This window comes from Thiothrix fructosivorans (assembly GCF_017349355.1).
Lineage (GTDB): Bacteria > Pseudomonadota > Gammaproteobacteria > Thiotrichales > Thiotrichaceae > Thiothrix > Thiothrix fructosivorans.
Window position 1 is genome coordinate 115,344 of record NZ_JAFMPM010000007.1, and the last position, 57,671, is coordinate 173,014.

The following is a 57,671-nucleotide window of genomic DNA, read 5'->3' on the forward strand; positions in this document are numbered from 1 at the left end:
TGGGCGGAAGTCGATTTAAGTGCGTTAACCGAAGAACTTGCCGAACTGTATACCGTGGTAGCAGAAGAAGACAACCTCAGCCTAACTCACTATGCCGAGGCGAATTTACACCTGCACGGCAATCGCCAATTACTGGCGCAAGCGATTACCAATTTGCTGGATAATGCGGTGAAATATACCCCTGCTGGCGGTGAGATTCGGCTGGAGGCACGACGCCAAAACGGCGTAATCACGATTACGGTCAGTGATAACGGTCTAGGTATTCCCGCCGAACAGCGCGAACAGGTCTTTAAGCGTTTCAAGCGGCTGGATAATGCTCGTAGCACACCGGGCAATGGCTTGGGGTTAAGTTTGGTGAAAGCGGTGGCAGAATTACACGGGGCAACCGTCCAATTACAGGACAATCACCCCGGTTTGCGTGCCAGCTTAGTAATTGCTACTTCCCGTTGAAGGTTGCAGCGCTTCCTGACCAATGGCTTTGGCAGTATCCGCCGTAGCACGATTGACCGCTTGTATCAAATCACTGCTGGGAATTGGCATCCCGTTGATCATCATGGACGTGGGGGTATTCGCGTATTCGCCCATCGCATTGCGGTAATCCATATCAGGGCTGCTTAATCCGTAAATACACACGGCTTGGGAGGTTTCATTGGCGGTTTGACCATCCAAGGTAAACTCCAGCGTGACTTGTAACTGCACGCCCTTCTGTTCGCTTTGCTGTTCAGCGTGCCACACCACGCCTTTGCCACCGGCTAAAGCGTTTGTCACCGCTTTACAGGTTTTGAGGGGAGAATCCAAATTATGCCCGCCCGAACAGCCGACTAAGACGCTAACCACAGCGATACTCAACACTTTGCGCATTTATCACCTCTTCCATTGCACTACATCATGCCGGAAACCCGACAATACGTTATCATCATTCCTTTAGTGTCCAATGAGAACAGAAAACATGTACGAAGAAAAGCATAAGCATCTAAAAGAACTGGAAAAAGTGCTAGTGACGCGGGTTGAAAATGTCAGCCATGAACTTAATTACGAACACAGCACCGATTATGCTGAACAAATAACCGAGCGTGAAAACGAAGACGTGTTGCGTAACTTAAAGGAAGAAACGCAATTAGAACTCAAACAAGTGCGTAGCGCCATCAAGCGTCTGGATAGCGGCGAATACGGTAGCTGCATCCAGTGTGGCGAAGCTATTAGCCCCGCACGGTTAGATGCACTGCCTTATGCCACCCGTTGCATCCGCTGCGCTAGTTAACCGAGGTAATTATGACGTTGAAAATAGGTTTCGTTCTGAGCATCATCGTATTATTGAATGCCTGTGCCAGTACGCCCCCTCAACCATTAGCCATTGATGCCCACACCGCACGATCAGCTAATCCTGCTTCACTCAATTGCCTGCAAAATCACGGCAAATTAGAAATTCAGCAAACCCCTGAGGGGGAGAAAGCCGATTGTTTATTACCCAGCGGCAAACGCTGTGATGAGTGGGAAATGTTCCGGGGTAATTGCCCAACGCGGACAGTAAACGCCAATATGAGCTTTATCGGTCTTTAAACCAGCCCAACCTCTTTTAGCAATTGCGTGATAAGGGTTTCCCGATTAGCTTGCAAGGCTGTAGTTTCACGGGCATCGTATTCCGCCAACCGTTCCTGCATATTCGTCAGGGCGGTTGCCACTTTTTCAGCACCTAAGCGGGTAATATCTTGCGCGGTCATGACATTATGTTCGACTAAAGCCGTCACCGCATCGTAGGCAATTTCACTTTTAATGCTGAGTAAAGCTTTGTCATCCGCCGTTGCACCATTGATTAACGCCCCCATTACCTGTACTAAATTAACCGTGCCCTTTTCGATTTCACCCGTCCAATAGGTTTTACCACTGTCATCCGCTATGCGCCCGAAAATATTCTCGTACATGTTATCAATCAAACGCCCAAACAAATCATGTTGCGTTGGGGCATCAAGGGTGCGGATATAACTCTCAATGGCTAAACCTGTGGTGAGGGTAGCAATCGCTGGTTGATCAGCGAGGACGCTTTTCAACATACCGACGTATTCCGGCGCGGCATTAATCGTTGAGCTTAACAACGCGGTAGGGTCATTGGTGACGTGATTCACCATATTTAATGTCCAAAAAGCCAAACCTTCGGGATCGCCCAAACACCCGAATGCCCCCATGTAAAGCGTTTGCAAGGCTTCGACTTTCTCAGGGAACAGTTCAATAATCGCGGCGACAAACCCATCTCGATCCAACTCTGGCATAAACGCCCAACCACTATTGAGTAACCAAGCGCTATTCTCTGGGTGGACACCAAAATCGTAAACCGCACTTAAATAAGGATCAGCGACCGGATTACGTTGTGCAACCGCTGGCTCTTCCCAAGTATTGGCATAAGCCTCCAGCATTGGATCAGCCACAACCTCTGGTGGTAGAGGAAAAAACAAATCGTCCATCGCATTAGCCCCTCAATAAGCATTAGGTCATTTATCAAACAGAAGTCTACCAAGAAAAACCTAATAACAGAACAAATATTTATGGCATAGCAGAAAAAACTATCTACTTTTATGCCCATAAAATATACTATTACTATAGATAAAATTTATAATAGTTATTGTCAGGAATTTTCATTCATAATTCTCGGTCTAACTACCATCTGATAGAAAATCAACAGAAGGCTATCTCATGCAAACAAATACTCAACGGGCTTTTAGCATCGCCCTCACACTATTGCTGGCTGGCTGCGGCAGTGGTAGTGATGGCACGACTTCTTCAAACGGAGGCAATACGCCATCAGGCAACACACCCAGTAGCGCGGGGCGGTTAGTCTTACTGGATCCCACCCGCAGCAATGCCGTTACCCCGATTAGCAACCTGCAATACTGGAATGCCGGTAACGTGACCGATGCCAATGGCAACTTTGCCCTGCCCAGCGGCACAACCCTGCAACTTTACGTAGGCAGCCAAGCACCGCTGGCTGTACCCGCGACCACTAGTGTGACGCAGCAGAACATGGCTAGTGCAATTTGCAGCCAAAACGCCGATCCCACCGCTTGTGCTTACAACGCGGCAAAAAATCTAGAACACTTTTTCCTAAGCCTCGACAGCGACCACAACAGTGTTAATGGTATTCAGCTCTCCCCTATTGCGGCGAATCTCAGCATGGCATGGGCGGTATCCCCCGATCAGTTTGCCAGCTCTTTAGCACAACAATTATCGGCTTACGGGCAAACGCCCAGCCCCACCTTTCAACCGTCGATTGGGATTAATACCGAGGCGGCGCAATCCGAGCAAAATGACATCGTGTTCCCGATGGCATTCGCGGATATTTTCCGTACGGCGCGTCCGTTTGCGGAATACTCTTGCAAGGATGTGACTTACGACGAACATGGCTGGCCTAACGCCCTGCCTGCGACGTGTACGGGCAAAAACCCCGCTGTGATTCGCACCTTTTTGCTGGATAACACCTTGCAAGGCATGATTCCGAGTGGGCAATACACCGTGCTGTATGAGGGTACGGGTACAATCAACTATTCCGGTTACGCCAAATTGATTAGCCGCAGTGCCGGGCGTGATGTCATCGACATCACCCTGCCCGCCAAATTGAATACCGCCACAGGCGCAGTTAACCGCATGGTCTTACAAGTCGCCTCCGGCACGGTCAAAAATATTCGCGTCATTATGCCCGGTGGTATCTGCGAAGGTAGCCCAACGGTACGCGTGGAAAATGCCAGTGGTTGCGCTGCCGGACAATACCGCAGCTTTGAAGACACCTTACGTACCAACCGCAATGCGATTGTTTTCAACCCCGACTATCTGAACTTCCTCAAAGATTTTCGGGTAGTACGGATGATGAACTTGATGGAAGCCAGCCCTAGCGGCATGACGTGCGTGCAAACGGCGGCCGATAATCCCAACAGTTTCATCCGTGATAGCGCGGGCAAGTACGTCTACGACCAAGCCTGCCTCAACGAAGATTTTACGTGGGATAAACGCAGCAAACTGGACGATGCCGTGTGGGGTGCTTCCGCCAATACTGCCCGGATTAAACGTTACGGACGCGGTGTGCCGCTCGAAGTGCAAGTCGAACTGGCTAACCAGTTGAATGCCCATCCGTGGTTTAACATTATTCACAATGCTACTGACACTTACGCTCGTGAATTTGCCAACTACGTGAGTGCTAACCTCAAACCCGGTTTGAAAGCGCACGTCGAATACAGCAATGAAATTTGGAACGCTACCAATTTCTGGGCAGCCGCCTACATGCGTGAAAAAGGCAAAGGTTTGTATACCGCCGCCGATAACGCGTATTGGGATGGACAGTATTATTATGCGAAACGCGCCAGCAAAATTTTCCAAATCTGGGAAGAAGTCTTTGAAGGCACCAACCGTATCGTGCGGATTTTAGGCACACAGCAAGGCAGCCCCGACACCACGCGCACCATGTTGAATTACAGCGATGTCAGACAATACGTGGATGCGATTGCTACCGGCGGCTACTTCTATGCGTGTTGGGATCGCACCAATACCAAGTGTACCGACACCACGTTGATTCCTAAGCCCTTGGCAGAAGCGACCTCCGTGGATGATATTTTCGCGGCGATTGACAACCCCAACGACCCTTACGGCATGGAAGGCTTGAAAAACCAATTCATTCGGCAAGGCGTTGTTGCCAAGAGCTTTGGCAAGGCGTTGTATGCGTATGAAGGTGGACAACACCTCACCATTGCGGGCACGATTGCGGATGACCGTCGCCAAAGCATGATCGACTTGTTCCACGCTGCCAACCGTGACCCACGCATGGGCGAACGTTACCAACGCCTGTTGGAATCATGGAAAGCGGCGGAAGGGCAAACCTTCCTGTTGTTTAGCGTGCCGCATACCTTTAGCCGCTTTGGCAGCTTTGGGGTCAAGGAAAGCCTAAATCAGCCACGCACCAGCGCCCCCAAATACGATGGCGCGATGAAGTTTCAGGAAAGTCAGGGCAAATGTTGGTGGAGCGGCTGTTAAGCCCTCACCCTCAATAGGCTTGGCGTGCAAACAGCTTTTCTAGACGCTGCTGCCAACGCGGCAGACGTTCATCGCGCTGGACTTGCATGACACCGCTTGCCCCACGGCGCAAACGTACCCCCTGCCGTAATAGCAGGGGGAATTTGTGATCATTTTTGCTGGTTTCGGTTAAAAGGCTCATAGTACGCCACACTCCTGTTTATCGTTTTATTGCAATGCCACGATAAGCATAACGCGCCGATGTGCAGAAAATGTGTAGAGCCGATGGAAGGTTTTTGCAGCAGCTGCTTATTTGCGGTTAGCCGCCGCTTCTAAGGGGCGAATGTCAGTTGCTACTTTGTCGAGTACGCCGTTGATGAACTTGTGCGCTTGCTCCGCACCGTACTTTTTCGCCAGATTGACGTACTCGTTCACCACTACTTTGTAAGGCGTTTCGGGGTTGTTCAACAACTCGCACGTCGCCACCCGCAATACCGCGTGTTCAATCGGGTCAACTTGCGCCAGACTACGATCAAGGTGCGGGGCAATTCGGTTGCCCAGCTCATCGCCGTTTTCAATCGCACTGCGCAGTAATTTATGAAAGAATGCCGTGTCGCACTTGCGAAAATCAGCCGCCAACTCCAGTTCTTCCTGAAAATACAGATAGATGTCCTGAAAGCTATTACCGGTAATCAACCACTGGTACGCGCCTTGCATTGCTAGCCGCCGCGCTACACGACGACGAGCAATCAACTGCTGGGACTCAGAGAGAGGTTTATGTCCTGCCATGATTATGCTGTTTTCCTAATCTTACGCAGCAACGACACCATTTCCAGTGCTGACAACGCCGCTTCTGCGCCTTTATTGCCTGCTTTAGTGCCTGCCCGTTCGATGGATTGTTCGATGGTATCGGTGGTTAATACGCCGAAAATAACCGGTAGTTCGTGCGTCAAACCGACTTGTGCCAGCCCTTTGGAGGCTTCGCCCGCGACATAATCGAAATGCGGGGTGCTGCCACGGATAACCGCGCCCAACGCGATAATCGCATCGTAATCACCGTTTGCCGCCATTGCTTGGGCAACTAAGGGCAGTTCATAAGCACCCGGTACACGTACCACGTCGATGTCTGCCTCTTTCACACCACCGTGACGCTTGAGCGCATCTACCGCGCCTGCTAATAGGCTTTCGACGATAAAACTGTTAAAACGCGCAACCACGATGCCGTATTTGGCTTCTTGCGGGGCAAAATCACCTTCGATGACATTGAAACTCATTGAACTATCCTAAACTCACTTAAAGAACAATTACGTAAACCTTGGGGGAGGCGTTACTTAATCCTGAACATAATCCACAATTTCCAGACCGAAACCAGCAATACCGTGTAAACGACGCGGTGCACTCATAACGCGCATCCGATGCACACCTAAATCCGAGAGGATTTGCGCACCAATACCGTAGGTTTTTAATTCAGCCGGAGATGAACGGGTATTGTCCTGCACAACTGGCTGAGATTCAAACCCTTTCAAACGATTTAACACATCTTGTGTTTGGATAGGCTCACGCAAGATGACAATAACGCCCTTGCCTTCCTTCTGAATACGCTGCATAACCCCACGCAATGGCCAACCGCAACCCGGCTCGGTCAGCGCTAACAAATCACACAATTCGTTTTCCAGATGGACGCGCACCATGACGGTATCATCAGCGGCAATGTCGCCTTTGACCAACGCCAGATGGATGTCGTGTTTGGCTAATTCTTTGTAAGCCACCAGATGGAACGCGCCGTATTCGGTTTGCACGTCTTTTTCAAACACGCGTTCGATGCTTTTTTCATGCTGCACACGGTAACGGATCAGGTCTTCGATGCTACCCATTTTCAAGCCGTGCTTCTCGGCGAAAATTTCCAGATCAGGGCGACGCGCCATCGTGCCATCGTCGTTGAGGATTTCCACAATGGTTGCCGCCGGTTCAAAACCAGCTAAACGCGCGTAGTCACAACCCGCTTCGGTATGCCCTGCACGCGTCAACACACCACCGGGTTGAGCCATCAGCGGGAAAATATGCCCCGGCTGTTCAATATCGCTGGGCAACGCATTCGGTGCTACGGCGGTACGGATGGTGTGTGCTCGGTCATACGCGGAAATACCCGTGGTCACGCCTTCCGCCGCTTCGATGGAGATGGTGAAGTTGGTGGTGTGCGCCTCATCCGTGCCGGAAATCATCAGCGGCAAGTTTAACTGCTTGCAGCGCTCTCGGGTTAGCGTCAGACACACCAGACCACGCCCTTCTTTCGCCATGAAATTGATGTCTTCGGGGCGTGTTAACGAGGCAACCATTAACAGGTCGCCTTCGTTTTCGCGGTCTTCGTCGTCCACGATGACGACCATTTTACCTTCAGCGAGGTCTTTAAGGATTTCTTCTGTGGTGTTGAATTGCATGGTTTCTCACTTCATAAAGCCGTGTTCGGCGAGGAATGCTTCGGTAATGTTGCTGCCGCTGGTGCTGGAATGGGCGGCTTTATCGCCTAGTAACAGGCGTTCGAGGTAACGAGCGATCACATCGACTTCCAGATTCACCTGTGTACCGCTGCGGTAATCGGCAATGATGGTTTCTTCCAGCGTATGCGGGACGATATTGAGTTCAAAGGTGCTGCCATCCACCTTATTGACGGTGAGACTTGTACCATCGACGGTGATTGAACCTTTCGCTGAGATGTATTTGGCAAGGTGGTCTGGGGCGCGGATGCTGAAACGCACTGACCGCGCATCGTCGTGACGGCTAATGATTTCACCCAAACCATCGACGTGACCGCTGACCAAATGTCCGCCCAAACGGGTTTGCAGGGTCAAGGCTTTTTCGAGATTCACTTTCGAGCCGCGTGACAGATTACCAAGACTGGTCAGGGATAAGGTTTCGCGGGAAACGTCCGCGCTGAAACTGCTGCCGTCGAACGCAATCGCGGTTAAACACACACCATTTACTGCAATGCTGTCGCCCAGTGCCACATCACGCATGTCTAGCTTGCCGGTAGCAAGAGTTAAGCGCATGTCGCCGCCTTGGGGCTGCATATCGCGGATCGTGCCAATGGATTCGATAATGCCGGTAAACATCCGTTTTTAACCTCTGATTTGCGGGCTAATAATCATACGCCAATCTTGCCCTACTGCGCGAATATCCCGAATGGTTAGGTTAAGGCGTTCCTCCATCTGGTTGATGTGCGGCAAGTTGAACAAAGCACGTGCACTTGACCCCATCAAATGGGGTGCAAGGTAGATCACCAGTTCATCAGCAAAGCCCTGTTCCACCAATGCACCGCTGAGGGTTGCGCCTGCTTCGACGTGGACTTCAGTAATGCCATCATCAACCAAGGCAGTCATCACGTCGGCGAGTACGAGTTTTTCACCTGTAAAACGACGCACATTGATACCCGCTTGTTCCAATTGTGTGATTTTTGCGAAGTTGTCGCTACAGGTGTAAACACGGATGTCGCCCGACAGTTTGAGCATTGCTGCGGTTAGTGGGAATTGCAAGCTAGAATCCAATACTATCCGCGTAGGCTGACGCACTTCACCCTGAATGCCCAGCTCTGCCGCCGTTAAGCGCACATTGAGCGACGGATCGTCTGCCAATACCGTGCCAATACCCGTGAGCATTGCCCCTGCTTGCGCCCGTAGGAATTGCACATCACGCCGCGCTGCTTCGCCGGTAATCCACACGCTTTCGCCGGATGCCATCGCAGTACGCCCGTCCAAACTCATCGCCATTTTCACGCGGATGTAGGGGCGATTATGCTCCATACGCGAAATGAAACCGGGGTTGAGCGCACGCGCAGCGCTTTCGAGCAGACCGGATGCGGTGGCAATACCGGCTTGTTGCAAGATCTGCAAACCATTGCCAGCGACTAATGGATTGGGGTCAACCATTGCGGCAATGACACGCGCCACACCGGCTTGCACCAAGGCATTCGCACACGGCGGCGTGCGTCCGTAATGGGAACAGGGTTCGAGGGTAACATAGACATCTGCGCCACAGGCAGCTTCGCCCGCCATGCGTAACGCATTCACTTCGGCATGAGGTTCGCCTGCACGTTCGTGCCAACCTTCACCGACAATGTGTCCATCACGCACAATAACGCAGCCGACACGCGGATTAGGTTGGGTAGTGTAAAGCCCACGTCGCGCCAGTTGTAGCGCACGCACCATGTAGCGGTGATCGTCTGGGGTAAAATTCATGTTTTTGGGGGAAACGGTAGCAAATTGGGCTGGCGCTGACGGTGTTCGGGGGAAGCATCGCTTTCCAAATGCTCAATCATGCTGCGGAATTCTTCAATGTCATCAAAACGGCGGTAGACTGAGGCAAAGCGAATGTAGGCGACTTCATCCAATTGGCGCAATTCATCCATGACCAGCTCGCCGATCATGGATGAGGGGACTTCACGTTCGCCGCTGATGAGAATTTTTTTGCGAATGTGGCTGAGCGCCGCCTCGATACTTTCAATCGACACTGGACGCTTTTCCAAGGCACGCATAATGCCGCCGCGCAATTTGTCGTCGTTAAACGGTTCACGGGCGGCATTGGATTTGATCACACGCGGCAGTGTCAGCTCCGCCACTTCATAAGTGGTAAAACGTTCATCACACGCCACGCAACGACGCCGACGACGCACTTGATCGCCTTCGTTCGCCAAGCGGGAATCGACTACCCGCGTGTCATCTGCGCCGCAAAAAGGGCATCGCATCCCGTATTACGCCGGATAATCGCCAAAGGATGTCGATTTGTACACGGGGAAACGTGCACAAATTTCCAAAACTTGACCTTTTACGCGTTCAATCGTGGCGGTATCTTCCACGTTATCCAGCACGTCAGCCATCCAATTCGCCAATTGCGCAGACTCCGCTTCTTTGAAACCACGCGTGGTAATCGCAGGCGTACCCACGCGGATACCGCTGGTTACAAAAGGCGATTGCGGATCATTTGGAACGGAGTTTTTGTTCACCGTAATGTTTGCCGCACCTAACGCTGCGTCCGCCGCTTTGCCGGTAATGCCTTTGGCAATTAGATCAACCAACATCAGGTGGTTATCCGTGCCGCCGGACACGATTTTGTAACCACGGGAAATCAGCGTTTCTGCCATGACTTTAGCGTTTTTAGCGACTTGCTGCTGGTAGACGGTGAATTCAGGTTCAAGTGCTTCCTTGAAAGCTACCGCTTTTGCCGCGATAACGTGCATCAACGGACCACCTTGAATGCCGGGGAAGACCAGTGAGTTGAATTTCTTTTCCAGATCGGGGTTGGATTTGGCAAGAATGATCCCGCCACGCGGTCCACGCAAGGTTTTATGCGTAGTGGAGGTAGTCACATCAGCGATTTGCACAGGGCTTGGATAGACACCCGCTGCAACCAAACCAGCAACATGTGCCATATCGACCATGAGATATGCGCCAACTTTGTCGGCAATTTCACGGAATTTGCCCCAATCAATCACGCGGGAATAAGCCGAAAAGCCTGCCACGATCATTTTTGGCTTGTGCTCAACCGCTAAACGCTCGACTTCGGCGTAATCAATGTAGCCGTCATCGGTAATCCCGTATTGCACCGCATTGTAGATTTTGCCGGAGAAGTTAACTTTCGCGCCGTGGGTCAAGTGACCACCGTGCGCCAAGCTCATGCCCAAGACGGTATCACCGGGGTTCAGCAATGCCATGTACACCGCAGCATTGGCTTGTGAGCCGGAATGCGGTTGTACGTTAGCGTAATCCGCGCCAAACAATTGTTTAACGCGGTCAATCGCAAGCTGCTCGGCTTTATCGACGTATTCGCAACCACCGTAATAACGTTTGGCAGGGTAGCCTTCCGCGTACTTGTTGGTCAGGACTGAACCTTGCGCCTCCATCACACGCGGGCTAGCGTAGTTTTCAGAGGCAATCAGTTCAATGTGTTCTTCTTGACGAAGTACCTCAGACTGCATCGCAGCCCACAGTTCATCATCGTAACCTTCAATTTTCATCTGGCTGGAAAACATCCCGCTTTTCTCCTGCACGTTGGAAGCTAAAAAAGCGTTGTATCATAACACCCTTTTCACCCTCAACCTACGGTGTTTTCATCAGGAAGTCGGCGGCGGCAAAGGTGCTGGTGCTGCCTCAGGATTACTTTCAGGCGACAAAGGTGCTGGTGCTGCCTCAGGATTACTTTCAGGGGGTATTGTCTCAGGGGTTGCGGGGGTAGTTTCTTCAACCCCACCATCACCGTAGGACTTGGCAAACACTACTGATGGCTCACCGTTCAAGTTAAAAAACTGTAACAACGAACCTTCTTGTTGCACACTGCCCGCCCGCCCTAAATTGCGCAGATAGCCGCCTTCTAAACTACCCACATTAATCGTTGGCAAGCCATCACCCGACGACAATACAGGACAACCTTTATCCCCTTTTTCAATTTTGGTCATTTTGAAACCGGTATGCCCAACCCGTTGAAAAACAGCGGTGTAATCATTACACCCCGCAAAACCTTTCAATGCATTGTCGCCCACCTCCATCGTGATGGTCACTTCCTTAGGCACTTCATTGCCATATACCGAAAATAAACGCCACTTTGAGCCTAGCAAGGATGGCCCCCCACTGTTTAATGGGCAAGCACCGGGAGGTAAGGCAGGCACGGGCGCAGCGACTAAGCGCTCAGCGATAAACGCTAGCGGCAGCAATAGCAGGCTTCTGCGTGTCTGCATGAATGATTTGGATATTGGATGACGCATACTCATGAAAACACTCCCTCGTTTGTGCATGATGATCTAAATTTGTGTTAACTGTATTATCGAAGCAACACTATGAGTATAGATTAGGATAGATACTTTGCCGATTGAATCTTTTTTATGCGGGCGGTGGTATTACTGCAACAAACGGACATTCGCCAGCATCAGCAGGTAAGTTTACCCCCAATACCTGACTTAAACGCTGCCAATCGAAAAACGCGCCGGGGTCGGTTTTACGCCCCGGTGCAATGTGTTCATGCCCCGTAATGTGTTGCAGGCTCAAGGTCGGGTAAGCCGCCATCAAGGCAGGTAATAAGGCTTCAAGCTGTTGATATTGCGCTGCGGTGAAGGCTTCAAAGTCCGTCCCCTCGATTTCGATACCGATGGAAAAATCGTTGCAACGTTCGCGCCCACGGTAGTGGGAAACACCAGCATGGAAGGCACGCAAGTGAAACGGCACGTATTGCACGATTTCGCCTTCACGCCGAATCAGCACATGGCTCGCGACCCGCAAGTGACAAATCTCCGCAAAAAACGGATGAGCGGTAGGATCAAGTTGGTTCATAAAGAGTTGATCAATCCAATTCCCCCCAAATTCGTAGGGTGGCAGGCTGATATTGTGCAAGACGATTAGGTCGGGAGTGCAACCGTTGGGGCGTGCGTCGTGGTTGGGTGATGGGCATTGGCGGGCAACGTCTAATAGGCCGGTTTGTGGGTCAATCTTCACGGTTCATCCTCGGCGGGGAGTTGCAGAGCGGTTTGAATGGCGATGTGAATCCGTGCAGGCAGTGCTTCGGATTGAAGCTCGCAGTGGTAATGACCATCCACGTACAAAAACAAGGCGGGTAGATGGAAAATGTCCAGCGCGTTGACTAACCCGCCGTTGTGGACAGCATCGACCTCAAACACGGGTAGCGGTGGGTAATCATGCAGCCATTTTCTCAGGGCAGTCTTCAGACTACGGCACGCGCCGCAGTTGGGTGCAGTGAAAAACACCAAGGCTGCGCCGGAGGTTTCTGCCAGCACATGATGAAAATTTAAGTCGGTAAGCGATGCGATACTTGTCATGCTGCACATTATACATGCACCCACCGCAGCCGACAGCCTGTACCGCCGCAAGCCGAAATTTGCTATAGTGCGGGGACTTATGGATGAAGGACGAACGCCATGCTCGACAGCTTACACATCAAAAATTTCCGCTGCTTTGAAGATTTGACCATCCCCTCGCTGGGGCGGGTGAATTTGATCGTGGGGAAGAATAATAGTGGGAAGAGTACGTTGTTGGAGGCCATTATGGTTTATGCACAACATGGAAAAGTATCTTCATTGCAAGCCATTTTAACGAGTCGCAATGAATTCTTTGGAAAAAATAACTTCCTAGAGAACATTTTCTTTGATGGAAAAATAACTGACTCTCCACTAAAAATTGGTGATAGCGAAAATAAAAATAATACGGAAGTATATTTCAACAATAACTTACTACTCAATGATTGGAAGAACAACGAAGAAGACCTACCATTTTCAATCATCAATACTCAAATTGACAATGAAAATACCCTTGCAGACAAATGGGACATCATTTACTTGAACTCTGAAGAAGAAACTATCAAGGAAGCACTTCAAATTCTAAATGCTGATATTACCAATATCGTTTTTGTTCAATCACCTGTAGTAAAAGGAAAACGCATTGCTGTCCTAAAAATCAAAGGAAAATCAAAAGCTACGCCACTCAAGGCAATGGGTGAAGGGATGAGTAGAGTTCTACAAATTTTCATTCATGCATTTCAAGCAAAAAATGGCTTTCTACTGATCGACGAATTTGAGAATGGCCTGCACTACTCGATTCAAGAAGAAGTATGGAAGAAGTTGTTTAAATTGGCGAAGGAGCTTAATATTCAGGTATTTGCGACGACCCATAGTGAAGATACTGTAAAAGCATTTTGCAAGGTATCATTGGCAGATGAGGAAGTTGACGGCAAACTCATTTCACTGGGACGCAGTGCCGCAATCGCTGATAATGGAAAGATTCTTGCAGATGTTTATGATGAGAAAACCCTTGCATGGATTGTTCAATCCGGCATGGAGGTTCGTTAATGACAGATCAGCGTATCCTCTTAGTCGAAGGTGAAAGCGATAAGGATTTTTGCCAGCAACTAATCTGTACTCTTAAGCTAGATGTAACTATCGAACCCGAAACACCTAGAAGTTTATGTCAACAAGCAGAAAGTGATGGCATTGATGTTTTACGCATTGATGTTTTACGCATTATTGCCTTACCTTTTGCTCTAACTCGCCTCAGCAAAAAACAAATAACACATTTAGCCGTTATTGTAGATGCAGACTCATCTGCTCAGGGCTATGGTTTTCTCAAACGTCGTGCACAGATCACCGCATTATTAGAACAACATGGCTATATCATTCCAGTATTACAGAATCCTTTAAACCAAGGCGAAATATTTTTACACACCAAAGCAGGTATCCCATCTGTTGGCTTATGGATTATGCCTACACATGGCACAGATGGAATGCTAGAAGATTTACTGCTCGATAATCTAGGCAATCCCGCACAACAATCCTTACTAAACAAAGCCGACACAGCGATAAACGAATTAGGCGACTTACGTACATTTAAAGATACGCACTTATCCAAAGCACGCTTATCCACCCTACTCGCATGGCAAAGGAAACCAGGCATGTCCGCTGGCAAAGCTTATCAGGCCAAAGTATTCGATACTAACCCTGACACCAGCACCATCATTCCTTTCACCACTTGGCTAACCCGCGTATTCCAATAACATGAACGGACTCAACCCCCAACAACAAGCCGCCGTTACCCACCTCGGCTCTCCCCTCCTCGTCCTCGCAGGCGCTGGCAGTGGCAAAACCCGCGTCATCACCCAGAAAATCGCGTGGATGATCCGCAAAGGCGTGCATTCTGCCGACCAAATCGCCGCGATCACCTTCACCAACAAAGCCGCCCGTGAAATGCGCGAACGCGCCACGCAACTCTTGACTAAGGAAGAAGCCAAAGGACTCACCGTTTCCACCTTCCACACCCTTGGCTTGAATATCATCAAACGCGAAGCCAAACGCCTCGGCTACAAAAAGAATTTCAGCATCCTCGACGCACAAGACAGCGAAGCCATCCTCAAAGAACTTGCCCACAAAGAGGACGTGGAAGAAGCCGACAACCTGCGCTGGATCATTTCCCGCTGGAAAAACGACTTCATCTCCGTCGAGCAAGCCGCATTACTGGCAAATACCACCGACGAGAAACTCGCCGCGATTTTATACGAAAAATACCAACGCCAGATCAAAGCCTACAACGCCGTCGATTTCGACGACCTCATCGTGTTGCCTGTGCAATTGTTCGAGCAACACCCTGACGCGCTGCAACATTGGCAAAACAAACTGCGCTACTTGTTGGTAGATGAATACCAAGACACTAACGCCTGCCAATACCGCCTGATTCGCTTGCTGGCAGGCATTCGTGGCGCACTCACCGCCGTAGGCGACGACGACCAATCCATCTACGCATGGCGCGGCGCACGCCCGGAAAACATTGCACAATTGCAGCAAGATTACCCACTGCTCAAAGTGGTCAAGCTGGAACAAAACTACCGTTCCACCAGCCGTATTCTACAAAGCGCCAATAAACTCATCGGCAACAACCCGCATTTATTTAAAAAAAATCTGTGGAGCACCCTCGGCGAAGGCGACCCGATCCGCATCATGCCCTGCCGTACCCCCGAACACGAAGTCGAAAAAGTGGTCAGTGAAATCCTCAAAGCCCGCTTCCGCGACCGTGCCGATTTCAAAGATTTTGCCATCCTCTACCGTGGCAACCACCAAAGCCGCTTGTTTGAAAAAGCCCTGCGCGAAAATAATATCGCCTACAAAATCAGCGGCGGCACGTCGTTTTTCTCACGGGCGGAGGTCAAAGACATCCTAGCCTACCTACGCCTAATCGCCAACCCCGACGATGATGCCGCTTTCTTGCGCATTATCAACACACCCAAACGCGAAATTGGCACATCCACGCTGGAAAAACTCGGCGAATACGCCTTTGAGCGTAAAACCAGTATGCTTACCGCTGCTCAAGAACTCGGCTTTGCCCAGCGCGTGTCCGCCAAAGCTACTCAGCGCATCGAAACGTTCTGCTTTTGGCTGCACGAAATCACCCGCGCCGCTGAAAATACCGACCCGACCAGCATTGTCAAACAAGTTATCAACGACGTCAGCTACGAAGACTGGCTCAAAAACACTTGCAACACGCCCAAACAAGCCGAATCACGCATGAAAAATGTCTGGGAAATTGTCGAATGGATCCGCAAACTCCACGACGATGGCGCAGGCAAAGAAACCTTGGGTGAAATTATTGCGCACATGAGCTTAGTCGATATGCTAGAGCGCAATAGCGAGGAAAAAGAACAAGATGCGGTTGCCTTAATGACCTTGCACGCCGCCAAAGGGCTAGAATTCCCCAGCGTGTTTCTGGTCGGCGTTGAAGAAGAATTGCTCCCGCACGCCAACAGCGTCGACGAACACAGCATTCAAGAAGAACGCCGTCTCGCCTACGTCGGCATTACCCGCGCTCAGAAAAACCTCACCATCAGCTACGCCAAAACCCGCTCACGCTACGGTGAAGCCTCCACGGTTGAACCGAGTCGTTTCCTTGAAGAATTGCCGCCCGAACATTTGGAATGGGAAGACAAAAAAGCCGCGATAACCCCCGAACAACGCCAAGAAACGGCACGCGCATACGTCGCCAATTTACAAGCGTTGCTAGGTGATTAGAGCCCCCCTCATACTGCGGGTTTCAAACGTACCACTTCTCCAAAGTGCATGTACTCCCCCGCTCCCAGCCACGCAATCGGGCGCGGTAAAATGGTTTGCGTCATTGCAAAATAAATATCAGAAGACGACATCTGTGAAAAATCGAGGTACATAACCATCCATCCTGTAGTTTTTTGCATTGCACACTTCTGGTGCAAGTGGGAATATAAAGCCTACTATTCACATGGAAAAAGAGGCGTGCATGACCACCAAAATATACCTGCCCGAATCAGAAATGCCTACACATTGGTACAATGTCGTTGCTGACATGCCAAATCCACCTTCGCCCTACTTGGGGCCGGATGGCAAGCCCGTTCCGCCCGAAGCCATGCTGGCGATTTTCCCCGAAGCCTTAGTGATGCAAGAAGTCAGTGCCGAACGCTGGATCAAAATCCCCGATCCCGTGCGCGAAGCCCTGACGATGTGGCGTCCATCGCCGTTATACCGCGCCCACCGACTGGAAAAGCTACTCAATACCCCCGCGAAAATCTACTACAAGAACGAATCCGTCAGCCCAGCCGGTTCACACAAACCCAATACAGCGGTTGCACAAGCGTATTACAACCAGCAAGCAGGCATTAAACGCCTCTCCACCGAAACGGGCGCGGGTCAATGGGGCTGTTCGTTGGCACTGGCAGGGCAAATATTTGGCATTGATGTACGCGTTTACATGGTAAAAGTAAGCTACCAACAAAAGCCTTACCGCCGTTCCATGATGCAAACGTGGGGTGCGGAAGTCTTCGCTAGCCCCACCGATATGACCGAATCCGGTCGCGCTATCCTTGCCGCACACCCTGATTCACAAGGCTCGTTAGGCATCGCCATTTCCGAGGCGGTGGAAGAAGCCGCCAGCCGCGACGATACCAACTACGCGCTCGGTTCAGTGCTTAACCACGTCTTGCTGCATCAAACGATCATTGGGTTGGAAGCCAAAAAGCAAATGGCACTGGCGGGTGATTACCCTGACATGATTTTTGCCCCATGCGGTGGTGGTTCTAACTTTGGTGGGCTGGCCTTCCCGTTCCTTGCGGATAATGCGGCGGGCAAAAATGTCCGGCTTGTCGGGGTTGAACCGACCTCTTGCCCGACCTTAACCAAAGGCATCTACACCTACGACTACGGCGATACCGCTGGCTTAACCCCGATGATGAAGATGTACACATTAGGACACGACTTCATGCCACCAGGCATTCACGCAGGTGGCTTACGTTATCATGGCGAATCGGCACTGGTCAGCCAGTTGTATCACGAAGGTTTGATCGAAGCGGTTGCTGTCCCACAACTGGAAACTTTTGCGGCGGGTGTGCTGTTCGCCAAAAGTGAAGGCATTATTGCTGCACCCGAATCGTGCCATGCGATTGCTGCCACGATTCGTGAAGCGCAAAACTGTGCGAAAACCGGCGAAGCCAAAACCTTGCTGTTTAACCTGTCAGGGCACGGGCATTTCGACATGACCTCCTATGACCGTTACTTACAAGGCGACTTGACGGACTTCGACTATCCCGAAGAAGCCATCAAGGAATCACTTGCCAACCTGCCGAAATTTGGTTAATTGGCTGGGGCGCGGTTAATCGCGCCCCACTCTACCCACTTCTCGACCACTTTTTTGCCCGTGAAGCGTACCAAAAACCATTCTGAACCATCGTCGTTTTCACGGTAATCCAGCAAGGTCACTGCATCGTCTTTGATCAAATATTGCTTGGTTTTGCTGGCAACGTTGGGTTTGTCATGCAGCACGGCTTTCTCAATGGCAATCGTGCGCGTGGCGGCAACGCTGTTAGCATCAACGTTAGAGGCATCTTGAGTATCCGCCACCACGTTCTTAATCACTTTACCTGCTGCATTGTGGATTTTGACGAAATACAAGTCGCCTTCCGTACCCACCATCATGCCTTCCGTCCACGCATAGGGCTTGCCCTTGTTGAAGCGGTAATCGGTGCTGTACCAACGCGGCCCTGAACGCTGCGCCGTGCTGAGGGTTTTGGTTTCGGGCATCAGGGTCGGATTGCTGATCGTTTCCTTGTATTCCTGAAATTTACCTGAGGCTTTGTTCCACAAATACAAGCGATAAAACAAGTTCACGCCTCCATAGCCCACTCCGTCCAGCACTGCTATATCACCCTGCCCATCGAAGTTGAAGTCGGCTTGCAATAATAGTCCATCAATGGTTTGACTGCCCTCTGGCACATCGGGCATTTCCCCCAAAGCTTGGGTTTTAGCGCTGGGTAATTTGGCGCTAATCGCATTGCCTTGCTGGGAAATAACCACCTCCACGTTAGGAGCTGGGGCAAATGTCACGGGTAAGTGGGCATAGCCTTGCGGCGTGGTGAATGCCGCTGCATTCAGGGTTAGTAAACTCGTTCCCAACCCGACCAACCCGACTTGGATAGGCATTCGCATACGCTCACCTCATTGTATTATCAGCATCAGAGCTTAGACCCGATGTTGTGATTTCGTTCAGATTAATCGGGGTAAAGTGTGGCAAGCCCTGCCTCTTGGGCGCGGGCAGTGCCAACAGGTTTGAACGCTTGCAAGGCTTGTAACAACGCCGCACCTTTCCAACCGCTACTGCTACGCCCGTACAGCACCGCATTCAAGGCATCAATTTCTAGCCGCAAGCGCGGAGAAGCTTGTTCACGCAGGTTGGTAATTAACGCGGGACGAATGTTTAACCCGACATCCAACCATTGCACTAAAGCATCGTGCGTTACCTGTGGCTGGTTTTGTTGGCAGGCTTGTTCAAGGCACTTCCAGACGGCTTTCGCATCCAGCTTGCGCGGTGCGGCTACGGTCTGGCGCGGTGAACTGCTGCGTTTTTGCCACCAGAGCCATGCCAACCAAGCCAACGACAAGACTGCCCAGATCAATAACAACACGGCGGCGAGGCGACTCCACGAGAACCATGACGCATCCGCACCTGCCGCACTGACGGCTACTTTGTCAGCTTGGGCTGTCGATGCAGGCGAAGGCGTGGCGGATGCGGGTGGCATACCTACTGGCGGCGCTGCTCCACCTGTTACCACCATTTTGGTGGGTTCAACCCGTGCGGTTTCTTGCTTGCTAGTTGCGGTATTCCACCAATCCACCGTAACACCGGGAAATTCATACTCACCGTTGTAAGGCGCGACCACCACCCATTTTTCCTGACGCACCCCGACTACACCGCTTTTACCAGCATCATTACGCAATTCTGGCTGATCGGTGTATGCCTTGATGCCCGCCGGAACGGGGATGTCTAACTTGGGCAACTGCTCGGCAGCTAACCCATCCGCCACAATTGCCAAGGTCAGCGTCACGGGTTCACCCGCTTTCAATTTGTTCGCGGGGATTTGCCAATGGGCATTCAAAGTGAGGCTATTCGCGGGCAACCATTGCTTGCCTGTGTAACTGGCGGGTTGTTCTTGAATGTGGAGTGTTAAGGGTTCAGAAAAACGCCGAATCCGCTTGCCACTCAAACCAAACGGGTCAAAACCACGCGCCCCCGGCTCGGCTAAGATGCCTTCAAACGTAGTGCGCCCCAAGGTCAATACACCACTTTGTTGCGGAATCAACGCATAGCGCCGTTCAATCACCTGATAATTGCGCCCGTTACGTAACATCGTGGTGTTGTGAGTATTGCCTATTTGCTGGATATTGCCTTTGCCCGTTTCAATCGGCGGGTGGCTCAAACTGGCTTGTGCTTCCAATGGCGTTACGTGGAACATGCGCTGGGTGATAATGGTTTGTTGCTGCACAAACGGCTGTTGCGGTTCAGCGCTTAACTCAATGAAAATATCGGGTGCGCCTCCTGCTGCTGGAGCGGGCTGCTCTAATACTTGCACATCCAAAGCTTGGCTTTGATCCGTTCCAAATTGAATGGCGGGAATCGGTAACGTGCCAGTTCTACGCGGGTATAAGGTTACTTCCCACGTCGTGCGCAGGCTACTTGCGCCATTGATCATGACCATGCTGTTGCTTTGCGAACGCCCACGCACTTCAAAATCTTGTTCTAAGGGGGTGAGGTCTGGCTCGCTGGACAGCATACTGTTCGTGGTAAACGTGAGTACCACGGGATCACCCATTGCCACTGGATTACGGTCAAGCTGCGCCATGATAACAGCGGCGTGCGCCCAAAACGGCAGACACCACAATAGGGCAATTAAGAACAACCTTACCATTCTTCACCTCGCGTTTGCTCACCCCGTTGTTGATATTGGTACTGAAATTTGCGCCGCCACAAGCCTGAAGGGTCATCAGGAATGCGCCGTAACCATTGTTCGGTGGCTTGTTCCTGCTCGCGTTGCTGCGGGTTTTCCTGAGCCTGAGCCGCTTGTTCGCCGCTGTCACCCTTGTCTGGCGGCTCTGGCTTGCCTTGCTCACTTTGTTGCTCTGCCTGTTTCGCCTGCTCTTCGGCAGCTTTTTGGGCAGCATCCTGCTTGTGCTTTTCTTCAGCAGCTTGTTGTTTCTGGTCTTTATCGGCTTGACTGTTCTGTTGCTGGTTTTGCTGCGGGTCTTGCTCTGGTGATTGCTGGGGATCACTTTCCCCCTTGTCTCCCTTATCCTTATTTTGATCCTGCTTTTTCAACGCGTCTTCAATAACTTTTAAGTTATTTTGAGCATCGGCATGATTCGGATCAGCCGCTAAGACCTGCTGGTAAGCATCCATCGCCTCCTTGAATTTACCTGCCTTGGCTTGAGCATTGCCATAATTATACTTGGCATCAATACTGTTCTGGGCAGCATATTGTTGTGCAGCCGTAGCGTAATCCTTGTTTTTGTAAGCAGCCGCCCCTTTCCATTCAGGATTCTGGAACAAGGTGGCAGCACGTTCTACCTCACCATTATCCAGTGCGGCTTGTGCTTGTTGGTCGGGGGTTTGCCATAATTCGTCCCAACCGAAGGCATGAGCAGGTTGCTGTTGCGGCAACAAAATACACACCAACAACGCCCCCAGCCAACCGCGCCGAAACGCTAACACTGCCACAGGCAACAGCAGCAAAACCAGCCAATAACCTTCGTTCACCCACGTATCGGTTTTGCGCCCTTGCGCAGTGCTCAAGGCACTGTTCGCCAGCGCTTGCCATTGCGCACTGAGTGCATTCAAATCAGCATCACCGAGCGCGGCTGGGGTAAATACACCGCCCCCCGCTGTCGCAATACGTTCCAACTCCTCCAGATTCACGGGAGCAATCACGGTTTTACTGTCATTATCGAGCAAGAAACCACCTTGCGCACGCGGTACTGCCGCCCCCTCGGCTGTCCCCAGTGACAATACGGATACGCTATAGCCGAGATTACGGGCTGCCTCCGCCGCCGTAATAGAGGATTCAGCATCCGCCACCCCGTCGGTAATCAACAGGATATTGCCTTGCTTCATACCCGATTGTTGCAGCAACTCCACCGAGCGTTGGATGGCTGGCGTCAATAAACTCCCCGGTGCGGGCATGATTTCGGGGGAAAGGTTTTTAACCTGTTCCTCAATCGTGTCACTATCATCGGTCAGCGGTGTGACGGTAAACGCATCACCCGCAAAGACCACCAGCCCATTTTGCGCATCTTGACGCGCCTTGAGGATGTCGAGCAGCTTGAAACGTGCCAAGGTAATGCGATTGGGCTTTTCATCTTCAGCGTACATCGACGCGGAAAAATCCATTGCCACAACCAAGGCTTGCTGGTTGCGGAACACAGGTACTTCGCGCTTTTCCCACGCAGGCCCCGCCATTGCCAGCACCGCCGCCAATAACGCCAGCGACAACAAAACCAATGACAAAAAGCTCAGCCCACCCGCTTTGCCACTTAATACAAACGGCATCAAATGTTTATCGACCACCTGCTCCCATCCACCCATACGGCGCGACCGCCAGACTTTCATGCCCCACACTGCAGGAATCACCACTAACAACCACAGCCATTCGGGGTGCAGAAAATGTAAGTTATTCAACATGGCGTACTCACTCCCGCTCTATCCGTAACACAGCGGCTAACAGTGTCAGCACCAATGCCGCCAACAACGGCCAACGGAACAATTCTTGCTGCGGTCGCCATTGTTGCGCCTCTTTTTCAGCCGGTTCTAAGCGATCAAGTTCAGCATAAATTTTCTGAAACTCCTCGGTATCACGGGCGCGAAAATAAGCACCACCTGTGCGTTCAGCAATCGACTTGAGGGTTTTTTCATCCAAATCTGCCGTAGGATTCATTAACTGAAAGCCAAAATTACTACGCATCTGGTCACTTTCCGAACCGATACCCACCGTATAAATTTTCAAACCTGCCGTTGCCGCCATATCGGCAGCTTCTAATGGGCTGACGCTGCCTGCGGTATTCGCACCATCGGTCATCAGAATCAGCACACGGTTTTTCTGGGGGCTATCTTGTAAGCGTTTGAGGGCAAGCCCAATCGCATCCCCAATCGCCGTGCGTTCCCCCGCCAAACCAATTTGTGATTCATTCAGCAATTGCAGCACGGTTTGACGGTCAAACGTCAGCGGCACTTGCAAATACGCTTGATCACCGAACAACACCATGCCAATGCGGTCGCCGCCACGCTTGCTGACAAACTCGCCTGCTACCGCTTTAGTCGCTACCAGCCGATCCACCACTTGCCCGTTGAGGATGAAATCTTGCTCCTGCATACTGCCGGATAAATCCACTGCCAGCATTAGATCCCGCCCTGACACGGGCATCGCCACGGTATCACCCACCCACACCGGACGTGCCGCCGCCGCTAGCAACATCACCCATGCCACGCTAGCTAGCAATAACCCCAACATGCCTTGTGAACTGCCCAACAATTTATTGCCTTGCTGAAAATCATCCAAAAACGGCACTTTCAGCGCAACGCCTTCCGCTTGGACAGCGGGTTTTAGCAACCAGCGTGCCAGCAACGGCAGCGGTAACAGCAAAAACAGCCACCACCAGACAAATTCATACATGGTTTTTTCCCCGTTGCAACTTGATCCACTGACGAATAGCGTGCAGCAATGCCGTGGTTTCTACCTGTGTTTCGGGGCGATAAGGGACTTCCGTGAGCAAATGCGCCAACTTGCCCGCAAATAACGGCTTACCCGCTTTAGCATCAAGGAATGTGACCCACGCCTCGCCCATCAGACCCGACACCGCTTGCCGCCCGTATTGCGTCATAGCAACGCGACGTAACAACACGGAGAGTTCACGTAACAAATCTTTGGTATTGTTGCCATGCCTCCCTTGCAAACGTTCCAGCTCGGCTAACGCCAGTTCTAACGAGTGCTCCTCGCGTTGTTGCTGTTTCCAGCGCCAAAACAGCCATACAATCACCGCCAGCATCACACCAGCCAATAACCACCAACCAGGTGCGGGCGGCCACCAACCAACTGGATTGGGTAAATGAATATCGCGCAGTGGTAATTCTTCTGGGTTCATCGTAGCCCCCGCGATAGTTTCAGCAAGCGTTCGTTATCGCTATCAGCCGTGGAGAGTTGCACCAAAGGAATACGATGGCTGCGGGTGAATTCTTGCGTAACTGAACAGTCCCCCCTTACCCAAACGCACTAAATTTGCGACACTCCCCCGATGACCCAACAACTGAAAGACCACAGCCTCAAACAGCTTAACAGCCAGTACCTTGCCAAGCTCACGCCGGAGGAACTGCTGCACCTGTCGACCAAGTTGTTGCATGACCTGAAAGAAGCGCGGGAACAGATCAACCAAAACTCCAACAACTCCTCCAAACCACCCAGCAGCGGTTTCCCGTGGGAAACGTCACCCAAAACGGTGGCTTTGCCCGAAACAGAAGGGGTGGGTGCAGCCAGAGGAAAGCCAACCCCGGAACCCAGAAGCTGTGGCGGGCACAAAGCCAGCCCAACCAGCCAAACGCAAAAGCGGGTAAACAACCCGGCGCACCGGGTTATGGTCGGGTATGGCATCCGCCCATCAATGCAGACGAACACCATTACCCCAGCCGATGTGAAGCCTGTGGCAGGTCCCTGGATGCGGCTGTCTCCCGTATTTATACCGCCTATGACAGTGTGGACATCCAGTTTGGCACGGATGGGAACCCCGGACTGACCGTCATCACCACCCGCCACCACCTTCACGATAGCGTATGCACCTGCGGTCATGTGAGCCGCCATATCCCGCATCGCCAAGCTCCCGACCCGTTATACCCGGAGGTTGATGTGGGCGAGTGGCGGCTGATTGGGGGCAATCTGGCGGCACTTATTGTCCACCTACGGCTGCGCTCACGCTTGTCACTGCGTGGCACACAAGAACTGTTGCGGGAGGTGTTGGGCATTCCCCTAAGTGTCGGGGTGTTGCAGCAATGTTTTGAGGAAGCAGCCGCGAGTGCTTCTCCATTGGAAGATGCCTTGGTGGAAGGGCTGTTGGCAGAAGCCACCGCTGACGGCGGGGTGCTGTATATTGATGAAACCTCTTGGAAAGAGCGTGGCGAAGCCCTGTGGCTATGGACATTCGTCACCACCCTCAGCGTTTGTTTCTACGTAGGGCAGCGCACCATTGAAATGCTCGACAACGTGATTAGCCCCCACTTTGGGGGCTGGCTGATGAGTGATGGCTATGCCGCTTACCGCCACCACCCCAAACGCTTGCGTTGCTGGGCGCACCTGATCCGCAAAGCCCGTGGGCTGGCAGAATCACTGGACAAAGACGGGCGGACGTTTGGCAACTTCACCCTCGCTTGGCTGAGGGTATTACAGGACGACATTTACGCTTGGCGGGCAGCAGGCGGCACGGTGGGGACGCAAACCGACGTGATCCGTCAACGCCATCAGGCAAAACTCCTGGAATTCAGGGCATTATGCTTGATCCATGCCGTATCTGCCCATGACAAGACGGCGGCACTGGCGAAAGAGTTCATCAATGATTGGGATGCCATTTTCCGAATCCTTGACCACCCGTGGCTTCCCTTGACCAATAATGAGGCTGAGCGGGCGTTGCGCCATTGGGTGATCCTGCGCAAAACCAACCATGGCACAAAGAGTGCTACGGGGAGCCGTGCGTTTGCCATGCTGGCCAGCATCATCGGTACTTGCCGCAAACGTGGACAGTCTGCCTTGGCTTATCTTGCCAGTGTTATTACCGCTGCCCGCGCTGGCTTTGCCCTGCCCGCTTTACCGCAAGGGGTGGGGATGTGATCAATTACATTCTTGCAACGCTTTAGCGGCTTGAGCAACACGGTTGGCATAACGATCCCGCCACAAGCGTTGTCCAATATTCAGTAACAAGTGACGCTTGCCATCGGTTAAGCGCAGGCTACCGGTATTCGGTAAACGTTCTTCAAACGGGTCTTGAATCGCAATCAGGGTGACTTGTGAATGCTGGGCAAGCATGGCTAACTGGCGCAAAGCAGCCGTATTCGCTTGGCGAAAATCGCTTAACACAAAAATCTGGCTACCCGGTTGCGCAACACGGCGTAAGCGTGTCCAACTCGCCTGCAAATCCGCACTCTTACGACTCACGCTAGCATTACGGGTCATATCACTTAACTGACGCAGGAAATGCAGCGCGGCGGAACGGCTACGCGAGGGTTTCAACTCAATGTGTTCACCGTTTTGCAGTAAACCACCGATACGGTCGCCATCTTGCAGCGTTTTCCACAACAGCAATGCCGCAACGTCAGCAGCCACCACCGATTTAAAACGCCCTCGCGTCGCAAAAAACATCGATGGACGTAAATCGACCCACAGCAGCACCGGCTTTTCGCGCTCTTCTTCAAATACTTTGGTGTGAACCCGCCCACTCCGCGCCGTTACCCGCCAGTCAATGGTGCGGATGTCATCACCCGGTTGATACATACGCGACTCGGCAAAATCCATCCCGCGCCCTTTGTGTACTGAGCGGTGTAAGCCCGCGTGATGGGCGCGGATGTGTTTTTTCGCTAGCGCCAAGGTACGCACTTGCCCCTGCAACTGTAACAGGGCAGGCAAAGAGCGAAAGACAATGCCTTCACCCGCGTTAGTACGGTTGACCGCCATCAGGGAACAGCCACCAGCGCGAGCAATTCATCGATAATGTGGTTGGCGGTCATGCCATCGGCTTCCGCTTCAAACGTCAGCAACAGACGATGACGCAACACATCGTGCGCCACCGCTTGCACGTCTTCAGGGCTGACGAAATCACGCCCTGCTAGCCATGCGTGCGCACGGGCGCAACGATCCAGTGACAACGTAGCACGCGGACTTGCGCCGTAAGCAATGCTACCGGTTAAGGATTTCCCATAGCGTTCTGGGTTGCGGGTTGCCAACACCAGTTGCAGCAAGTAGGTTTCAACTTTTTCCGCCATGTAAATATTCAGCACATCCTGACGCGCCATCGTCACGTCTTCGCGGCTGACCAGTGGGGCAACCACTTCTTTTTCGTGACGAACATTCTGCATGGCTTCTTGCGCCCTAGATGCAGGATGACTTTTTCTTCGGCAGGGGTCGGGTAATCGACAATAACGTGCATCAAGAAACGGTCGAGTTGCGCTTCCGGCAGGTGATACGTGCCTTCTTGCTCAATCGGGTTTTGGGTCGCCATGACCATGAAGGGTTCGGGCAATGGCCACGTTGTGCCTGCGACAGTAATTTGGCGTTCTGCCATCGCTTCCAGCAAGGCCGATTGCACTTTAGCTGGAGCACGGTTGATTTCATCCGCCAGAATCAAATTGTGGAACAATGGCCCTTTCTGGAAATGGAACGAACCATCATTCGGGTGGAACACTTCCGTCCCCGTGATGTCCGCTGGCAATAAATCCGGCGTGAACTGCACACGGTGAAAGTCCCCTTCGATCCCCTGCCCTAACATTTGAATAGCGCGGGTTTTCGCCAAACCGGGCGCACCCTCTACCAGCAAATGCCCCTCTGCCAACAAAGCGATCATCAGGCGATTGATCAGGGATTTTTGTCCAATGATTTTGCTTTGCAAATACTGGGACAACTTGTCAAAGTTTTCTTTTGGTTCATGTTCGCAGGTCGTTATGTGGATGTAGGGCGGAATATACGCGCCCCATTCCCGTGGTTTCAAGTTAATCATCGTTAATTCAAGTGCAAATGCTATGACTATACAGACTCAAATCGAACAGAAAATCCAACAAGCCATGCAGCCTGACTTCCTACAAGTCGTCAATGAAAGCCACCTGCACAATGTCCCACCCGGTTCGGAATCGCACTTCAAGGTGACGGTTGTGAGCGCACAGTTCAATGGAAAAATGCTGATTGCACGCCATCGGCAGATTAATGGCATTTTGGCAGAAGAACTAAACGGCAAAATTCACGCGCTAGCGTTGCATACGCTGACACCGGAAGAGCATTTTGCCAAAGGTGGGAAGGTGGCCGAATCGCCCTTGTGCATGGGGGGTGGGAAAGCATAAAAAAAGCGAGGTTGCTGGCTCAAGGCAACCCCGCTGGAGAGGCTGCTTGATTCGGAGGAGAGTAGCGGCAGCCTTGCGAAAAGTTTTTTACATTATTGGTGTATACGTTTTACATAGCCATTTGATGCATCATGTTGGTTCTTAGTTCCCGTGCGGGGAACATATGGGCAATCAAACTGGCAGTTTCGCCCATTTGGTACGATTTGCGTGGCAATTTATGCCCATCCATTAAGCTTTCCAACGTAATGTCTTCCATAAAGCGTTGGAATTGACCACTCAAGTCTGCCCACATTTGTTGTACCAAATGTTGACCAAGCGCATCGGTATTGTGACGCGGACGACGCTCCAACGCTGGCTCATCTTCAGCCGCTAAAATAATGTCTGCCAAAGTAATTTCATCGGCATGGCGACTTAAACGGTAGCCACCACCAGGGCCGCGAATCCCTTCGACTAAACCTTCGCTACGTAAGCGGGCGAATATCTGCTCCAGATAAGACAACGAAATGCCTTGTTGCGTCGCAAGATCACCCAAGCGCACAGCACCCTCATCATCGTGGATAGCCAATGCCAGCATCGCCATAATCGCGTGTTGACCTTGCGTGGATAGTTTCATGTCAGTCTCCTATGAATGCTTGTCCTTGATCCATGAGAAGCACTATACGATGCCGCAAACATAAGGAAAAGTCGAATTTTTCACAAAAATACATCGAAAAAAACGAAACATTTAACCTTTGTTAAGCATCTCTAAATTGCGTTTTGCATCCGCATTGCCACGGCTCGCGGCATCCGTAAACAGCTTTGCCGCTTTTTTACCGTCTTTCTTAACGCCATTGCCCAAGACGTACAAAACACCAAGATTATTCTGCGCTTCGGTGAAACCCGCTTTGGCGGCTTGATCGTACCAATAGGCGGCTTGATTGTAATTTTGATTCACGCCCCGTCCATCTTCATACAACAAACCAAGGTTGTACTGTGCTTTTGGGTAATTCTGCTTAGCTGCTTGTTCGTACCAGTAGGCGGCTTCACGCAAATCAGCAGGCAAACCGCCCAGACCATCTTCGTACATCGTTCCCAACATCAACTGAGCTTGTTTATCACCATCTTCAGCCGATTGGCGCAATACTACTGGTTCAATACCCGTCAAATCCAAACTCGCCGCCGCATTGTCGCCGTCACTATTGGTGTTATCGAATGCCGCGTCAGGCGCATCAGCAGGCATCGACAGGGCAACTTTGGTCGCCACCGGTGGTGGATAGCTGGAAGTATCCACCACCGAAATGTCGGCTTTAGGCGCTTCTTCAATCGCAGGTGCAGTCGCCACCGCTTGAGCAGATGCGCCATTGTTCATGGAAAGCAGGGCTAAACGAGCAGCGACATGCCCTTGATCGGCCGCTTTCTGAAACCATGCGCGAGCTTGGGATTCGCTTGCCGTCACGTACTGACCGTTGGCGTAAAGCAAACCAAGACCGTATTGGGCTTCAACATGACCGGCTTGTGCCGCTTTTTGCTGCCAATCCAAGGATTGAGTGATATTGGCTGGCGTGCTGTCATCGTTACGGTACATCAATGCCAGCTTGTATTGCGCTTTGATATCGCCATTCCCTGCCGTTGCTTTCAACGTTGCCAATTCATTGTCTGTGCTGCCAGCAGCTTTGCGGCGGTTACGATACCAGTTTTCCACACTAGAACCACTCGCTGTAGTCGCTGTGGGCTGCTGATCAACCTGAGCATTTTTTGCATTGGCTACTTGCCACGGTGGTGGGGCTTCGTTGATGTTTACGGGTGCTGCGGGTGCAACCACGGGATTGGCAACCGTCAAGTTAGGTGCAAAAGCACAGAGAAAACTCAGTAATAGAGCGGGGGAAACAAACAGGGAAAGTGTCCGAGAGGGTGCTGTAGCGATTGTCATGGTAGCCCCGAAGCATGATTAAAGTATTCTATATTATTACTCAGATAAAACTATCTGCATTATGTATGCCTTATAAGAGCATACGGTTAAACCACAGATGAATACAGGCGCTCTTTCCGATAAAATGCCGGAATGAATGATGAACACTTGCTTCGCTACAGTCGCCAACTCTTACTGCCTGAGGTCGATATTCAAGGTCAGGAGCGTTTACTTGCCGCAAAAGTGCTGATTATTGGCATGGGGGGTCTGGGTGCGCCCGTCACCCTGTACCTTGCGGCGGCAGGCGTTGGGCAGCTCACGCTGGTCGATTTCGATACGGTGGATTTAACCAATTTGCAACGCCAAGTGATTCATACCACGGCAAGCATCGGGCAACTGAAAGTCACCTCTGCCGCACATGCCGCACACGCGATCAACCCCGACATTCACATTAATACCGTATCACACCAACTGGATGCCACAGCATTGCTGGCAGCCGTGGCGGCACACGATGCCGTGGTCGATTGCAGTGATAACTTTCCGACGCGCTTTAGCCTGAATCTAGCGTGTAAAACGGCGGGGAAACCACTGGTGTCAGGGGCAGCGATTCGCATGGAAGGGCAAATCACCACGTTTGATTTTCGTGAACCGCATGTCGCCTGTTACCGCTGTTTGTATGAAGAAGACGGCGAGGATGAAAATACATGCAGTACCACTGGCGTACTTGCACCCGTGGTCGGCATTATCGGCAGTATGCAGGCAACCGAAACGCTGAAAGTGTTGCTGGGCTTACCGACCCTCAGCGGACGCCTGCTGTTACTGAATGCCAAACAGATGACGTGGCGGGAAATGCGTCTGAAGCAGGACAAAACCTGCCCCGTCTGCAACCCTCCTTAAGCGGCGGCAGCCCAACCCACGTTAACCGCCCGTACTGTCGGGTAAAGATGCTCGACTTCATCTTCAATGCGACGTAACACCAACTCAAACATCTCGGCGGTTTCTTTAACAAATTGCTCATGATCTTTGATATGCAAGGTTCTGTTTTTAGTCCAGCGTCTCAGGTATTGACTAAAAACGCGTTTGATTTCGCCAGAGCCCGACAAAAACATCTTGGCGGTGTTGCACACCTTGCTGTCGTTATGAGTCAACAAATTTTGATACAACTCACGATCCTCACTGTCCAAATGGTGCTGCACATTATCGACGTACTCAAAAAACAGCGCCCATGTCACACTCGTATCACAAATTGCACGGTCATGGATGAGATAAGCCAACACATTCGACAGCTCGGTAATCTTGTCGGTTTGAGTACTTAAGGTTGCAAATGAAATCATTATTTTTTTACCTGTGGTGTAAAGGAAATTCGGTATTCAGGATACCTACCTCACGTCCATTTCTGTTTGATATTTATCAACCATCCCACTTCAGTGCGCACTCATACCCAAAAAATCAGGGATTGTCTGGAAAAATTGGCTTAATCACTGTCAAAAATATAACCTCCTTACAGTGAACCAAAATCACTACCATTTCGTCATAATGAACGGTTTTATCTAAATAAAGTGGAGATATGTATGAGTTTCATCAGTGAGTTTAAAGAGTTTGCCATGAAGGGTAACGTGGTCGATCTCGCCGTCGGGGTGATTATCGGTACAGCATTCGGCAAAATCGTATCCTCGTTCGTCGGGGATGTCGTGATGCCACTGATCGGGATGCTGACGGGTGGCGTCAACTTTAGCGACATGGCTTTCAAATTGAAAGATGCTGTCGGGGTCGAGGGTGCACCAGACTTTGTACCCGCACTGGTGCTCAAATACGGCGCATTTGCACAAACTGTTTTTGACTTCACCGTGATTGCTTTAGCCGTATTCCTCGCGATTAAAGCCATGAACAAAATGAAGCGTAAGGAAGAAGCCGTGCCAGAAGCACCCGCTGCATTAACCAACCAAGAAGTCTTGCTGGGCGAAATCCGCGATCTGTTAAAACAGAAATAAGCGGGGCATTCGCCCTATCGAACGCCAGCCTGACCTACGCCATTAGAGTAGGTTGGGCTTCAAGCTGACATCTTGCCGTGACAAACCCTGCCAAGCGTTGCACAATGTCTCCCGACTAAAAATTCAGTCTGGTAGATAAACGAACGAAATGCACTTAAAGACCCAACACCTCGATCTGCTTGCCGACAATCACCTCCCCCAGACAGTCCTGTTCAATGTCTTCGATAGCGCGACCCTAGCACGTGGCGTAGATTATTATGAAACTGGCAAAGTCACCCATTTTCGCTCTGAAAAAAGCGGGAATGGCAACGTCTCCATCACCGCCAAAGTCCAAGGGGAAGCGGAAGAACCTTATGTCACCGTGGTCAACTACAACGAACATTCCCCGCGCTGGATCACGGGTGTCTGCACCTGCCCCGTCACGATGGCGTGCAAACACACCGTTGCCGCGTTGTTTGCCTACCTCGACTATGCCCGCAAGCAAAAAGCCAAAGAGCCGCAACGTAGAACTGTTCCCGCCTTCATGGCAGCGACCATGCCCACCGCCAAGGCATTAACGCGCTCCCCCGTTGATCTGTGGTTGCAAGCCTTAAGCAATGCCGACAAGCCCAGCACTTCACCGTTTGAAGGCGATGCCGATGCCGTGCAAGCACACCTGCTCTACTTGCTGGATACCGACGTTTACGAACACCCCACACTTAGCCTATACAAAGCCAATGTGCTCAAAAAAGGCGGTTACGGCAAGCCTTCCCACGTCCAACTCGAAGCCATGCTCACCCCCTACCGCGCCCGCAATTTCAGCTACGAACCGCACGACTTGATGATTGCGCAATTGCTGGCAACCCCCGGAATGCGCTTTTTGCACCATTGGAACAAAGGCAATCTGAGCGGCAAAACCGGCGAACAAGCCCTGTTAGAGGTGCTAAAAACGGGACGCGCATTTTGGGCAACCATCGATACTTGGCAACGTGATATACAAGCCCTGCACTTAAGCAACCCCCTCGATTTCCAGTTTGAATGGCAACAAAACGATCAACACGAATACACCGTTGCCATGATTCCCGCCCGTACCATCACCCAGCACTTTTGGCTGAATAACAAGCTCTGGTACATCGACACGCAAACCCTGACATGCGGCTTATTGCAACACCCTGATCTCAGTGCTGCCCAAGTCGAAAAATTCCTGAATGCACCGCCGATTCCTGCCGCACAAGCCGAAAGCGTCAGTGAACGCCTATTGGAAGCCTTGCCGGATGCGGAAGTGCCTGCCCCCTCCCCCAACGTGCACCAACAAATTGAAGACATTCACGCCACACCCGCACCCGATCTTTATTTGCGTAGCGTCACCTTGCCGGAAACAGGTCTTAACACCCACATTGCCAGCTTGCGCTTTCAATACGCGGATAAATTGTTACAACCCGCGCAACACAAACCCAGTGCCTTGTTAAAAACCGGCAAGCAACGCTACCGTATTCACCGCGACCTTGACCTTGAACAACAAGCGCTCGACACGCTCGCCGACTACGGCTTTGAAAGCGCGAACGAACATTACCCCGACCTGCACCGCCTCGAATTGCTGATGCACCCCGATTCCCCCGCGCTGACCGCGTTACGCTGGAACGATTTCCTCGACCACGGTGTTGATGCACTGCGCAACGACGGCTGGAATGTCACGCTGGATGCCGCCTTCGATCTGCATTTCGACGTGGTAGGCAACCTCGATGCGGCATGGGAAGAAAGTGCCAACGGCAACGATTGGTTTGAAATCAGCTTAGGCTTTGAGGTGGAAGGTCAACGCGTCAACCTGCTGCCGATTCTGGTCGATATGCTGGGGCAAATGGACAGCCCACAAGCCTTGCGCGAACTCTTGCAACGCCAGCAATATATGTTCGTCCCCCTTGCTGGCAATCGCTGGGCCAAGCTCGAATCGCAACGCCTCGAAGGTATCCTCGAAACGTTGGTCGAACTCTACGATCACCAACCGCTCAACGCCAACGGCAATCTGGAACTCAGCAAATACCAAGGCACAGCGCTGGGCGCACTCCTCAACGCCCCCGGCATGAAGTGGAAAGGCGCGGAAGAACTGCTCGCCCTCACCCAAAAGTTGCGTGATTTCCAAGGCATCCAGCCCGTAGCACTACCGGACGGCTTGAATGCCGAACTGCGCCATTACCAGCACGAAGGCTTGAACTGGCTGCAATTCCTGCGTGAATACCAGTTCAACGGCATCCTTGCCGATGACATGGGCTTAGGCAAAACCCTGCAAACCCTCGCGCACCTCCTCATCGAAAAACAGGCAGGACGGCTCACTCAACCGGCAATGGTTGTCGCCCCCACCAGCTTGATGGGCAACTGGCGGCGCGAAGCAGCTCGGTTCACCCCCGATTTGCGCGTGCAAGTGATTCACGGCAACGACCGCCACAAGCATTTCGACAACCTTGGCAACTATGACCTGATTCTCACCACTTACCCGCTGATTGTGCGCGATGAAGAACAGTATTCGCGCCACACCTTCCACTACTTGATTTTGGATGAAGCGCAGGCGATTAAGAATGCCGCATCGCGCACCACTCAAGTCATTTACACCCTCAAAGCGCGGCATCGCGTGTGCCTGACGGGGACACCGCTGGAAAATCACCTCGGCGAATTGTGGTCGATGTACCATTTCCTCATGCCCGGTTTCCTTGGCGCACACGACAAATTCACGCGTTTGTTCCGCACCCCAATTGAGAAGCAAGGCGATGTCGGGCGGCAACAACAATTACGCCATCGCGTATTACCGTTCATGTTGCGGCGTACCAAGGAATTGGTTGCCAGCGAATTGCCGCCGAAAACCGAAATCATCCGCAGCGTCGCGCTCGAAGGTAAACAGCGCGATTTGTACGAAACCGTGCGGCTGGCGATGGATACCAAGTTGCAGGAAGAGATCAACCGAAAAGGTTTCGCCCGCAGCCACATTATGATTCTCGATGCGCTGCTGAAATTGCGCCAAGTGTGTTGTGACCCACGTCTGGTTAAGCTCGACAAAGCCAAGAAAGTCGAGCAATCCGCCAAGCTCGAATTGCTGATGACCTTGTTACCAGAAATGCTCGAAGAAGGGCGCAAAGTGCTGCTGTTCTCGCAATTCACCTCGATGCTGGCGTTGATCGAAGAAGAGCTGGTTGCCAACCAAATCGTGTACGCCAAACTGACCGGACAAACCAAAAACCGCGATGAAGTGATTGCGCATTTTCAGGAGGGCGACGCGAAAGTCTTCCTGATCAGCCTCAAAGCAGGCGGCACGGGATTGAATCTGACGGCAGCGGATACCGTGATTCATTACGACCCTTGGTGGAATCCGGCGGCAGAACAACAGGCCACTGACCGCGCTTACCGCATCGGTCAGGACAAACCCGTGTTCGTTTACAAACTCATCACCGAAGACACGGTGGAAGAAAAAATCCTCAAGCTGCAAGAGAAAAAGCAGATGTTGGCAAATGGCTTGTATTCAGACGCGGGCGCACAAGAAGGCGTGCGCTTCAGCTCAGAAGACTTAATGGATTTATTGAAACCGCTGGAACAGTGAGTCGGTAAACAACCGCTTACCCACGTATTTTGCCCCGGCGGGTGTCAAATGCCCGCCGTCATACGAAATCAGTTCCAGCTCATCGGTGAACAAGCGACAGCTTGCACCTTCGCCGCAAATCAGGCGTTGCTGATCCACAAACACCGCAGTGCCCAAGCTATCACGCAAGAGCTGATTTGTTGCCAACGGCTTAGGGTCAACCTTATTGCTGAAGGCACGTAATTCATCATCGGATAGCTTCAGGTAATTCCTGATCGACACTTTGCCGAAATCCTTTGCACCCACCACGACCAATGACTGATCAGCGCGTAGATTCATGCTTTTGATGGTTTCCGGCAACAACTTTGCCGCCCATTCCTGCCAACGTGCCACTAGAATCACGACATCAGCCTCGGCAATCTGCGTTGCCGCCTGCGTCAGATTATCGGATTCCGCACACAATGCCGCATCTTTAGGTTCGATATTAGCTGCGGCTGCCTCATCCAAAAACATCTGGCAGCGGGTGGGAATGTAGCGGGTGCTAAGTTGGTAATTCGCCAAATAACCATTTTCCAGCACGCCGTTGAAAAAATCTTGGGCGTGGCTATCACCGATAATTAACGCCTTTTTACGATTATCGGCGCTATCAAACGGCTTTTTTTGTACGGCGAGAAAACGCTGGCGAGTGTATTCACCGCTGACTTCAGTATCCGCCGCTTTGAGCAAAGCCTCGCGGTTTACATCGGCGGCGACGGGCAGCAGAGTGCCGAGACACAATAGCCCAACGCATAACGTTACATACATTTTCATCTTATTACTCCGCAAAACGACCCGCAAAGCCATCGGTCAATACCAATGTTGCCCCCACGGCAATAAACAGCAAACTACTGATCACCGCCCCACTAAAAATCTGCGTGCGCGTAAAACGGCTGCGATCACGGAACGGCTTTTCCACAAAACGCCAGCTAAACCACGCCAATACCAAGGTCATAACGCACAAGCCTGCCATAAAGCTGACACTGGGTTCTTCAAGCGCTTGCAAGCGTGCAAACACAAATAACGGCTGATGCCACAAATATGCACTGTAAGAAATCAGCCCAACCCAGACCAATGGCGGACTAGCCAGCAACTTGCCCACCCACGTCGCCGAGGTTGCAAATAGAATCAGTAACACCGCGCCCAGCGTCGGCACCAGCGCATACACGCTGGGAAACGGAATACCGTCATCGAAGAAAAACACCGCATAGCCCAGCAACACCAGCCCCAACACACTTGCCGCCTGCGCCATCACACCCTGTGCTGCTTGGTTTTTCTGAAGGTAAAACGCTGCCAACGCCCCCACCATCAGCTCCCACGCACGGCTCGGAATCAGGTAAAAATTCGCTTCCACTGAATTACGCCACAGCCATTCCGACCAGCCGAGGCTCAACAACGCCACCAAAGCAATCAGCCCCGCCAACCAGCGCTTCCCCAAACCCCATGCGGCTAGCATAAACAGCGGGAACACGAGGTAATACTGCTCCTCAACCGCCAAGCTCCACGTATGCAACAACGGAATCTGTTCTGCGGTCGCCGCAAAATAATCGGTTTGCAACCAGAACAGGATATTGGAGGCAAACACCGCCACGGCTGACACGCTTTTACCGAAATCCACCAATTCAGTGGGCAAAAGCAACCACCACGCCAACGGTAAACAAGCAAGTAACACGAAAAATAAGGCGGGAAGAATGCGCCGCGCACGACGCTCATAGAAACTAGCGACGGTAAAACTCCCCGCCGCCAGTTCCTCCAGAATAATCACTGTAATCAAGTAACCGCTGATGACAAAAAAGACATCCACACCCACAAAACCGCCACTCACCACGGAGAATCCGGCATGGAACAAAATAACCGGCAGTACCGCCAAGGCACGTAGCCCATCAATTTCGCGTCTGTAAATCACGTTAGCGTTTACCCAAAAGCGCTTATTCTACCAAACCTAGCACGCCCGCGCCCCTGTCTTCTGGCACATCGGTAATCCCACGTAACTGACGGCTATGATCAATCAAGCTGTGAATAATCGGCATCAACACCAATTCAATCGCCATCAACATTTTGCTACTGGGTACGACCATCGTATTGCGGCGCGACATAAACGACCCCGGAATATCCGCCAGCAATGGGACGAAATTAGGCCAAAACTTGTCAACAAAATGGATAACCAAATAACATTCATCCGCTACTGGCACCGCTTCTGCACCAAACGGATCAGAGGTATCCACCAACGGAATAAGTTGGAAATTAATATGCGTGCGCATGAATTGCGGGGTAATATGATGCACATAATCGTCTAAGCGCTTCAACAAGCCTTCTTTTGCATCTTCCAGCGGTACGCCACGGTTGTGGACTTCATGCTGGATTTTAGCCATCCACTCCAGATTCGCATTCGGCGCAATGCCAATCGACAAGTCGGGGTATTGGGATAAATCAATATCATCTGCCACCGCAGCACCATGCAAGCCGCGATACAGCAATAAATCGCTGTCAGCGTCCATGCGTTCCCACGGCGTAAACGTGCCAACTTCTTGCCCAAATTTGCGGGCTTGCGTGGCAGTATGCAGGTAGTGCCGATACAAGCCACCGCCCGTTGCGGCGTATTCAAAAAACAGGCTTTCCAACTTTTCCAAATGATTGCCTTCCGGGCCAAAATGCCCCAAGGTTTTGCCTTGTGCCTTGGCTTCGCGCACGGCTTCGCGCATGGTGGTGCGGTCATAACGGCGGAAAGCACTGCCGTCAATGTAGGACGCTTTGACGCGCTCACGGTAAAAAATCCGCTCTAATGCCGTGATGACCGACACTGAACCTGACTCCATCGCTCCGGTAATGGCGACAATAGGATGTTCTGCTGACATGAATCCTCCTCCTAAAAAACGTGGTGAAGTGGAGCATACCACCAGCCTATTCTGTTACGATACCCACCCTTATTGAGTGTCTTCTTCCCACTCAAACCCAACAATATTGCGCACCTGCGCGGCGTAATCTTTCGCCTTAAACCGAGCCGCGTTCTTGCCTGTCGTCTGTCAGGTAGTTTTCCAGCAAGTAGCTCATCAGGCTGTAACGCACTTCGTTGTTGGGATAGCTCAGGATGTATTCCGGCAAACCACCCACAAACGGTAGCCGTTCTTCTTTAACGGTCAAATAGCCGGTCTGGAACAGCAGTGTTTCCAGATGAATTCTGTCCACATCAAAATCGCCCAATGCTTTGTAATCCATGCTCAGGGCTTCGAGATCAGGCAGGTAGAATTGGCGTTTACGCAAAATATCCACCAAAAACGACGGGGTGGCGGTTTCAAACCAATAAGGCAGGAATCTCTTGCCTTTGGAAATAAATAGCAGCACATCAAACGGATTGTAGACGCTTTCACCCAACCAGTTGTAACCGTTGTACCACGCCCGTACCAGCGGCATATCTGCGCCTTGCAGGTGTTCGGAAAAGTGCTGTTCTAGCTCGGTTTGGGTGTAGCCGCACAAGGCACTGTAACGCGGGTCGAGGGTAATATCCTCCAGATTATTCAAGCCGCTGAATAGCGATACTTTGGAAAACTTGCTTACCCCGGTCAGGAAGGCAAAGCGGATATGGGCATCGTTATCCTTGATCACCGAATACAGGTTACGCAAACCGTCACGCATTTCAGCAGCAACGTCCGGCTTGGTAATGTTATCGAGGATCGGCTTGTCGTATTCATCCACCAACACCACCACATTGCGCCCGTACTTGGCTTGGGTATGGCGGATGAGGTCGCTAAAACAACTGGTGACATCTTCATGATCTTCGCACTGGACACCCAGCCGTTCCTGATTGACGCGGAGAATATGGCGGATGCGCCGCTCCAGTTCTGCACGGTTAGCAAGCTGCCCTGAGCCAAAACTGAGGGAAATCACCGGGTATTGCACCGTCCAATCCCAATGCGGGTGAATGTGCAAGCCACGAAACAGCCGCTCATTTCCAGCAAACAATTGGTGCAGCGTGTCTACCAGCAGGGATTTACCGAAGCGGCGTGGGCGAGAGAGGAAGTAGTAGCTGCCGTTATTCACAAGCTCTTGTATATAGGGTGTTTTATCCACATAAACACAATCATCTGCAATGATTTTTTGTAGGGTGCTGATGCCGATGGGGAGTTTTTTCATGGGTTGCCGTGCCTTCTGAGGATACAGGGCAAGTATAGCGGAAGCGCACAACCCGACTCCAGCAAGCCCTTCGCTCTTTCACCTTGGCTCTGCTAACATAGGGCACGTTGACGCTACTATAGCTAGAGCTACATAAGGAATCTCAAACATGACTGAACATTTCATCCAATATATCGACATTGAGCGATACAAGTGCTTTAGTGATTTTTCAGCGCATGGCTTCCAACGCGTCAACCTCATTGCCGGAAAAAACAACGTCGGTAAAACCGCACTGATGGAAGCGATATTCATCAATGTATGCAGTTCCACTATTAGTGATCTATTTGACTCATTACTTTTCTTTTACAAACAGCGTAAAGCAACTGATTACGCTTACAAAACACTCAATAAAAAAGATGCTACTGATACCATTCTAAAGCAAGCGAGTTCATTAAAAAGTAAAACAAATATTCAAGCCATTGAGTTTAAATTAAATGACTCTGAAATTTCAAGAAAATATGAAATAAATATAAATAACTCAAATAACAGCATTGCAGAAGAAAATATGGATATTTTCTCCATCGCAAACAAAGCAATAATCAAAGACGTTTGCTGGATTGGAAGCTCTCGTGATTCACAAGAAGGAATAATAGATTCATTCACTAGCATTCAGAAAAAAGACCGTGAAGATGATTTAAACCACCTCATCAACAGTTTCGATAATGAAATTGAAAAAATAAAAGTTATTGGCAATTCTATTCAATGTCGGGTTACTGCATCTGATGGCAGTTTTTCTTATCGTGGTATTGGTGAGTACGGTGATGGATTACGTCTTTATGTTTCAGTCATTGCTGATATGTTTACGGCGGAAAATCATTACATATTTATTGACGAAATCGACAATGGTGTTCATTACACATTACTGGATAAGCTGTGGGACATTATTCTGAAATTATCTAAAGAATTGAATGTGCAGGTATTTGCAACCACCCACTCGCGTGAGTGCATTGAATCCTACTGCCGTATAGTCGAAAAGCACAAAGAACGGAATATTAGTTTTATTACGTTAGTTAAAAACAAAGAAAAGCAAATTAAAGCCATTATCAGGGATTACGATACATTTACTGATAGCATCCATGATTCTCGTGAGGTGCGCGGATGGTAAAGGTAGCTATCTTACACGAAGGTCATGCAGATAAATCATTAGATAACTGGTTGTTAAAAGAACTAACAGCAGAATTGGCAAAAGAAAATCCGGTGGTTTTTAATTGGAATCGTGTGCAATGTTACGGAATGCAAGGAAAAAGTACATTTTTTGATATTACCAATGTCAAATATAGCGATCTTTTACCTCAAATTATAGAAGATCAAATCACAAAAGTGTTATTCGTCATTGATGCTGACTGCCACGAAAATGATGCCGTTTATGGTGGTTATCATAATACCTTAAATCAATGGCAAACATTGGTGATGAATCAGCTAAATATTGCAGAGATTAGCGATATTTTCATTAGCTGTGACCCAATAACACAAACCGGTTACGTTGAATCGCTACTGTTATCAACCTTGGATGATGATAAAAAAACATGTATTGAAACCTTTCTGGCTTGTTCAGATTTTCAACAAAAAGACAATGCCAAAGCTATTTTGCGTCAAATTTACAAAACTGCTTACCCCAAAGCCCCCTACGATCTGCAACACGCGCATTTCGATGAACTCAAGCAAAAACTAAGAGCACTGTTCAGTTAAGCGATGAACCGTAGATTACTATAATCAAAGCACCACCCCACCACCGGACACGAACCATGCTGGACTCGCCAGACAACCTACTCAAACAAATTGCCCTCGGTGAAGACTCGACGCTGGAACTGAAAGCCATCGAGTACGACGAACAAGCCGTCCCCCAAGCCTCCCTCGACGACCTCAAAACCCCGTTATGGCAACGTTTCCGCTCGCCCCTCTCGCCCAAAGATGACCGCGAGTTTCTATCCAAGCTCAAACTGATTACCCGTGACGAAGACGGCAACCTTTACCCCACCGTCAGCGGCATTTTGATGGCGACCGAACACCCCGCCGAATTCATCACCAACGCCTACATTCAAGCCGTGGTCTACCGTGGCACAGAGCGCAACGCCGCCTACCAACTGGATGCCAAAGACATTCACGGCTCACTCGATGAACAAATTCGCCAAGCCTGTTTATTTGTCGAACGCAATATGCGCGTGTACGCCATCAAAAACCCCAACCGCATCGACACCCCGCAATTTTCCTTGAATGCCGTGTTTGAAGCCATCGTGAATGCCGTGGCACATCGTGACTATTCTATTTACGGCTCAAAAATCCGCTTGCATGTGTTCGCTGATCGGCTGGAACTGTATTCACCCGGCGCAATCCCCAACACCATGACCGTGGATAGCCTGCCCGAACGCCAATCGGCACGTAACGAATTGCTGTGTTCTTTGCTGGCAAAATGCCCGATGAATGTCGATGCCTACGGCTCACAACGCAATTTCATCATGGACAAGCGTGGCGAAGGCGTACCCATTATCCTCACCGAAAGCGAACACTTATCTGGCAAACGCCCGATCTATCGCCTAATTGATGATGCCGAACTGTTACTGACCTTATTTGCCGCCCCGTCACCCCACGGCGACACCTGAAAACACCGTGCGGTTTATGTTCTCCCCAGCAAATTCTGGTACGATACACGCCTTATTTAAACTGCTGATGATGTAACCATGAACCGCACAACCCAACTCCAGCAAGCCCTAGCGAGCCGCATCCTCATCCTTGACGGCGCGATGGGCACGATGATCCAACGCCACAAACTGGAAGAAGCCGATTATCGCGGCGAACGCTTTGCGGCATGGCATACCGATGTCAAAGGCAATAACGACTTGCTGGTATTGAGCCAACCGCAGATTATCCGTGGCATCCACGCGCAATACCTCGAAGTTGGGGCGGACATTCTCGAAACCTGCACCTTCAACGCCACCACGATTTCGATGCACGACTACGACATGCAAGAACTGTCGTATGAAATCAATGTGGAGGCGGCAAAACTGGCACGTTCCGTCGCCGACGAATACAGCACACCCGACAAACCGCGTTTCGTCGCTGGCGTACTCGGCCCCACCAGCCGCACTTGCAGCATTTCCCCCGATGTCAACGACCCCGGTTTCCGCAACGTCACCTTCGATGCGCTGGTCACCGCCTACATGGAATCCACCCGTGGTCTGATTGAAGGCGGCGCAGACATTATCCTGATCGAAACCATTTTCGACACCCTCAACGCCAAAGCCGCCGTGTTTGCGGTCAAACAAGTATTCGACGAAGACAATATCGAACTGCCGATCATGATTTCCGGCACGATTACCGATGCGTCCGGGCGCACCTTGTCCGGGCAAACCACCGAAGCGTTCTACAATGCGCTGGCACACGCTGACGCAATTTCGTTTGGTTTGAACTGCGCACTCGGTCCCGATTTGTTACGTCAGTATGTCGAAGAAATGTCCCGCGTGTGCGCAACAGGCGTTTCTGCCCACCCCAATGCCGGTTTGCCGAATGAAATGGGCGAATACGACATGGACGGCGCGGAAATGGCGGTGCACATCCGTGAATGGGCGCAAAGTGGCTTCCTGAATATCGTCGGCGGTTGTTGCGGCACATCGCCTGCACACATCAAATCCATTGCTGACGCGGTTGCTGGGATTGCCCCACGCAAAGCACCACAACTGGCGAAAGAATGCCGCCTTTCCGGTCTTGAACCGTTCAATATCGGTGCAAACAGCCTGTTTGTGAACGTCGGCGAACGTACCAACGTCACCGGCTCGCTCAAATTCAAGCGCCTGATCAAAGAAGGCAATTACACCGAAGCCTTGCAAGTCGCGCTGGAGCAGGTCGAAAGCGGCGCACCCGTGATCGACATCAATATGGACGAAGGCTTGCTGGATGCGGAAAAAGAAATGACCCGCTTCCTCAACCTGATCGCCTCCGAACCCGACATTGCGCGTGTACCCATCATGGTGGATTCCTCCAAATGGGACGTGATCGAAGCGGGATTGAAGTGCATCCAAGGCAAAGGCATCGTCAACTCGATTTCGATGAAGGAAGGCGAAGAAAAGTTCATCCATCAAGCCAAACTGGTACGCCGTTACGGGGCGGCGGTGATCGTGATGGCGTTCGACGAACAGGGACAAGCGGATACCCAAGCGCGGAAAATTGAAATCTGTTCACGCGCTTACAAGATTCTCACCGAACAAGTCGGCTTCCCGCCCGAAGACATCATTTTCGACCCGAACATTTTCGCGGTGGCGACGGGGATCGACGAACACAATAATTACGCGGTGGACTTTATCGAAGCCACGCGCTGGATTCGCCAGAACCTGCCTCACGCGCACATTTCCGGCGGGGTTTCCAACGTGTCGTTCTCGTTCCGGGGCAATAATCCGGTACGCGAAGCCATCCACAGCGTGTTCCTCTACCATGCGATCAAAGCGGGCATGGATATGGGGATTGTGAACGCGGCGCAAATGGCGGTTTACGACGATATTCCGGTGGAATTGCGTGATGCGGTCGAAGATGTGATCCAGAACAAGGATGCGGGTGCGACCGAACGTTTGCTGGATATTGCCGCGAAATACAAAGGCGACGGTTCGACCGAAGTTAAGAAAGAAGACCTCGAATGGCGTTCATGGCCGGTCGAAAAACGCCTCGAACACGCGCTGGTGAAAGGGATTGATGCCTTCGTCAACGAAGACACTGAAGAGGCACGGGTGAAACTCGGTCGTCCGCTGCTGGTCATCGAAGGGCCATTGATGGACGGCATGAACGTGGTCGGCGACTTGTTCGGCGCTGGCAAAATGTTCCTGCCGCAAGTGGTTAAGTCCGCCCGCGTGATGAAAAAATCGGTGGCTTACCTTGACCCGTTCATGGAATTGGAAAAGGCCGGTTGCGAAGTGCAAGCCAACGGCAAAATCCTCATGGCAACCGTCAAAGGTGACGTGCATGACATCGGCAAGAACATCGTCGGCGTGGTGTTGCAGTGCAATAGCTACGAAGTGATCGACCTTGGGGTGATGGTTTCTGCGGAAAAAATCCTGCAAGTGGCGCGGGAGCAGAAAGTGGACATTATCGGCTTGTCCGGTCTGATTACGCCGTCGCTGGATGAAATGGTACATGTTGCGAAGGAAATGCAGCGCCAGGATTTCCATGTGCCGTTGCTGATTGGCGGGGCTACCACGTCCAAGATTCATACGGCGGTGAAGATCGAGCCGCAGTTTAAGAACGACATCGTGGTGTATGTGCCGGATGCGTCGCGGGCAGTGGGTGTGGCGAGTGCGTTGCTGTCCAAAGAGCAAAAGCCGGATTACGTGGCGAGCATTCGGGCGGAATATGAGCAGGTGCGCGTGAAGCGAGCGGCGAATCAGACGGAACGGAAGTTGGTGAGTATTGCGGCGGCGCGGGCGAATAAGTTTCAGGTGGATTGGGCGGGGTATACGCCGCCTAAGCCGAACACCCTCACCCCGCTGGTCTTCAACGATTATCCGTTGAATGAACTGGTGGAACGGATTGACTGGACACCGTTTTTCCGTAGTTGGGAATTGGCGGGCAAGTTCCCTGCCATTTTGACGGATGAAATCGTTGGCGAGGAATGCACCAAGTTGTATGCGGATGCACAAGCCATGCTGAAAAAAGCTGTGGATGAAAAGTGGGTGCAAGCCAAAGCGGTGGTTGGGTTCTTCCCGGCAAATGCGCAAGGCGATGACGTGGTGTTGTATACCGATGAGAGCCGCACGCAAACCTTGAGCGTGTTGCACAATTTGCGGATGCAGATGGAGCGTAACGGGCAACAGCCAAACTTCTGTTTGGGTGATTTTGTTGCACCTGTGGAATCCGGCAAGGCGGACTGGATGGGCGTGTTTGCGGTGAGTACAGGCTTTGGGATTGAGCCGCATTTGAAAGCCTTCCGCGAAAAGCACGACGATTACAGCGCGATCATGCTGGAAGCCTTGTGTGACCGTCTGGCAGAAGCCTTGGCAGAGCGGATGCACGAGCGCGTGCGCAAGGAATTCTGGGGTTATGCGGCGGATGAAACGCTGGATAATAACGCGATGATTGCCGAGAAATATCAGGGGATTCGCCCTGCCCCCGGCTATCCGGCTTGCCCTGATCACACCGAAAAAGGCACGTTGTGGACGTTGCTAGATGTGGAAGCGAATACCGGGATGATCATTACGGAATCGTTTGCGATGTATCCGGCGGCTTCGGTATCGGGCTGGTATTTCAGTCACCCGGATTCGCGGTATTTCGGGATTGGGCGGATTGCACGGGATCAGGTTGAGGATTATGCCAAGCGTAAGGGCATGACGATGGCGGAAGCGGAGCGGTGGTTGTCGCCGGTGTTGGGGTATGAGGCGTAGCCAACCCAATCAGTACTTTTGGTGAAGAGTGCTAGGCGCTCTTCACCTCCCTATGCAAAATATCTTGCACAGTTTATTTGATCGAATACTTATTCAGCCAGCTTGGCAAGCATAATCATTCCAGGATTCAGATAATCGTTATCACTAGCTACTCGTCTCATACTATCTGGGAAGCACCATGCCCATGCATCAGCTTCGGTTATCTTGATCTGACTTATGGCTTCTTCTACCAAAGCATCTATCTCGTGTTCATGTTTAGAGTGAGCATAGAAAGGAATAAACGCTACACCAACGGCATTAATATCTTGACGACATTTTGAGTCATGGGCATCAGAAACAGCGTCAGCAAGCACTTTGTCGAGGTTTTCTACCAAATTTTTTGAGTTAAGAGATAACTGTTTATATTTTGCCTCAATAAAATCAGACCTATTTTCCGAGCAAATAAATAAATCACATCTACCTTTCCATGCTTTATATCGACCTTTCGGTTTTCGTTTTTCTGTTTCAAATTCCTGCATAGCTACCCAACCACATTGCCATGCAGCAGCAGCTAGAAAACTCACACTCGCCCTTTCCTTATAAAAGTAAGGTACATCCCCATCTGTTACATCAATATAGAGATCAATTCCTTGTGACCACTTTTCAAACAGAACAGACCAATGACGTAACTTTCCTTTACTTTTACCCTTAATTGAGTAACCCCGATTAATTTCCATTATTTGACCGCATGGATAAAAAATATATTGTATAATTTACAGACAAGAACTTGTCAATACATGACATCTACTTCATTATAAAAATACATCCTAAAAGCAGTACAACTCATGCAAGTCATCGGCATCAAAGAACTCCAAACCAACCCCGGCAAGCTGACCAAAGCTTTTCAGGATAACGACTACCTGTTGATCACCAAACACGGTCAGCCGTTAGGTCTTGCGCTACCCTTCGCTGAAGGCATCATGGAGCAAGGTTTACTGCCGTGGTTTGCCATCAAAGGCTTCCAAAGCGGGGATTTGAGCTTGGGGCAACTCAGCAAAGCACTCGGTAAAAACCAACACGAAACCATCAAGTTGCTGGGGCTGCTCGGCGTTCCGGTAGCCGATTATGATTTTGCCGAAGATTTGGCAGCGATTGAGAAGATGCTGGCAGCATGAAAGTTATTGTCAGTGATACCACCAGCTTGATTGCGCTGGAAGGTTTGCAATCCATCAAATTGTTATGTGCAGTGTTTGAAAGCATCCTGATTCCGCAGGCAGTTTTGAAGGAACTGTCCGCTGGATCACCCGACATTATCAAAACAATCAACGCTGTAGGTTGCATAGAAATCATTAGATTGGAACCTTCTGAACAGCTTGCCAGCTTGCAATTGGTATTGGATCCCGGTGAAGCGGAAGCCATCACCTTGGCATTGGAACGCCAGCTTCCGATCCTAATTGATGAGCGCAAAGGCAGAAACATCGCCCTGCAAAAACAACTGATCGTCACAGGTTTTGCGGGTTTATTGATGTTAGCGGTCAAAACCAAGAAGTTATCGTCCGACCGCGCCCAATCCATGCTGGATCAAGCAATCACCAACGGTTTCAGAATATCCAATCCACTCTACCAACAAGTGAGAGCAGCGATTGCTTCTTATAAATCCTAAACACTCAAAAAGGCGGCACGTTACCAAACGCACCGCCTTTTGCCATTCAAGCTATCACCGAACTTAGCGACTTACCAAACGGGTATAGCAAATCCAGTTAGACGCTTGCCCCGGATTGTTGATTAAACCATCCGCAATTTCCCCGTAAAACCGCAACGGTACGAGGATGCTCACGCCCAACACATTCGCAGGCGATTCATTCGGAAATGCGCTGTAGAGAATCGGCAAACCAAAATCAATCCCTTGGTAGTTGTGTTCAGCACCATCCACGTTTTCCGTGCAATATGCCCCTTTCGTTGGGATATTGGCCGTTTCTGGGAAGAAGTTCGTATCAACATGGGGAGGCTGCGAACCGGGGTTAATTTGCGCAATCGTGCCAAGTTCTTTCGGCAATGGCACGCGCCAGTTATTCCGACCACACAAGCTGTTACCATTGACCGCATACATATAAGAATAAGCATCACAAGTGCCTAAACCTTGGCACAAGGTCTGACCATTGGTATCTCTCACACCACCATAACCGCCAGAATTGTGCATGTGGCGATAGCGCCAATCTTTATCGCGCAACCCACCGTCATTGGTTTTTTCTTCCCAGATAAAACCAGTATTCTTGTCTTTGACACATGACCACGATGAAGCAAGAACGGACAACTCATTGCCATTGCCGTCCAACTTCGTATAACGTTTGGACGCTTCGGCAATCTTAACTTCATCTGCCACTTTTTGAGCGGCGGTGCGGGTTGATACAAGGGCGGCTTCCGCCGCTTGACGTGCTTCGCTAGCAACCTTTGCATACGCCTGCACTTGTGTAACAAGGCTATTTAAAGCATCCAACGTTAGCGTGCTTTCGGCTTGTGTGCCTGCGGTTTCTGCCAGTGTTTTTTGGGCAATGGCTTTTGCAGCTTCTGTATCCGCTGTCGATGCGAAAGCCTTGGTAGCCGCTAGCGATGTCGTGACTTCTGCATAAGCAGCGGCTTGCTGATTCGCTTGCAGAGCTACATAACCGGCGCTCAAACTCGCGCTTTGTGCCTCTTTTGCTTCGCTGGTAACAGATAAAACCGCCTCAGTCACTTCTTTACGAGCGGCTACGATGGCTGCGTCATACTCTGCTGCGGCTTGTGCAGCTAGCGCAGCAGCTTTATCTGCGGCAGCTTTGTCTGCGGCGACTTTATCAGCCGCTGCTTGTGCTGCCGCCGCTGCTTTAGCAGCTTGTGCAGCTAATTCTTCGGCAGAAGGACCGCTACTGCCACCACAAGCGGTTAACAGCGATGACATCACCAAGCCAGCCAAGAATAAATGGCTTGGTTTAGATAGAAAGGTTTTATTGGGGGTATGAACGTTAGCCGTGTTCATATTCATGATTTATTACCTAATGTATTATTTAGAGGGGGTTTGTGTAAAACATTCATTAACGATTGCTGATCAAACGTGTGTAACAAATCCAGTTATTGGTTGGATAAGTTGATAGCCCATCTTGCACTTCACCGTAGTGACGTAACGCTGCCATGCTACCACCGCGTGGGTTATCAGCGCTTATCGGCAAGCCATAATCGACACCTTGGTAATTGCACTCAATACGCCCATCTGGCTGATAATGTGGGTTTGTGTAATTGGGTCCACAATCGGTCGCTGTCTTGGCCAAGTTCTCGGAACAATAAGCGGCTTGATTGGGTTTATTGACCGTATCGGGGAAAAACTTCAGGTCAATATTAGGACGCTGCCCATTGTCATTGATTTGCACCAAACTCAATAACTCTTCCATCGTCGGCAAACGCCATTGAGAACGTCCACAGACACCCGTGTTATTGACCGCATTCACATAGCTGTAGGCATCGCAATTGCCAAGGCTCTGACACAAGATTGCACCCGTGCTATCCCTCGTGCTGGCATAACCAGCAGAGTTGTGCATGTGACGGTAGCGCCAATCGCGGTCGCGCAGCCCGTTATCATTCGTTTTGGACTCCCAAACCTTCCCCGTCGCATTTTCTTGGACACACGCCCATGAAGTGGCGGAAGCAGGCAGAATATTGCCCGCGCTATCCAGCTTGGAGTAACGTTTGGAAGACTCCGCCAGTTGAATTTCAGCGCTGACTTGTGCAGCTGATTCTAGCGTTGCATCCTGTGCCTGTTCCGCAGCAGTACGGGCTTCTTTCGCACTAAGGGCTGCCTTGTTAGCTTGTTGGGCAAAGGCTGTCACTGCGTCAAGGGTTTGGGCACTGTCGGCATTGCTTGCCGCCGTCGTCGCTAAGGCTTTCTGTGCAAGTGCTTGGTCGGCGGCTTGTTTAGCTTGATCAGCAAAGGCCTGCGTTTTGACTAATGTTTCAGCCACTTCTGGATAATTCGCTGCTTGCTGTTTCGCTTGCAGTAGTGAATAGCCTGCAATCGCACTAGCGCTCTGCGCTGCTTTGGTATCAGCATCAACCGTAGTAACCGTATCACTGACTTGCTTACGGACAGCGGCAAGTGCAGCTTCACGATCGGCGGCGGCTTGCGCTGCTTTATCAGCAGCCGCTTTGTCGGCGGCAGCCTTATCAGCTGCGGCTTGTGCAGTAGCAGCAGCTTGCGCAGCTAATTCTTCTGCGGAGGGGCCATTGCTGCCACCACAAGCGGTTAATAGCGATGACATGACCAAGCCAGCCAACAGTAAATGGCTTGGTTTAGGCATGAAGGTTTTATTGGGGGTATGAACGTTAGCCGTGTTCATATTCATAACTTATTACCTATAAGACACTAAAGGGGGTTTATCTTTTCGATAAGTGATTATATATTACTAATCCATAAAAAATTCATTGAATTTACTAATGGTAGTGTTAGCACGCTATACGTGCAACCTCAACACGCAGTCACCCCGCATTCTACTTCTGACAGTGGCAGAAACCCCCACAACCTGTTACTTTATTACGTCCAAATCAGGACGACTAAAGACAGCCATGCAGCCAAGAAAAATCCTCATTACTAGCGCCCTTCCATACGCCAATGGCCCCATTCATATCGGGCACATGGTCGAATACATTCAAACGGACATCTGGGCACGTTTTCAACGTTTACGCGGTAACGAATGCCATTATGTGTGCGCGGATGATACGCACGGCACACCGATCATGTTGCGGGCGCAGCAGGAAGGCATTACGCCAGAGCAATTGATTGCTCGCAGTAGTGAGGAACATCAGCGCGATTTTGCAGGCTTTAACGTTGCTTTCGACAATTATTACACCACCCATTCGGATGAAAACCGCCATTTTGCCGAATTCATCTACAAAGCAGCGCGGGATAATGGGCATATTGAAAAACGCACCATCCGCCAAGCGTATGACGCACAAGCCAAGATGTTCTTGCCGGATCGCTTCATTAGAGGAGAATGCCCTCGCTGTGGTGCAGCCGATCAATACGGTGATAACTGCGAAGCATGTGGGGCGACCTACGCACCGACCGATTTAAAAAATGCGGTATCAGCGATTTCCGGCACAAAACCCATTGAAAAAGAAACTGATCATTATTTCTTCAAATTGGGGCATTTTGAGACTTTTTTGCGCGAATTCTTAGCCAGTGGCGCAGTACAAAAGGAAATTGCCAACAAGCAAATGGAGTGGTTCGAGTCCGATCAAGGCTTGAGCGATTGGGATGTCTCGCGGGATGCGCCGTACTGGGGTTTCAAAATCCCCGATACCGATGACAAGTATTTCTACGTGTGGTTGGATGCGCCCATCGGCTATCTGGCAAGCTTCAAAAACTTATGTGAACGCACGGGTTTGGATTTCGACAGCTACTGGAAACCCGATTCCACTCACGAGGTGTACCACTTTATTGGTAAAGACATCGCCTATTTCCACACGCTGTTCTGGCCTGCCTTGCTGCATGGAGCGGGTTTCCGCACCCCCACTGCCGTTTTGTGCCACGGTTTCCTGACCGTCAATGGCGCAAAAATGTCCAAATCACGCGGCACATTCATTCAAGCGGAAAGCTACCTTAAGCACTTGAACCCCGAATGGTTGCGTTACTATTTCGCCAGCAAGCTCAGCAATGGCGTGGATGACATCGACCTGAATCTGGAAGATTTCACCGCACGGGTTAACAGCGATTTGGTCGGCAAAGTGGTGAATATTGCGTCACGCTGCGCAGGCTTCATCAATAAACGCTTTGCAAACCAGCTTGCCGCGCGTTTGCCGGATGCTGCGTTGTATCAAATCTTTATCGACGCATCCGAACGGATTGCTGAACTCTATGAAAGCCGTCGTTATAACCAAGCCATGCGCGAAATCATGGCATTAGCCGACAAAGCCAATCAATACGTTGACGAACAAAAACCGTGGGTATTAGCCAAAGATCCTGAACGCCTGCATGAGGTACAAGCCGTTTGCACGCAAGGCATTAATATGTTCCGGGCGATTGTCAGCTACCTGAAGCCGGTGTTGCCTAGCTTAGCGGCGGATACCGAAACCTTCCTGAAGGCGGGCGAATTGACTTGGGATAGCGTTGCCAAGCCTTTGTTAACTCAAGAAGTCAATACTTTCCAAGCACTCATGACGCGTATTGACCCTGCGATGATTGCAGCCATGCTCGAAGACAATAAACAAGCAATGGCAGCACCCGCTGCTACTCCCGTTGCCAGTGGCGCATTAGCCGCCGACCCGATCAGCCCCACCATCGAATACGATGATTTTGCGAAAATTGATCTGCGAATTGCCAAAATCATTAAAGCAGAACACGTCAAAGGTGCGGATAAACTGGTACAATTAACGCTTGATCTAGGTGGCGAAACCCGCAATGTCTTTGCTGGCATCAAGTCCGCCTATGATCCTGCCGATCTGGAAGGTCGTTTAACGGTCATGGTCGCTAACCTCGCACCTCGCAAAATGCGCTTTGGCGTATCCGAAGGCATGGTGCTGGCAGCAGGCCCCGGTGGCAAAGATCTATTCATCCTGACCCCCGATGAGGGTGCAGAACCCGGAATGCGTGTCAAATAAAGCGCACAACACGACGATAATAAAAGACAATGTTAGGGAAATTTTTCAAACCAAAATGGCAGAGTAATGATGCCAGCGTCCGCCTCAAAGCCCTGTCTACCCTTGCGAGTGACAGCGTTGAACTGATCAAAATCGCCCAAAGCGATCCCGACAGTGATGTGCGTATGGAAGCCATCACGCGCTTGTCCCATTTGCCCACCTTGGTGCAATTGGGGCATACGTCTGGTTCAATCGGCGAACGGTCGCGGCAACGCGTGATTGGCTTGGCGGCAACTGACCACCACCATGACCATGTGTTGGCAGACGTGTTTCACTGGCTGCAAAACCCAGCGCTATTGCGCAGTATCTCCCGCGATACCCTGCGTGGGGTGAAATTGCGCCACCAAGCCATTGCCAAACTGGACGATCAAGAGCTGTTGTTCAACATTGCCAGCAGCGATGCGTCCAAAGAAATCCAGTACATTGCGGCAAAGCAAATTCACTCGTTGGAAACGCTGCAACGGCTGGAAAAACTGCATGGCAAAAACAATAAACGCTTACGCCAACTGCTGAAAGAACGTCTTGATACCCAACAACAGCAGCAACAGCAGCAAGACCTAATTAACGGGCTGTGCGCGGATGCAGAAACCCTCGGCAAAGCCGCAACATGGGAACAAGAAAAGACCCGTGCCAAAGTGCTGGAACAACGCTGGCAGAAACTCACCACGCCCCCTAACGCAGCACAACAGCAACGTTTCCAACAAGCACACACGCAATTCCAACAGCAATTAACGGCATGGGAAAGCGCACAGCAACAACGTGCGCAACAACTGGCAGCGCAAGCGCAAGAACAAGCGCAGTTGCAAAGTGCCGCCGCCGCCCAAGCCGAAGCCGCCGCCCAAACGGCGCGTGAACAGCAAGAGCGTGAACAACAAGCCCAAGCCGAAGAGCGTAAACGTCGCCAGCAACAACAAGCCCAGCAAGCCGAAATCTTGCAAAGCCTGCACGATTCCCAGCAACAGCTCGAAGCGCAACTGGAAGCCGAACAATACGGCGAAGCCATCGAAACGCACAAAACCCTGACGGCGCAATTGAAAAATGCAGCATTTTTACCCAGCCGCGACCTAGCATTTTTCCAACGCCGCCTCCAAGCCCTCGCTCCCGTGTTGCGTGAATTACAAGATTGGCGACGCTGGGGTACGGATCAAGTCCGCAAGCAATTGATCGAAACCGCCGAAAACTTGCGCACGGATGCCGACCTTGACCCGCAAGAACGTGCCAAAAAAATTCACTCGCTGCGGGAAGAATGGCGCAAGCTGTCCACCATAGAACCGGGGCAACAACGCGCTCTCTGGAAAGCCTTTGACGAAAATGCCACCGCTGCTTACGAACCGAGCAAGCAATACTTTGTTGAACAAGCCCAGCAACGTGAAGCCCATTTAGCGCAACGCCAAGCCATTTGCAGTCAATTAGAAGCCCTGAATACGGATACCGACTGGCAAAATGCCGAGTGGCGCGGCGTACAAGCCGACATTAATCAGTGTCGCAAGCAATGGAAAGAAGCCGGAACAGTCGGACATAAAGACTGGAAAAGCATCAACGAACGCTTCAATGCCGCGATGGATGCCCTCGAAACGCACCTCAAAGCCGAGCGCACCCGCAACTGGCAAGCCCGCACGCAACTGGTCGAACAAGCGCAAGCCTTATTGGCATTAAGCGATACTGCCCACGCCATCGAACAAGCTAAAGCCCTGCAAACCGAGTGGCACATTACCCTGACCTCGCGCCCTTCTGATGAACAACGCTTGTGGAAACAATTCCGCGAACCGATGGATGCCTTGTTTGCGCGAGCGCGTGACGAACGCCAGCAACAACACCAGGAACGCAACGCACAAGCCGCAGAAGAAGCTCGTCAAGCCGACGAGCAACGCCAACGTCAGGTGGAACAAGCGCAGCAACGTATCGCTGCCATGAATGCGCTTGCCGAGCAATCCACGCTTAACAAACAAAGCGATACTCCTGCGGATGAGCAAATTGCCAATCGCACGCAAGGCGAATTGCTCTGCCTGCAATTGGAAATCTTGTTAGGGTTGGAAACACCGGCTGAATTTCAGGCAACACGCCTCAAATACCAAGTGGCACAACTCTCCGAAACCATGCGCAGCCGTAAGGATACGTACAACCCCGCCGAACATGCGCTACCGATGCTGAAACAATGGTATGCCATAGGGGGAATGCCCGCCACCGCGCTGGCAAGCCAGACAGCACGGATCGAGAAGATTCGCGCAGCCCTGTAACCTACGCGCTGGGTTCAGCCGCAGCGGCACTAAAGCAGCCGAGCAAATCGTTTAACAGCTTATTGACTTCACCCGTCATCAGGGTGAATTCAATGTCGAGCTTTTCAGCGTGGGATTGCGGGTCGACATCTTTCAGATTATCCGCCAACACATCCAAGAAACGCACGCGGCGAATCCCCAATTCGTCGGTCAAAATGAAGCTGATTTTATCATCCCAAATCAGCCCTAGCTTCGAGACCGTTTTACCCGCAGCAAGATTGGCTTGCACTTCATCTGCCGCGAGTTCATGCCGCTTAAAGACTGCCACACTTTTCTCTTCGCCCTGCCCTTTTAATTCGCAATCTTCACCGAGGGTAAACGGAGCAGGCAAGGTATGATCATCCGCCAGCCATTGCGTCATGAGCATCGCAGGGCTGACTTCGGTTTTGGGTGGGGTGACGGGCAAGCTGCCGAGGGTATTGCGCAGCAAATGCGTCAAACGCTCGCCTTGCGTATTCGATGAGCTGTTGACAATCATCCAACCGTTTGCCTGATCCAGCCACGCATCCATTTTCTTGGTGCGGGTGAAAGCTTTGGGTAATAACTGGAATTCGATGTCGTCACGCAAGTCTTGTTTTTCGCGCTTGCTGACTTTGCGAGCTTCTTTTTCTTCAATGTCGGCAACCACAGTATCCAATTCTTCACGGATCACCGAGGCAGGTAACATTTTTTCTTGATGCGCCAAGGTCACGAGCAAGCAACCGTTGGTAGCGAGGACTAACTGTTCATTATTGCGCCCAAATGGGGATACCCAGCCGCTGGCTTCACGCAATTCATTGCCACAGCCCAGAAATGGTTTGCTTTCAAGGGCTTCGTGCAGTTCTTCGGGGGTGATAGTGAAGTCGCTGCTTAAGCGGAGCAGGTAAAGATTCTTGAACCACATAGGGAGAAAGCCTTGCTGTTATGACAGGAAGGCGGATTATGCCGGAAAGCGCTAGCCCTGCAAACTTAAACAAACGGCAGCGTTCCAAATTGCCCCCACGGATTGGGTTGCCCCAGCCAGCGTTGCGCCACCGTGCCATAGACAGCGCGGAAGTCGGTGGTATGCTGCAAATTGCCGTCTGCATCCAGATGGGCGAGATCGGGTTTGTCGCCGTAAATACCACCCCGTACCTTGCCACCCATCACCAGTTGCACCGACGCTGCACCGTGGTCAGTGCCTTTGGCGTGATTTTCTTGAACGCGCCGCCCGAATTCGGAATAGGTCATCAACATAACATCATTCCAACGCCCGCCGCGCTGCATGGCTTGCGCAAACGAATCTAGCGCCCCCGCGAGTTGATGCAGCAAATTGCTTTGCACGCCATTCTGACTGCTATGCGTATCAAACCCGCCCAGCGTGACCATGTACACGGTGGCATCCACACCGCTGAGGATCATTTTAGCAACCGATTCCAAATCACGTCCTACTTCGCTGGTGGAAAAATTAACCCCCAAAGGCGTGGGACGTTGCAATTTTTCACTCAGTTGTGCGCCGGTCGCGTAGAGTTGCTGATACACATTGCCCAGATGCGCCAAGACTGCATTACCGCCTCGCAGTGCACCACCTGCCCCCATCTCTTCCAGCATGTTGATCTGGCTTAAAAAAGTCTGTGGGCTTTGCATCGCAATGGTATTGCAGTCTTTGCCGGTCATCGGCCCCGTGCTGTCGCCGATGCTAATTCCGTGCAAACCCGGCTTGCACCCCGGCAATAAACCACCCAACCAGCCCCTATCGGAATAACTAGTGGCATCAACAGCGGTTTCCCAAATGTCACTGGAACGAAAATGGGACAAGCTCTCGTGCGGGTAGCCAACCCCTTGTACCCAAGCCATATTGCCTTTCGCCCACCACGGTTGCAGTGCCTTTAGGTAAGGATTCATCCCCGTATTCTGCCCAATATCGACGATTTGATGCTTTTGAATCGCAATCGTGGGGCGGTGTTGGTAATACAACGGGTCAGTGTAAGGGATCAGAGTGTTAAGACCATCATTGCCACCCGCCAGTTTGACCAGCACCAAAATGCGCTGATGCGAGCGTGGCGTTGCCGCTGCTGCTAGTGCTTCCGCAGAAAACGTGCCAAGCCAAGGCAGTAGGGCTGCCATTCCCAGAAATTCACGACGGTTCATTGCATTACTATCCACATAAACGTTGTCAGGACACCTGAAAAGCAGGGTCAAGCAATAAGGCCCGCACCAGCCGCCGCGCACCGGGCGTGACTGGTAACGGTTTGAGGGGCTTCACCGGCAAGAGCCATTCGATCAATTGTTCATCAGGAACACGCGGCAGCTTCAACGGTGAAGCCACGCTATCATCCAGATTGCCGCGAGACAATTTCGCCAGATAGGCATTGCGTACCAGCAAGGTTTGCGTGCTGATCCAATATTCGCCGCCCGTCCAGCCTTTGACATTGGGCGGATCAAATAACTCCTGCCCCAGCAAACGGCACAGATTGAGCATTTCTTCCGTGGATTCACGCGGGTAAGACAACATACGTGCCGTACCGATCACCAGTTCCACCGGTGATTTCACCACCGTGCCGCGATTATGCAACGCCCAGAAGGGTTCACTGTTGAACACCGTCTCCAGCAATTTCTGAATATCGTAGCCCGAACCACGCAATTGTTGCGCCCAAACACTTGTCACGGCAGGGTCAGGACGGTTGCTGACAAACGCCAACCAAATTTTGTCGACCAAACGTTCAGCAGTACGCGGATGTGCCAGCAAGATATTCAGAATATCATCACCAGAAAAGTCACCCGTTTTACCCAAGAATGTGCTTTGCCCCGCAACATGCTGATCGGCGCGGATAATGAACTTGCCGGTATCGTTATCCACACCCCAACCGGTAAAGGCTTTGGCGGCAGCCTTCACATC

Annotated in this window: 54 protein-coding genes and 2 pseudogenes (2 of these 56 cut by a window edge); 22 read left to right on the forward strand and 34 right to left on the reverse strand. The window is 51.2% G+C overall.

Going from position 1 to position 57,671, the window contains the following annotated elements; genetic code table 11:
- A protein-coding gene (locus tag J1836_RS13340; protein ID WP_207251622.1) for a sensor histidine kinase crosses the window boundary here: on the forward strand, positions 1–450 show its end. 927 nt of this gene lie to the left of the window's left edge; 450 of the gene's 1,377 nt are visible here — the last part of the coding sequence; its start codon lies beyond the left edge, outside the window; it ends in the stop codon at positions 448–450.
- On the opposite strand, the gene J1836_RS13345 is transcribed toward J1836_RS13340, so the two are convergent.
- Entirely contained in the window at positions 427–861 is a 435-nt protein-coding gene (locus J1836_RS13345) for a hypothetical protein (RefSeq protein WP_207251623.1), read from the reverse strand. The two genes, J1836_RS13340 and J1836_RS13345, sit on opposite strands and share 24 nt — an antisense overlap.
- Before the next feature lie 88 nt (positions 862–949).
- On the opposite strand from J1836_RS13345, the gene J1836_RS13350 reads away from it, so the two are divergent.
- Positions 950–1,261 carry a TraR/DksA family transcriptional regulator gene (locus tag J1836_RS13350; protein WP_207251624.1) on the forward strand — a complete coding sequence of 104 codons (312 nt, stop codon included), beginning with the start codon at positions 950–952 and terminating at the stop codon, positions 1,259–1,261.
- Between the two features lie 11 nt (positions 1,262–1,272).
- Positions 1,273–1,560 carry a putative hemolysin gene (locus tag J1836_RS13355; RefSeq protein WP_207251625.1) on the forward strand — a complete coding sequence of 96 codons (288 nt, stop codon included), beginning with the start codon at positions 1,273–1,275 and terminating at the stop codon, positions 1,558–1,560.
- Here J1836_RS13355 and J1836_RS13360 read toward each other — a convergent pair.
- Entirely contained in the window at positions 1,557–2,459 is a 903-nt protein-coding gene (locus J1836_RS13360; RefSeq protein ID WP_207251626.1) for a DUF4214 domain-containing protein, read from the reverse strand. The two genes, J1836_RS13355 and J1836_RS13360, sit on opposite strands and share 4 nt — an antisense overlap.
- A 229-nt stretch (positions 2,460–2,688) precedes the next feature.
- On the opposite strand from J1836_RS13360, the gene J1836_RS13365 reads away from it, so the two are divergent.
- On the forward strand, positions 2,689–5,013 hold the full coding sequence (locus J1836_RS13365; protein WP_207251627.1) for a hypothetical protein: 2,325 nt from the start codon (positions 2,689–2,691) through the stop codon (positions 5,011–5,013).
- A 10-nt stretch (positions 5,014–5,023) separates the two neighbouring features.
- Here the strand turns inward: J1836_RS13365 and J1836_RS13370 are convergent, their stop codons facing one another.
- The 11 genes from J1836_RS13370 to J1836_RS13420 all read right to left on the reverse strand — a co-directional run bounded on the left by J1836_RS13370 (position 5,024) and on the right by J1836_RS13420 (position 12,808).
- Entirely contained in the window at positions 5,024–5,194 is a 171-nt protein-coding gene (locus J1836_RS13370) for a hypothetical protein (protein ID WP_207251628.1), read from the reverse strand.
- Between the two features lie 107 nt (positions 5,195–5,301).
- Positions 5,302–5,781 (reverse strand): transcription antitermination factor NusB, encoded by a 480-nt coding sequence (gene nusB, locus J1836_RS13375; RefSeq protein WP_207251629.1) that lies wholly within the window; start codon positions 5,779–5,781, stop codon positions 5,302–5,304.
- 2 nt (positions 5,782–5,783) lie between these two features.
- Entirely contained in the window at positions 5,784–6,266 is a 483-nt protein-coding gene (ribH, locus tag J1836_RS13380) for a 6,7-dimethyl-8-ribityllumazine synthase (protein ID WP_207251630.1), read from the reverse strand.
- 57 nt (positions 6,267–6,323) lie between these two features.
- On the reverse strand, positions 6,324–7,430 hold the full coding sequence (gene ribBA / locus J1836_RS13385) for a bifunctional 3,4-dihydroxy-2-butanone-4-phosphate synthase/GTP cyclohydrolase II (protein WP_207251631.1): 1,107 nt from the start codon (positions 7,428–7,430) through the stop codon (positions 6,324–6,326).
- Between the two features lie 6 nt (positions 7,431–7,436).
- Complete coding sequence (locus tag J1836_RS13390; RefSeq protein WP_207251632.1) at positions 7,437–8,102, reverse strand: riboflavin synthase; 666 nt, start codon at positions 8,100–8,102, stop codon at positions 7,437–7,439.
- Positions 8,103–8,108: 6 nt separating this feature from the next.
- Complete coding sequence (ribD, locus tag J1836_RS13395) at positions 8,109–9,224, reverse strand: bifunctional diaminohydroxyphosphoribosylaminopyrimidine deaminase/5-amino-6-(5-phosphoribosylamino)uracil reductase RibD (RefSeq protein WP_242632846.1); 1,116 nt, start codon at positions 9,222–9,224, stop codon at positions 8,109–8,111.
- Positions 9,221–9,730 (reverse strand): transcriptional regulator NrdR, encoded by a 510-nt coding sequence (gene nrdR, locus J1836_RS13400; protein WP_207251633.1) that lies wholly within the window; start codon positions 9,728–9,730, stop codon positions 9,221–9,223. The genes ribD and nrdR overlap by 4 nt, the downstream gene beginning before the upstream one ends.
- 6 nt (positions 9,731–9,736) lie before the next feature.
- The gene (glyA, locus tag J1836_RS13405) at positions 9,737–11,014 is read right to left on the reverse strand and encodes a serine hydroxymethyltransferase (protein WP_207251634.1); all 1,278 of its coding nucleotides are present in this window, start codon (positions 11,012–11,014) and stop codon (positions 9,737–9,739) included.
- Positions 11,015–11,095: 81 nt separating this feature from the next.
- Positions 11,096–11,749 (reverse strand): META domain-containing protein, encoded by a 654-nt coding sequence (locus tag J1836_RS13410; protein ID WP_207251635.1) that lies wholly within the window; start codon positions 11,747–11,749, stop codon positions 11,096–11,098.
- A gap of 109 nt (positions 11,750–11,858) precedes the next feature.
- Entirely contained in the window at positions 11,859–12,467 is a 609-nt protein-coding gene (gene ampD, locus J1836_RS13415; protein WP_207251636.1) for a 1,6-anhydro-N-acetylmuramyl-L-alanine amidase AmpD, read from the reverse strand.
- Positions 12,464–12,808 carry a thioredoxin family protein gene (locus tag J1836_RS13420; RefSeq protein ID WP_242632847.1) on the reverse strand — a complete coding sequence of 115 codons (345 nt, stop codon included), beginning with the start codon at positions 12,806–12,808 and terminating at the stop codon, positions 12,464–12,466. The genes ampD and J1836_RS13420 overlap by 4 nt, the downstream gene beginning before the upstream one ends.
- A 99-nt stretch (positions 12,809–12,907) precedes the next feature.
- Between J1836_RS13420 and J1836_RS13425 the strand changes: the two genes are divergently transcribed.
- From J1836_RS13425 to rep, 3 genes are read left to right on the forward strand one after another with little or no spacing between them, the layout of a single operon-like run.
- Positions 12,908–13,834 (forward strand): AAA family ATPase, encoded by a 927-nt coding sequence (locus tag J1836_RS13425; protein ID WP_207251638.1) that lies wholly within the window; start codon positions 12,908–12,910, stop codon positions 13,832–13,834.
- Positions 13,834–14,535: a DUF3226 domain-containing protein gene (locus J1836_RS13430; protein ID WP_207251639.1), complete on the forward strand. Its 702-nt coding sequence runs from the start codon at positions 13,834–13,836 to the stop codon at positions 14,533–14,535. Before J1836_RS13425 ends, J1836_RS13430 begins: the two co-directional genes overlap by 1 nt.
- A 1-nt stretch (position 14,536) precedes the next feature.
- Positions 14,537–16,537: a DNA helicase Rep gene (gene rep / locus J1836_RS13435; protein ID WP_207251640.1), complete on the forward strand. Its 2,001-nt coding sequence runs from the start codon at positions 14,537–14,539 to the stop codon at positions 16,535–16,537.
- An 8-nt stretch (positions 16,538–16,545) separates the two neighbouring features.
- On the opposite strand, the gene J1836_RS13440 is transcribed toward rep, so the two are convergent.
- On the reverse strand, positions 16,546–16,716 hold the full coding sequence (locus J1836_RS13440; RefSeq protein ID WP_207251641.1) for a hypothetical protein: 171 nt from the start codon (positions 16,714–16,716) through the stop codon (positions 16,546–16,548).
- 62 nt (positions 16,717–16,778) lie between these two features.
- On the opposite strand from J1836_RS13440, the gene J1836_RS13445 reads away from it, so the two are divergent.
- Positions 16,779–18,128 carry a TrpB-like pyridoxal phosphate-dependent enzyme gene (locus tag J1836_RS13445; protein WP_207251642.1) on the forward strand — a complete coding sequence of 450 codons (1,350 nt, stop codon included), beginning with the start codon at positions 16,779–16,781 and terminating at the stop codon, positions 18,126–18,128.
- Here the strand turns inward: J1836_RS13445 and J1836_RS13450 are convergent.
- The 5 genes from J1836_RS13450 to J1836_RS13470 all read right to left on the reverse strand — a co-directional run bounded on the left by J1836_RS13450 (position 18,125) and on the right by J1836_RS13470 (position 23,956).
- Complete coding sequence (locus J1836_RS13450; RefSeq protein ID WP_207251643.1) at positions 18,125–18,976, reverse strand: XAC2610-related protein; 852 nt, start codon at positions 18,974–18,976, stop codon at positions 18,125–18,127. The two genes, J1836_RS13445 and J1836_RS13450, sit on opposite strands and share 4 nt — an antisense overlap.
- 62 nt (positions 18,977–19,038) lie before the next feature.
- Positions 19,039–20,733 (reverse strand): BatD family protein, encoded by a 1,695-nt coding sequence (locus tag J1836_RS13455; protein WP_207251644.1) that lies wholly within the window; start codon positions 20,731–20,733, stop codon positions 19,039–19,041.
- On the reverse strand, positions 20,727–22,499 hold the full coding sequence (locus tag J1836_RS13460; protein WP_242632848.1) for a VWA domain-containing protein: 1,773 nt from the start codon (positions 22,497–22,499) through the stop codon (positions 20,727–20,729). The genes J1836_RS13455 and J1836_RS13460 overlap by 7 nt, the downstream gene beginning before the upstream one ends.
- Before the next feature lie 7 nt (positions 22,500–22,506).
- Positions 22,507–23,487: a vWA domain-containing protein gene (locus tag J1836_RS13465; RefSeq protein ID WP_207251645.1), complete on the reverse strand. Its 981-nt coding sequence runs from the start codon at positions 23,485–23,487 to the stop codon at positions 22,507–22,509.
- A complete protein-coding gene (locus J1836_RS13470) occupies positions 23,480–23,956 on the reverse strand; it encodes a DUF4381 domain-containing protein (protein ID WP_207251646.1) in 477 nt (158 codons plus the stop codon). The genes J1836_RS13465 and J1836_RS13470 overlap by 8 nt, the downstream gene beginning before the upstream one ends.
- Before the next feature lie 150 nt (positions 23,957–24,106).
- Between J1836_RS13470 and J1836_RS21590 the strand changes: the two are divergent.
- Positions 24,107–24,295: pseudogene (locus J1836_RS21590) on the forward strand (DUF6444 domain-containing protein); the annotation flags it as partial.
- Positions 24,286–25,686 carry an IS66 family transposase gene (tnpC, locus tag J1836_RS13475; RefSeq protein WP_242632849.1) on the forward strand — a complete coding sequence of 467 codons (1,401 nt, stop codon included), beginning with the start codon at positions 24,286–24,288 and terminating at the stop codon, positions 25,684–25,686. The pseudogene J1836_RS21590 and the gene tnpC, both read left to right, overlap by 10 nt.
- Here tnpC and J1836_RS13480 read toward each other — a convergent pair whose 3' ends face one another.
- The gene (locus J1836_RS13480) at positions 25,687–26,526 is read right to left on the reverse strand and encodes a DUF58 domain-containing protein (RefSeq protein ID WP_207251647.1); all 840 of its coding nucleotides are present in this window, start codon (positions 26,524–26,526) and stop codon (positions 25,687–25,689) included.
- A pseudogene (locus tag J1836_RS13485) lies at positions 26,526–27,565 on the reverse strand (AAA family ATPase). Before J1836_RS13485 ends, J1836_RS13480 begins: the two are co-directional and overlap by 1 nt.
- A gap of 22 nt (positions 27,566–27,587) precedes the next feature.
- Here J1836_RS13485 and J1836_RS13490 point away from each other — a divergent pair.
- Complete coding sequence (locus J1836_RS13490) at positions 27,588–27,902, forward strand: BolA family protein (RefSeq protein ID WP_207251648.1); 315 nt, start codon at positions 27,588–27,590, stop codon at positions 27,900–27,902.
- 109 nt (positions 27,903–28,011) lie between these two features.
- Here the strand turns inward: J1836_RS13490 and J1836_RS13495 are convergent, their stop codons facing one another.
- Positions 28,012–28,515 (reverse strand): Rrf2 family transcriptional regulator, encoded by a 504-nt coding sequence (locus J1836_RS13495; RefSeq protein ID WP_207251649.1) that lies wholly within the window; start codon positions 28,513–28,515, stop codon positions 28,012–28,014.
- 111 nt (positions 28,516–28,626) lie between these two features.
- Entirely contained in the window at positions 28,627–29,811 is a 1,185-nt protein-coding gene (locus tag J1836_RS13500) for a tetratricopeptide repeat protein (protein ID WP_207251650.1), read from the reverse strand.
- A 132-nt stretch (positions 29,812–29,943) separates the two neighbouring features.
- Here J1836_RS13500 and J1836_RS13505 point away from each other — a divergent pair, with 132 nt between their 5' ends.
- On the forward strand, positions 29,944–30,687 hold the full coding sequence (locus J1836_RS13505; protein ID WP_207251651.1) for a HesA/MoeB/ThiF family protein: 744 nt from the start codon (positions 29,944–29,946) through the stop codon (positions 30,685–30,687).
- Here the strand turns inward: J1836_RS13505 and J1836_RS13510 are convergent.
- Positions 30,684–31,124 (reverse strand): hypothetical protein, encoded by a 441-nt coding sequence (locus J1836_RS13510; RefSeq protein WP_207251652.1) that lies wholly within the window; start codon positions 31,122–31,124, stop codon positions 30,684–30,686. The genes J1836_RS13505 and J1836_RS13510 overlap by 4 nt on opposite strands.
- A 237-nt stretch (positions 31,125–31,361) precedes the next feature.
- Between J1836_RS13510 and mscL the strand changes: the two genes are divergently transcribed.
- Together mscL and J1836_RS13520 are read left to right on the forward strand one after the other, a co-directional pair.
- Positions 31,362–31,781, forward strand: coding sequence for a large-conductance mechanosensitive channel protein MscL (gene mscL / locus J1836_RS13515; RefSeq protein ID WP_207251653.1), 420 nt, complete (start codon positions 31,362–31,364; stop codon positions 31,779–31,781).
- Positions 31,782–31,929: 148 nt separating this feature from the next.
- Positions 31,930–35,346 carry a DEAD/DEAH box helicase gene (locus J1836_RS13520; protein WP_207251654.1) on the forward strand — a complete coding sequence of 1,139 codons (3,417 nt, stop codon included), beginning with the start codon at positions 31,930–31,932 and terminating at the stop codon, positions 35,344–35,346.
- Here the strand turns inward: J1836_RS13520 and J1836_RS13525 are convergent.
- The 4 genes from J1836_RS13525 to J1836_RS13540 all read right to left on the reverse strand — a co-directional run bounded on the left by J1836_RS13525 (position 35,323) and on the right by J1836_RS13540 (position 39,492).
- Entirely contained in the window at positions 35,323–36,135 is an 813-nt protein-coding gene (locus J1836_RS13525) for an SGNH hydrolase domain-containing protein (RefSeq protein ID WP_207251655.1), read from the reverse strand. The two genes, J1836_RS13520 and J1836_RS13525, sit on opposite strands and share 24 nt — an antisense overlap.
- 4 nt (positions 36,136–36,139) lie before the next feature.
- On the reverse strand, positions 36,140–37,267 hold the full coding sequence (locus J1836_RS13530; protein WP_207251656.1) for an acyltransferase family protein: 1,128 nt from the start codon (positions 37,265–37,267) through the stop codon (positions 36,140–36,142).
- A 22-nt stretch (positions 37,268–37,289) separates the two neighbouring features.
- Positions 37,290–38,216: a nucleoside/nucleotide kinase family protein gene (locus J1836_RS13535; protein WP_207251657.1), complete on the reverse strand. Its 927-nt coding sequence runs from the start codon at positions 38,214–38,216 to the stop codon at positions 37,290–37,292.
- Positions 38,217–38,352: 136 nt separating this feature from the next.
- Positions 38,353–39,492 carry an ATP-binding protein gene (locus J1836_RS13540; RefSeq protein WP_242632850.1) on the reverse strand — a complete coding sequence of 380 codons (1,140 nt, stop codon included), beginning with the start codon at positions 39,490–39,492 and terminating at the stop codon, positions 38,353–38,355.
- 148 nt (positions 39,493–39,640) lie between these two features.
- Between J1836_RS13540 and J1836_RS13545 the strand changes: the two genes are divergently transcribed.
- The 4 genes from J1836_RS13545 (at position 39,641) to metH (ending at position 45,893) form a co-directional block, all read left to right on the forward strand.
- Positions 39,641–40,636 carry an AAA family ATPase gene (locus J1836_RS13545; protein WP_207251658.1) on the forward strand — a complete coding sequence of 332 codons (996 nt, stop codon included), beginning with the start codon at positions 39,641–39,643 and terminating at the stop codon, positions 40,634–40,636.
- Positions 40,630–41,220 (forward strand): hypothetical protein, encoded by a 591-nt coding sequence (locus tag J1836_RS13550; protein WP_207251659.1) that lies wholly within the window; start codon positions 40,630–40,632, stop codon positions 41,218–41,220. The genes J1836_RS13545 and J1836_RS13550 overlap by 7 nt, the downstream gene beginning before the upstream one ends.
- A 56-nt stretch (positions 41,221–41,276) precedes the next feature.
- On the forward strand, positions 41,277–42,131 hold the full coding sequence (locus tag J1836_RS13555) for an ATP-binding protein (RefSeq protein WP_207251660.1): 855 nt from the start codon (positions 41,277–41,279) through the stop codon (positions 42,129–42,131).
- Positions 42,132–42,209: 78 nt separating this feature from the next.
- Complete coding sequence (gene metH, locus J1836_RS13560; protein ID WP_207251661.1) at positions 42,210–45,893, forward strand: methionine synthase; 3,684 nt, start codon at positions 42,210–42,212, stop codon at positions 45,891–45,893.
- 89 nt (positions 45,894–45,982) lie between these two features.
- Here the strand turns inward: metH and J1836_RS13565 are convergent, their stop codons facing one another.
- On the reverse strand, positions 45,983–46,609 hold the full coding sequence (locus J1836_RS13565; RefSeq protein WP_207251662.1) for a hypothetical protein: 627 nt from the start codon (positions 46,607–46,609) through the stop codon (positions 45,983–45,985).
- Positions 46,610–46,717: 108 nt separating this feature from the next.
- Here J1836_RS13565 and J1836_RS13570 point away from each other — a divergent pair, with 108 nt between their 5' ends.
- Entirely contained in the window at positions 46,718–47,047 is a 330-nt protein-coding gene (locus J1836_RS13570) for a UPF0175 family protein (RefSeq protein WP_207251663.1), read from the forward strand.
- Positions 47,044–47,535, forward strand: a complete 492-nt coding sequence (locus tag J1836_RS13575) for a PIN domain-containing protein (RefSeq protein WP_207251664.1) — start codon at positions 47,044–47,046, stop codon at positions 47,533–47,535. Before J1836_RS13570 ends, J1836_RS13575 begins: the two co-directional genes overlap by 4 nt.
- Positions 47,536–47,598: 63 nt before the next feature.
- On the opposite strand, the gene J1836_RS13580 is transcribed toward J1836_RS13575, so the two are convergent.
- Both J1836_RS13580 and J1836_RS13585 read right to left on the reverse strand, forming a co-directional pair.
- Positions 47,599–48,894: an Lcl domain-containing protein gene (locus tag J1836_RS13580; protein WP_207251665.1), complete on the reverse strand. Its 1,296-nt coding sequence runs from the start codon at positions 48,892–48,894 to the stop codon at positions 47,599–47,601.
- A 49-nt stretch (positions 48,895–48,943) separates the two neighbouring features.
- Entirely contained in the window at positions 48,944–50,245 is a 1,302-nt protein-coding gene (locus J1836_RS13585) for an Lcl C-terminal domain-containing protein (protein WP_207251666.1), read from the reverse strand.
- 220 nt (positions 50,246–50,465) lie between these two features.
- Here J1836_RS13585 and metG point away from each other — a divergent pair, with 220 nt between their 5' ends.
- Positions 50,466–52,499: a methionine--tRNA ligase gene (metG, locus tag J1836_RS13590; RefSeq protein WP_207251667.1), complete on the forward strand. Its 2,034-nt coding sequence runs from the start codon at positions 50,466–50,468 to the stop codon at positions 52,497–52,499.
- 29 nt (positions 52,500–52,528) lie between these two features.
- Positions 52,529–54,775 (forward strand): DUF349 domain-containing protein, encoded by a 2,247-nt coding sequence (locus J1836_RS13595; RefSeq protein WP_207251668.1) that lies wholly within the window; start codon positions 52,529–52,531, stop codon positions 54,773–54,775.
- Position 54,776: 1 nt separating this feature from the next.
- On the opposite strand, the gene J1836_RS13600 is transcribed toward J1836_RS13595, so the two are convergent.
- The 3 genes from J1836_RS13600 to J1836_RS13610 all read right to left on the reverse strand — a co-directional run.
- Positions 54,777–55,697, reverse strand: a complete 921-nt coding sequence (locus J1836_RS13600) for a recombination-associated protein RdgC (RefSeq protein ID WP_207251669.1) — start codon at positions 55,695–55,697, stop codon at positions 54,777–54,779.
- 65 nt (positions 55,698–55,762) lie between these two features.
- Positions 55,763–56,923 (reverse strand): DUF1501 domain-containing protein, encoded by a 1,161-nt coding sequence (locus J1836_RS13605; RefSeq protein ID WP_242632851.1) that lies wholly within the window; start codon positions 56,921–56,923, stop codon positions 55,763–55,765.
- A gap of 25 nt (positions 56,924–56,948) precedes the next feature.
- Positions 56,949–57,671, reverse strand: partial view of a DUF1800 domain-containing protein gene (locus tag J1836_RS13610; protein ID WP_207251670.1) — the 3' portion only. 567 nt of this gene lie beyond the right edge of the window; only the last 723 of its 1,290 coding nucleotides appear in the window; its start codon lies off the right edge, out of view — the gene reads right to left on this strand; the stop codon is at positions 56,949–56,951.

Coding starts and splice junctions, on each gene's coding strand:
- J1836_RS13345 (WP_207251623.1), bottom strand. CDS start 861: ATGCGCAAAGTGTTGAGTATCGCTGTGGTTAGCGTCTTAGTCGGCTGT.
- J1836_RS13350 (WP_207251624.1), top strand. CDS start 950: ATGTACGAAGAAAAGCATAAGCATCTAAAAGAACTGGAAAAAGTGCTA.
- J1836_RS13355 (WP_207251625.1), top strand. CDS start 1,273: ATGACGTTGAAAATAGGTTTCGTTCTGAGCATCATCGTATTATTGAAT.
- J1836_RS13360 (WP_207251626.1), bottom strand. CDS start 2,459: ATGGACGATTTGTTTTTTCCTCTACCACCAGAGGTTGTGGCTGATCCA.
- J1836_RS13365 (WP_207251627.1), top strand. CDS start 2,689: ATGCAAACAAATACTCAACGGGCTTTTAGCATCGCCCTCACACTATTG.
- J1836_RS13370 (WP_207251628.1), bottom strand. CDS start 5,194: ATGAGCCTTTTAACCGAAACCAGCAAAAATGATCACAAATTCCCCCTG.
- nusB (WP_207251629.1), bottom strand. CDS start 5,781: ATGGCAGGACATAAACCTCTCTCTGAGTCCCAGCAGTTGATTGCTCGT.
- ribH (WP_207251630.1), bottom strand. CDS start 6,266: ATGAGTTTCAATGTCATCGAAGGTGATTTTGCCCCGCAAGAAGCCAAA.
- ribBA (WP_207251631.1), bottom strand. CDS start 7,430: ATGCAATTCAACACCACAGAAGAAATCCTTAAAGACCTCGCTGAAGGT.
- J1836_RS13390 (WP_207251632.1), bottom strand. CDS start 8,102: ATGTTTACCGGCATTATCGAATCCATTGGCACGATCCGCGATATGCAG.
- ribD (WP_242632846.1), bottom strand. CDS start 9,224: ATGAATTTTACCCCAGACGATCACCGCTACATGGTGCGTGCGCTACAA.
- nrdR (WP_207251633.1), bottom strand. CDS start 9,730: ATGCGATGCCCTTTTTGCGGCGCAGATGACACGCGGGTAGTCGATTCC.
- glyA (WP_207251634.1), bottom strand. CDS start 11,014: ATGTTTTCCAGCCAGATGAAAATTGAAGGTTACGATGATGAACTGTGG.
- J1836_RS13410 (WP_207251635.1), bottom strand. CDS start 11,749: ATGAGTATGCGTCATCCAATATCCAAATCATTCATGCAGACACGCAGA.
- J1836_RS13420 (WP_242632847.1), bottom strand. CDS start 12,808: ATGACAAGTATCGCATCGCTTACCGACTTAAATTTTCATCATGTGCTG.
- J1836_RS13425 (WP_207251638.1), top strand. CDS start 12,908: ATGCTCGACAGCTTACACATCAAAAATTTCCGCTGCTTTGAAGATTTG.
- J1836_RS13430 (WP_207251639.1), top strand. CDS start 13,834: ATGACAGATCAGCGTATCCTCTTAGTCGAAGGTGAAAGCGATAAGGAT.
- rep (WP_207251640.1), top strand. CDS start 14,537: ATGAACGGACTCAACCCCCAACAACAAGCCGCCGTTACCCACCTCGGC.
- J1836_RS13440 (WP_207251641.1), bottom strand. CDS start 16,716: ATGCAAAAAACTACAGGATGGATGGTTATGTACCTCGATTTTTCACAG.
- J1836_RS13445 (WP_207251642.1), top strand. CDS start 16,779: ATGACCACCAAAATATACCTGCCCGAATCAGAAATGCCTACACATTGG.
- J1836_RS13450 (WP_207251643.1), bottom strand. CDS start 18,976: ATGCGAATGCCTATCCAAGTCGGGTTGGTCGGGTTGGGAACGAGTTTA.
- J1836_RS13455 (WP_207251644.1), bottom strand. CDS start 20,733: ATGGTAAGGTTGTTCTTAATTGCCCTATTGTGGTGTCTGCCGTTTTGG.
- J1836_RS13460 (WP_242632848.1), bottom strand. CDS start 22,499: ATGTTGAATAACTTACATTTTCTGCACCCCGAATGGCTGTGGTTGTTA.
- J1836_RS13465 (WP_207251645.1), bottom strand. CDS start 23,487: ATGTATGAATTTGTCTGGTGGTGGCTGTTTTTGCTGTTACCGCTGCCG.
- J1836_RS13470 (WP_207251646.1), bottom strand. CDS start 23,956: ATGAACCCAGAAGAATTACCACTGCGCGATATTCATTTACCCAATCCA.
- J1836_RS13480 (WP_207251647.1), bottom strand. CDS start 26,526: ATGGCGGTCAACCGTACTAACGCGGGTGAAGGCATTGTCTTTCGCTCT.
- J1836_RS13490 (WP_207251648.1), top strand. CDS start 27,588: ATGACTATACAGACTCAAATCGAACAGAAAATCCAACAAGCCATGCAG.
- J1836_RS13495 (WP_207251649.1), bottom strand. CDS start 28,515: ATGAAACTATCCACGCAAGGTCAACACGCGATTATGGCGATGCTGGCA.
- J1836_RS13500 (WP_207251650.1), bottom strand. CDS start 29,811: ATGACAATCGCTACAGCACCCTCTCGGACACTTTCCCTGTTTGTTTCC.
- J1836_RS13505 (WP_207251651.1), top strand. CDS start 29,944: ATGAATGATGAACACTTGCTTCGCTACAGTCGCCAACTCTTACTGCCT.
- J1836_RS13510 (WP_207251652.1), bottom strand. CDS start 31,124: ATGATTTCATTTGCAACCTTAAGTACTCAAACCGACAAGATTACCGAG.
- mscL (WP_207251653.1), top strand. CDS start 31,362: ATGAGTTTCATCAGTGAGTTTAAAGAGTTTGCCATGAAGGGTAACGTG.
- J1836_RS13520 (WP_207251654.1), top strand. CDS start 31,930: ATGCACTTAAAGACCCAACACCTCGATCTGCTTGCCGACAATCACCTC.
- J1836_RS13525 (WP_207251655.1), bottom strand. CDS start 36,135: ATGAAAATGTATGTAACGTTATGCGTTGGGCTATTGTGTCTCGGCACT.
- J1836_RS13535 (WP_207251657.1), bottom strand. CDS start 38,216: ATGTCAGCAGAACATCCTATTGTCGCCATTACCGGAGCGATGGAGTCA.
- J1836_RS13540 (WP_242632850.1), bottom strand. CDS start 39,492: ATGAAAAAACTCCCCATCGGCATCAGCACCCTACAAAAAATCATTGCA.
- J1836_RS13545 (WP_207251658.1), top strand. CDS start 39,641: ATGACTGAACATTTCATCCAATATATCGACATTGAGCGATACAAGTGC.
- J1836_RS13550 (WP_207251659.1), top strand. CDS start 40,630: ATGGTAAAGGTAGCTATCTTACACGAAGGTCATGCAGATAAATCATTA.
- J1836_RS13555 (WP_207251660.1), top strand. CDS start 41,277: ATGCTGGACTCGCCAGACAACCTACTCAAACAAATTGCCCTCGGTGAA.
- metH (WP_207251661.1), top strand. CDS start 42,210: ATGAACCGCACAACCCAACTCCAGCAAGCCCTAGCGAGCCGCATCCTC.
- J1836_RS13565 (WP_207251662.1), bottom strand. CDS start 46,609: ATGGAAATTAATCGGGGTTACTCAATTAAGGGTAAAAGTAAAGGAAAG.
- J1836_RS13570 (WP_207251663.1), top strand. CDS start 46,718: ATGCAAGTCATCGGCATCAAAGAACTCCAAACCAACCCCGGCAAGCTG.
- J1836_RS13575 (WP_207251664.1), top strand. CDS start 47,044: ATGAAAGTTATTGTCAGTGATACCACCAGCTTGATTGCGCTGGAAGGT.
- J1836_RS13580 (WP_207251665.1), bottom strand. CDS start 48,894: ATGAATATGAACACGGCTAACGTTCATACCCCCAATAAAACCTTTCTA.
- J1836_RS13585 (WP_207251666.1), bottom strand. CDS start 50,245: ATGAATATGAACACGGCTAACGTTCATACCCCCAATAAAACCTTCATG.
- metG (WP_207251667.1), top strand. CDS start 50,466: ATGCAGCCAAGAAAAATCCTCATTACTAGCGCCCTTCCATACGCCAAT.
- J1836_RS13595 (WP_207251668.1), top strand. CDS start 52,529: ATGTTAGGGAAATTTTTCAAACCAAAATGGCAGAGTAATGATGCCAGC.
- J1836_RS13600 (WP_207251669.1), bottom strand. CDS start 55,697: ATGTGGTTCAAGAATCTTTACCTGCTCCGCTTAAGCAGCGACTTCACT.
- J1836_RS13605 (WP_242632851.1), bottom strand. CDS start 56,923: ATGAACCGTCGTGAATTTCTGGGAATGGCAGCCCTACTGCCTTGGCTT.